This window comes from Billgrantia sulfidoxydans (genome assembly GCF_017868775.1).
GTDB classification, from domain to species: Bacteria; Pseudomonadota; Gammaproteobacteria; order Pseudomonadales; family Halomonadaceae; genus Halomonas; species Halomonas sulfidoxydans.
On the sequence record NZ_CP053381.1, the window covers coordinates 838,745 to 893,778 of the forward strand.

General features: G+C 67.8%; 56 protein-coding genes and 2 tRNA genes (2 of these 58 running past the window's edge). 46 read left to right on the forward strand and 12 right to left on the reverse strand.

Annotated features, from left to right (window positions below; genetic code table 11):
- The 4 genes in view from sctV to HNO51_RS04015 are tightly spaced (at most 44 nt apart) and all read left to right on the forward strand, a layout consistent with a single transcriptional unit that may run on beyond the window.
- On the forward strand, nt 1-335 hold the 3' portion of the coding sequence (sctV, locus tag HNO51_RS04000; RefSeq protein ID WP_209538543.1) for a type III secretion system export apparatus subunit SctV. It extends 1,873 nt beyond the left edge of the window; the window shows 335 of its 2,208 coding nt (coding positions 1,874-2,208); its start codon lies off the left edge, out of view; its stop codon occupies nt 333-335.
- 44 nt (nt 336-379) lie between these two features.
- The gene (locus tag HNO51_RS04005) at nt 380-673 is read left to right on the forward strand and encodes a pilus assembly protein N-terminal domain-containing protein (protein WP_209538544.1); all 294 of its coding nucleotides are present in this window, start codon (nt 380-382) and stop codon (nt 671-673) included.
- A gap of 35 nt (nt 674-708) precedes the next feature.
- Entirely contained in the window at nt 709-1,725 is a 1,017-nt protein-coding gene (locus HNO51_RS04010) for a type II and III secretion system protein family protein (protein WP_209538545.1), read from the forward strand.
- 17 nt (nt 1,726-1,742) lie between these two features.
- Nucleotides 1,743-2,171: a hypothetical protein gene (locus HNO51_RS04015; RefSeq protein ID WP_209538546.1), complete on the forward strand. Its 429-nt coding sequence runs from the start codon at nt 1,743-1,745 to the stop codon at nt 2,169-2,171.
- Between the two features lie 52 nt (nt 2,172-2,223).
- On the opposite strand, the gene HNO51_RS04020 is transcribed toward HNO51_RS04015, so the two are convergent.
- Nucleotides 2,224-2,991, reverse strand: coding sequence for a tetratricopeptide repeat protein (locus HNO51_RS04020; RefSeq protein WP_209538547.1), 768 nt, complete (start codon nt 2,989-2,991; stop codon nt 2,224-2,226).
- Nucleotides 2,992-2,995: 4 nt separating this feature from the next.
- Between HNO51_RS04020 and HNO51_RS04025 the strand changes: the two genes are divergently transcribed.
- From HNO51_RS04025 to HNO51_RS04100, 16 genes are all read left to right on the forward strand, one after another.
- Nucleotides 2,996-3,784, forward strand: a complete 789-nt coding sequence (locus HNO51_RS04025; RefSeq protein ID WP_209538548.1) for a hypothetical protein — start codon at nt 2,996-2,998, stop codon at nt 3,782-3,784.
- Nucleotides 3,785-3,837: 53 nt separating this feature from the next.
- Nucleotides 3,838-4,017, forward strand: coding sequence for a hypothetical protein (locus HNO51_RS04030; protein ID WP_167111630.1), 180 nt, complete (start codon nt 3,838-3,840; stop codon nt 4,015-4,017).
- 62 nt (nt 4,018-4,079) lie between these two features.
- Nucleotides 4,080-4,505: a hypothetical protein gene (locus HNO51_RS04035; RefSeq protein WP_209538549.1), complete on the forward strand. Its 426-nt coding sequence runs from the start codon at nt 4,080-4,082 to the stop codon at nt 4,503-4,505.
- Nucleotides 4,506-4,537: 32 nt separating this feature from the next.
- Nucleotides 4,538-5,299, forward strand: coding sequence for a type III secretion system inner membrane ring lipoprotein SctJ (gene sctJ, locus HNO51_RS04040; RefSeq protein ID WP_242597200.1), 762 nt, complete (start codon nt 4,538-4,540; stop codon nt 5,297-5,299).
- Complete coding sequence (locus HNO51_RS04045) at nt 5,296-5,994, forward strand: hypothetical protein (RefSeq protein WP_209538551.1); 699 nt, start codon at nt 5,296-5,298, stop codon at nt 5,992-5,994. The genes sctJ and HNO51_RS04045 overlap by 4 nt, the downstream gene beginning before the upstream one ends.
- Complete coding sequence (gene sctL / locus HNO51_RS04050) at nt 5,966-6,562, forward strand: type III secretion system stator protein SctL (protein WP_209538552.1); 597 nt, start codon at nt 5,966-5,968, stop codon at nt 6,560-6,562. Before HNO51_RS04045 ends, sctL begins: the two co-directional genes overlap by 29 nt.
- A complete protein-coding gene (locus HNO51_RS04055) occupies nt 6,559-7,896 on the forward strand; it encodes a FliI/YscN family ATPase (RefSeq protein ID WP_209538553.1) in 1,338 nt (445 codons plus the stop codon). The genes sctL and HNO51_RS04055 overlap by 4 nt, the downstream gene beginning before the upstream one ends.
- Nucleotides 7,893-8,372, forward strand: a complete 480-nt coding sequence (locus tag HNO51_RS04060; RefSeq protein WP_209538554.1) for a hypothetical protein — start codon at nt 7,893-7,895, stop codon at nt 8,370-8,372. Before HNO51_RS04055 ends, HNO51_RS04060 begins: the two co-directional genes overlap by 4 nt.
- Complete coding sequence (sctQ, locus tag HNO51_RS04065; RefSeq protein ID WP_209538555.1) at nt 8,369-9,490, forward strand: type III secretion system cytoplasmic ring protein SctQ; 1,122 nt, start codon at nt 8,369-8,371, stop codon at nt 9,488-9,490. Before HNO51_RS04060 ends, sctQ begins: the two co-directional genes overlap by 4 nt.
- Nucleotides 9,483-10,139 (forward strand): type III secretion system export apparatus subunit SctR, encoded by a 657-nt coding sequence (gene sctR, locus HNO51_RS04070; RefSeq protein WP_209538556.1) that lies wholly within the window; start codon nt 9,483-9,485, stop codon nt 10,137-10,139. The genes sctQ and sctR overlap by 8 nt, the downstream gene beginning before the upstream one ends.
- Before the next feature lie 4 nt (nt 10,140-10,143).
- Nucleotides 10,144-10,413: an EscS/YscS/HrcS family type III secretion system export apparatus protein gene (locus HNO51_RS04075; protein WP_197449755.1), complete on the forward strand. Its 270-nt coding sequence runs from the start codon at nt 10,144-10,146 to the stop codon at nt 10,411-10,413.
- A gap of 6 nt (nt 10,414-10,419) precedes the next feature.
- On the forward strand, nt 10,420-11,265 hold the full coding sequence (gene sctT, locus HNO51_RS04080) for a type III secretion system export apparatus subunit SctT (RefSeq protein WP_209538557.1): 846 nt from the start codon (nt 10,420-10,422) through the stop codon (nt 11,263-11,265).
- Nucleotides 11,262-12,311 (forward strand): EscU/YscU/HrcU family type III secretion system export apparatus switch protein, encoded by a 1,050-nt coding sequence (locus HNO51_RS04085; protein WP_197449757.1) that lies wholly within the window; start codon nt 11,262-11,264, stop codon nt 12,309-12,311. The genes sctT and HNO51_RS04085 overlap by 4 nt, the downstream gene beginning before the upstream one ends.
- A 110-nt stretch (nt 12,312-12,421) precedes the next feature.
- Nucleotides 12,422-12,781, forward strand: a complete 360-nt coding sequence (locus HNO51_RS04090; protein WP_111413156.1) for a YciI family protein — start codon at nt 12,422-12,424, stop codon at nt 12,779-12,781.
- 7 nt (nt 12,782-12,788) lie between these two features.
- Nucleotides 12,789-14,036, forward strand: coding sequence for an RNA polymerase sigma factor (locus tag HNO51_RS04095; protein ID WP_209538558.1), 1,248 nt, complete (start codon nt 12,789-12,791; stop codon nt 14,034-14,036).
- 43 nt (nt 14,037-14,079) lie between these two features.
- On the forward strand, nt 14,080-14,442 hold the full coding sequence (locus tag HNO51_RS04100) for a DUF1428 domain-containing protein (protein WP_209538559.1): 363 nt from the start codon (nt 14,080-14,082) through the stop codon (nt 14,440-14,442).
- Here HNO51_RS04100 and HNO51_RS04105 read toward each other — a convergent pair.
- Nucleotides 14,439-15,722: an MgtC/SapB family protein gene (locus HNO51_RS04105; protein ID WP_209538560.1), complete on the reverse strand. Its 1,284-nt coding sequence runs from the start codon at nt 15,720-15,722 to the stop codon at nt 14,439-14,441. The two genes, HNO51_RS04100 and HNO51_RS04105, sit on opposite strands and share 4 nt — an antisense overlap.
- Before the next feature lie 161 nt (nt 15,723-15,883).
- Here HNO51_RS04105 and HNO51_RS04110 point away from each other — a divergent pair, with 161 nt between their 5' ends.
- The 3 genes from HNO51_RS04110 (at nt 15,884) to HNO51_RS04120 (ending at nt 18,580) form a co-directional block, all read left to right on the forward strand.
- Nucleotides 15,884-16,342 carry a LexA family protein gene (locus tag HNO51_RS04110; RefSeq protein WP_209538561.1) on the forward strand — a complete coding sequence of 153 codons (459 nt, stop codon included), beginning with the start codon at nt 15,884-15,886 and terminating at the stop codon, nt 16,340-16,342.
- Nucleotides 16,339-17,616 (forward strand): Y-family DNA polymerase, encoded by a 1,278-nt coding sequence (locus HNO51_RS04115; protein WP_209538562.1) that lies wholly within the window; start codon nt 16,339-16,341, stop codon nt 17,614-17,616. The genes HNO51_RS04110 and HNO51_RS04115 overlap by 4 nt, the downstream gene beginning before the upstream one ends.
- A gap of 91 nt (nt 17,617-17,707) precedes the next feature.
- Nucleotides 17,708-18,580, forward strand: a complete 873-nt coding sequence (locus tag HNO51_RS04120; RefSeq protein ID WP_234283595.1) for a bifunctional nuclease family protein — start codon at nt 17,708-17,710, stop codon at nt 18,578-18,580.
- Nucleotides 18,581-18,638: 58 nt separating this feature from the next.
- Here the strand turns inward: HNO51_RS04120 and HNO51_RS04125 are convergent, their stop codons facing one another.
- On the reverse strand, nt 18,639-20,387 hold the full coding sequence (locus HNO51_RS04125; RefSeq protein ID WP_197449762.1) for a methyl-accepting chemotaxis protein: 1,749 nt from the start codon (nt 20,385-20,387) through the stop codon (nt 18,639-18,641).
- Between the two features lie 137 nt (nt 20,388-20,524).
- The gene (locus HNO51_RS04130) at nt 20,525-21,346 is read right to left on the reverse strand and encodes an acyl-CoA thioesterase (protein ID WP_197449763.1); all 822 of its coding nucleotides are present in this window, start codon (nt 21,344-21,346) and stop codon (nt 20,525-20,527) included.
- A 59-nt stretch (nt 21,347-21,405) separates the two neighbouring features.
- Here HNO51_RS04130 and tadA point away from each other — a divergent pair, with 59 nt between their 5' ends.
- A complete protein-coding gene (tadA, locus tag HNO51_RS04135; RefSeq protein WP_197449764.1) occupies nt 21,406-21,897 on the forward strand; it encodes a tRNA adenosine(34) deaminase TadA in 492 nt (163 codons plus the stop codon).
- Here the strand turns inward: tadA and HNO51_RS04140 are convergent.
- Together HNO51_RS04140 and mltF are read right to left on the reverse strand one after the other, a co-directional pair.
- Complete coding sequence (locus tag HNO51_RS04140) at nt 21,894-22,118, reverse strand: hypothetical protein (protein ID WP_209538563.1); 225 nt, start codon at nt 22,116-22,118, stop codon at nt 21,894-21,896. The two genes, tadA and HNO51_RS04140, sit on opposite strands and share 4 nt — an antisense overlap.
- A 99-nt stretch (nt 22,119-22,217) precedes the next feature.
- Nucleotides 22,218-23,684, reverse strand: a complete 1,467-nt coding sequence (mltF, locus tag HNO51_RS04145) for a membrane-bound lytic murein transglycosylase MltF (protein ID WP_197449766.1) — start codon at nt 23,682-23,684, stop codon at nt 22,218-22,220.
- A 156-nt stretch (nt 23,685-23,840) separates the two neighbouring features.
- Between mltF and purL the strand changes: the two genes are divergently transcribed.
- Nucleotides 23,841-27,776 (forward strand): phosphoribosylformylglycinamidine synthase, encoded by a 3,936-nt coding sequence (gene purL / locus HNO51_RS04150; protein WP_209538564.1) that lies wholly within the window; start codon nt 23,841-23,843, stop codon nt 27,774-27,776.
- Between the two features lie 108 nt (nt 27,777-27,884).
- On the opposite strand, the gene HNO51_RS04155 is transcribed toward purL, so the two are convergent.
- On the reverse strand, nt 27,885-28,382 hold the full coding sequence (locus HNO51_RS04155; protein WP_197449768.1) for a hypothetical protein: 498 nt from the start codon (nt 28,380-28,382) through the stop codon (nt 27,885-27,887).
- Between the two features lie 326 nt (nt 28,383-28,708).
- Between HNO51_RS04155 and HNO51_RS04160 the strand changes: the two genes are divergently transcribed.
- The 8 genes from HNO51_RS04160 to nadA all read left to right on the forward strand — a co-directional run bounded on the left by HNO51_RS04160 (nt 28,709) and on the right by nadA (nt 35,633).
- A complete protein-coding gene (locus HNO51_RS04160; RefSeq protein ID WP_242597201.1) occupies nt 28,709-29,392 on the forward strand; it encodes an enoyl-CoA hydratase-related protein in 684 nt (227 codons plus the stop codon).
- A gap of 116 nt (nt 29,393-29,508) precedes the next feature.
- A complete protein-coding gene (radD, locus tag HNO51_RS04165; RefSeq protein WP_209538565.1) occupies nt 29,509-31,269 on the forward strand; it encodes a DNA repair helicase RadD in 1,761 nt (586 codons plus the stop codon).
- Nucleotides 31,270-31,364: 95 nt separating this feature from the next.
- Nucleotides 31,365-32,324, forward strand: coding sequence for a segregation and condensation protein A (locus tag HNO51_RS04170; protein ID WP_209538566.1), 960 nt, complete (start codon nt 31,365-31,367; stop codon nt 32,322-32,324).
- Nucleotides 32,321-33,211 carry an SMC-Scp complex subunit ScpB gene (gene scpB / locus HNO51_RS04175; RefSeq protein ID WP_209538567.1) on the forward strand — a complete coding sequence of 297 codons (891 nt, stop codon included), beginning with the start codon at nt 32,321-32,323 and terminating at the stop codon, nt 33,209-33,211. The genes HNO51_RS04170 and scpB overlap by 4 nt, the downstream gene beginning before the upstream one ends.
- On the forward strand, nt 33,208-34,065 hold the full coding sequence (rluB, locus tag HNO51_RS04180; protein ID WP_209538568.1) for a 23S rRNA pseudouridine(2605) synthase RluB: 858 nt from the start codon (nt 33,208-33,210) through the stop codon (nt 34,063-34,065). Before scpB ends, rluB begins: the two co-directional genes overlap by 4 nt.
- Nucleotides 34,066-34,143: 78 nt before the next feature.
- Nucleotides 34,144-34,219 (forward strand) — tRNA-Lys (locus tag HNO51_RS04185).
- 31 nt (nt 34,220-34,250) lie between these two features.
- Nucleotides 34,251-34,326, forward strand: a tRNA-Lys gene (locus tag HNO51_RS04190).
- A gap of 287 nt (nt 34,327-34,613) precedes the next feature.
- Complete coding sequence (gene nadA / locus HNO51_RS04195) at nt 34,614-35,633, forward strand: quinolinate synthase NadA (RefSeq protein WP_209538569.1); 1,020 nt, start codon at nt 34,614-34,616, stop codon at nt 35,631-35,633.
- A gap of 171 nt (nt 35,634-35,804) precedes the next feature.
- On the opposite strand, the gene HNO51_RS04200 is transcribed toward nadA, so the two are convergent.
- On the reverse strand, nt 35,805-37,259 hold the full coding sequence (locus HNO51_RS04200; protein WP_209538570.1) for a M48 family metalloprotease: 1,455 nt from the start codon (nt 37,257-37,259) through the stop codon (nt 35,805-35,807).
- Nucleotides 37,260-37,406: 147 nt separating this feature from the next.
- Here HNO51_RS04200 and HNO51_RS04205 point away from each other — a divergent pair, with 147 nt between their 5' ends.
- Nucleotides 37,407-37,655 (forward strand): sulfurtransferase TusA family protein, encoded by a 249-nt coding sequence (locus HNO51_RS04205; RefSeq protein WP_197449776.1) that lies wholly within the window; start codon nt 37,407-37,409, stop codon nt 37,653-37,655.
- The gene (locus HNO51_RS04210) at nt 37,652-38,761 is read left to right on the forward strand and encodes an AI-2E family transporter (protein WP_197449777.1); all 1,110 of its coding nucleotides are present in this window, start codon (nt 37,652-37,654) and stop codon (nt 38,759-38,761) included. The genes HNO51_RS04205 and HNO51_RS04210 overlap by 4 nt, the downstream gene beginning before the upstream one ends.
- 48 nt (nt 38,762-38,809) lie before the next feature.
- Here the strand turns inward: HNO51_RS04210 and HNO51_RS04215 are convergent, their stop codons facing one another.
- The gene (locus HNO51_RS04215) at nt 38,810-39,286 is read right to left on the reverse strand and encodes a peroxiredoxin (RefSeq protein WP_197449778.1); all 477 of its coding nucleotides are present in this window, start codon (nt 39,284-39,286) and stop codon (nt 38,810-38,812) included.
- Between the two features lie 196 nt (nt 39,287-39,482).
- On the opposite strand from HNO51_RS04215, the gene dapA reads away from it, so the two are divergent.
- From dapA to purC, 4 genes are read left to right on the forward strand one after another with little or no spacing between them, the layout of a single operon-like run.
- Nucleotides 39,483-40,367: a 4-hydroxy-tetrahydrodipicolinate synthase gene (gene dapA / locus HNO51_RS04220; RefSeq protein WP_197449779.1), complete on the forward strand. Its 885-nt coding sequence runs from the start codon at nt 39,483-39,485 to the stop codon at nt 40,365-40,367.
- Between the two features lie 52 nt (nt 40,368-40,419).
- On the forward strand, nt 40,420-41,391 hold the full coding sequence (locus HNO51_RS04225) for a lipoprotein, NlpB (protein WP_234283593.1): 972 nt from the start codon (nt 40,420-40,422) through the stop codon (nt 41,389-41,391).
- Nucleotides 41,391-42,197 carry an MBL fold metallo-hydrolase gene (locus tag HNO51_RS04230; protein WP_209538571.1) on the forward strand — a complete coding sequence of 269 codons (807 nt, stop codon included), beginning with the start codon at nt 41,391-41,393 and terminating at the stop codon, nt 42,195-42,197. Before HNO51_RS04225 ends, HNO51_RS04230 begins: the two co-directional genes overlap by 1 nt.
- Before the next feature lie 45 nt (nt 42,198-42,242).
- Entirely contained in the window at nt 42,243-42,956 is a 714-nt protein-coding gene (gene purC, locus HNO51_RS04235; RefSeq protein WP_209538572.1) for a phosphoribosylaminoimidazolesuccinocarboxamide synthase, read from the forward strand.
- A 61-nt stretch (nt 42,957-43,017) separates the two neighbouring features.
- Here purC and tsaA read toward each other — a convergent pair whose 3' ends face one another.
- A complete protein-coding gene (gene tsaA, locus HNO51_RS04240; protein WP_234283591.1) occupies nt 43,018-43,743 on the reverse strand; it encodes a tRNA (N6-threonylcarbamoyladenosine(37)-N6)-methyltransferase TrmO in 726 nt (241 codons plus the stop codon).
- Between the two features lie 88 nt (nt 43,744-43,831).
- Here tsaA and HNO51_RS04245 point away from each other — a divergent pair, with 88 nt between their 5' ends.
- The gene (locus HNO51_RS04245) at nt 43,832-44,368 is read left to right on the forward strand and encodes a GNAT family N-acetyltransferase (protein ID WP_197449782.1); all 537 of its coding nucleotides are present in this window, start codon (nt 43,832-43,834) and stop codon (nt 44,366-44,368) included.
- Between the two features lie 9 nt (nt 44,369-44,377).
- On the opposite strand, the gene nadC is transcribed toward HNO51_RS04245, so the two are convergent.
- Nucleotides 44,378-45,232 (reverse strand): carboxylating nicotinate-nucleotide diphosphorylase, encoded by an 855-nt coding sequence (nadC, locus tag HNO51_RS04250; protein ID WP_209538573.1) that lies wholly within the window; start codon nt 45,230-45,232, stop codon nt 44,378-44,380.
- A 77-nt stretch (nt 45,233-45,309) separates the two neighbouring features.
- Here nadC and ampD point away from each other — a divergent pair, with 77 nt between their 5' ends.
- From ampD to HNO51_RS04280, 6 genes are all read left to right on the forward strand, one after another.
- Nucleotides 45,310-45,879 (forward strand): 1,6-anhydro-N-acetylmuramyl-L-alanine amidase AmpD, encoded by a 570-nt coding sequence (gene ampD / locus HNO51_RS04255; protein ID WP_197449783.1) that lies wholly within the window; start codon nt 45,310-45,312, stop codon nt 45,877-45,879.
- Between the two features lie 322 nt (nt 45,880-46,201).
- Entirely contained in the window at nt 46,202-48,874 is a 2,673-nt protein-coding gene (aceE, locus tag HNO51_RS04260; protein ID WP_197449784.1) for a pyruvate dehydrogenase (acetyl-transferring), homodimeric type, read from the forward strand.
- Between the two features lie 61 nt (nt 48,875-48,935).
- A complete protein-coding gene (gene aceF / locus HNO51_RS04265; protein ID WP_209538574.1) occupies nt 48,936-50,933 on the forward strand; it encodes a pyruvate dehydrogenase complex dihydrolipoyllysine-residue acetyltransferase in 1,998 nt (665 codons plus the stop codon).
- Nucleotides 50,934-51,172: 239 nt separating this feature from the next.
- Complete coding sequence (gene adk / locus HNO51_RS04270; RefSeq protein WP_197449786.1) at nt 51,173-51,829, forward strand: adenylate kinase; 657 nt, start codon at nt 51,173-51,175, stop codon at nt 51,827-51,829.
- Between the two features lie 122 nt (nt 51,830-51,951).
- Nucleotides 51,952-52,656 carry a tRNA (adenosine(37)-N6)-threonylcarbamoyltransferase complex dimerization subunit type 1 TsaB gene (gene tsaB, locus HNO51_RS04275; protein ID WP_197449787.1) on the forward strand — a complete coding sequence of 235 codons (705 nt, stop codon included), beginning with the start codon at nt 51,952-51,954 and terminating at the stop codon, nt 52,654-52,656.
- Complete coding sequence (locus HNO51_RS04280) at nt 52,653-53,372, forward strand: class I SAM-dependent methyltransferase (protein WP_209538575.1); 720 nt, start codon at nt 52,653-52,655, stop codon at nt 53,370-53,372. Before tsaB ends, HNO51_RS04280 begins: the two co-directional genes overlap by 4 nt.
- A gap of 14 nt (nt 53,373-53,386) precedes the next feature.
- Here HNO51_RS04280 and plsB read toward each other — a convergent pair whose 3' ends face one another.
- Nucleotides 53,387-55,034 carry the 3' portion of a glycerol-3-phosphate 1-O-acyltransferase PlsB gene (gene plsB / locus HNO51_RS04285; RefSeq protein ID WP_209538576.1) on the reverse strand. Its footprint extends 794 nt past the window's final position, so the window shows 1,648 of its 2,442 coding nt (coding positions 795-2,442); its start codon lies off the right edge, out of view — the gene reads right to left on this strand; its stop codon occupies nt 53,387-53,389.

Genomic DNA, 55,034 nt, shown 5'->3' on the forward strand with positions numbered 1-55,034 from the left:
TCGAGGAAGCCATCCGGGCGACGCAGCGCAGTGCCGATGGCGCTGCCAGGAGCGGCAGCGTGCCGGCATCGCTGTCACGCGCCTTGAACCGCTGGTTCCAGCAGCGCCTGGAGATGCTGGACAGCGACGTGTCGCCGGTGGTGGTGGTGTCCGCCGATGTGCGTCCGGTACTGCAGCAGTGGGCGAAGCGGCACGAGCTGGATCTGCCAGTGATCGCCTGGTCCGAGGTGGCGCCGGAGTTCAGCCTCCAGTCGCTGGCCCAGGTCAGGTTGCCGCAAGCGAACTCGCGGGGCGATGGCGAGGCTGCCAGCGCGCCCAAGGGTGAAGCGGAATGAACGACTCGAACGACAACCCTCCCCATCAAGGAGCAGTGACTGCGATGGCAGCCAGACCCTCGATTCTCCCTCCCTCCTTCGGCCCGGTACGCTTCCGCTATCTGGCCTGCTGCCTGACAACACTGCTGTCATGGCTCGTGCTGGCGGCTTCCGCGTATGCCCAGAATGTCGATCCTGGCGGGGAACAGGGGCTCACGCTGGAGACCGGACAGGGGCGCATCCTGCGCTTCGGCGAACCGGCCGAGTCGGTGTTCGTGGCCGACCCCGAGATCGCCGACGTACAGATCGTCTCCCCAGGGGTGATCTATCTCTTAGGCCCAGGGCGATACCCAACCTGATCGTCCTGGGCGCGGACGAGCGTACCCAGGCATCGATGCGACTGCAGGTGCGTGATGGCGCCCATGCGGTCAACCAGGCCCTGCAGGGGGCCGGGGGCGGGGCGCCGATCGTGCTGCGCATGGCCGGCAACCAGCTGGTGGCGGAGGGGGAAAGCGCCGACGTCGATAGTGCCATCGCCATCCAGTCGACGCTCGAAAGCCACGCGCCGGAAGAGGGGCGAGCGCTGGATGCCACCACTTACCAGGGCAGCACTCAGATCAACCTGCGCGTGCGCTTTGCCGAAGTCTCGCGTGAGGAGCTGCTGCAGTACGGCGTCAGCTGGAGCGCACTGATCAACAACGGCTCCCTGTCGCTGGGCGTGCTGCCCGGCTCCCAGGCCGGCATGACCTTCGGCACCCTGGGCGCGGGGGGGGACAGCGTCGACGGGCTGCTGCAGGCGCTGCAGGAGAACGGCCTGCTGCAGATCCTGGCCGAGCCCAACATCACCACGGTCACCGGGGAAACCGCCAGCTTCCTGGCCGGCGGCGAGATCCCGATTCCGGTACCGGTCAATCGCGACCTGGTCGGCATCGAGTACAAGCAGTTCGGCGTCTCGCTGCTGTTCACGCCGGTGCTGCTGCCCAACGATCGCATCTCGCTGCAGGTGCGTCCTGAGGTGAGCAGCCTGACCGGCAGCAGCGTGGAGGTCGGGGGCATCAGCGTGCCGGGGCTGCAGGTCCGGCGCGCCGACACCCTGGTGGAGGTGGGCAGCGGCCAGACCTTCGCCATCGCCGGCCTGTTCCAGCGCGACACCTTCAACAACATCGAGCGTGTCCCGGTGCTGGGCGATGTCCCGGTGCTCGGCAACCTGTTCCGCTCGCGGCGTTTCCAGCGCAACGAGACCGAACTGGTGATCCTGATCACGCCCTATATCGTCGAACCCGTCTCGGCGCCGTCGTCGGTTCGGCTGCCGATGGATCATGCCCGGGTCGCCGGTGACGAAGGAAGGCTCGATACGAGCAGTGCCTACCGGGTCGCGAGTGACGACCCCTTCGGCTTCCACCTGCAATGAACAAGGAGAACGAGGGCATGCGCTATCACACAGGCTGGCGAACCTGGCGACTTCTCCCCCTGGCGCTGCTGCTGAGTGGCTGCGTCTCGTCGATGGGGCCGATCTCCTGGGAGACCGGCTATCGGCAGGTGGGCGAACCCGCGGGGAGTGATACCGAGGCACTGCGCAGTAGCATCACGCCCAATACCTGTCGGGTGTCACCCGGCCAGGCCGGCATCGTACCCCTGCCGCCCGGTTGCGCCAACGACCTCAACCTCCAGGCCATGGTCGAGCGCCCCGGTGATCTGCTTCATGGACGTGCGATGGGGCCTGCAAGAGGCGCCCCAGTAGCGGCAGCGGCTCGCGAACGCCTGGAGGACCGGGAGCGTGCCAACAGCCGCCGTGTCGTGCTCGAGTCGGAGGCGCGTGGCTCCGCCAGCCGCAGCGCCACCACGGGGGATCTGTGAACGTTAGCCTGCAACTGCTGCTTCCCTGGGGCGCTTGGCCCCAGGGGAGGCGTCATCGCGCCATGGCCAGGCCCATGGCGCGGGCCCGGTCGGCGGGGTCGGCTATCTCGCCGATGCGCGCAGCCTGCTCGATCAGCGATTGGCGCTGGCTGGGGGACATCTCCGGCAGTGCGATGCTGTGGGCCTGCTCCAGCTCCTGGGCCAGCACCAGCACCAGTACCATGTTGCGGAAGTGGCGTTCCTCTGCCAGCGGTGAGTCGTTGACCCGACGCATCAGCTCGATGGCCTCTTCGTCCTCTCCGGCCAGCGAATGCGCCAGCGCCAGGTTGGTGAGGGCATCGGGGCTATGCGGCGAGAGTGCCGCTGCCTGGGAGAAGGCGTGCTGCGCCGACTCACCCTGGCCCAACAGGGCGTGGGCAGCGCCCAGGTGGCTCCAGGCCGCCAGGGTATTCACTTCCGGGGCTGCCTTGTGCAGGTTGCGTACCGCACTTTCGACCTCGCCAAGGCGCAACTGGGCCGTGCCCAGTCCCAGCAGGGCATCGGTGTTCTCGATATCGAGACTCAGGGCGGTGCGGAAGGAGGTCTTGGCGGCTTCCGCGTTGCCGGCATCGAGCCGAGCATTGCCGAGCCGTACATGGATCTGGGGGTCGTCGGCGGACAGCTCCGCCGCTCGCTCGTACATGGCGGCGGCCGTGGCGTGGTCGCCGCGCCGGCCGATGTCGTCCGCCAGGCTGAGCAGGCGGGCTTCCTCTCCGCCCAGGCCGCTGCCGGGGGTCGAGCAGGCGCCGAGTGTCAGACAGGAAAGCAGGATAGCGGGCATTCGTATGTCGTTGCGCATCACCGATGAGACCTCCTCGTATGGGGAAGCACGCCCCGAGTTTGCTTGCCGTGAAATACGCCTTTCAAGGAGCTTTCCGTTGCGGGTATTCCAGGGAAGCCTGTTACCTCGTCAGGCAAAGACGTTTCGATACTACTGCACCTTTCTCCTCCTTGGTATAGGAAAAATCATTTCGGTATCGATGCGAAAGGGTCATGCAATATTCACTCTTATTGGTGTGGGTTTGGCCACTATTTCAGGATATTGCATTGCCGAGGAACAGGTAAGCGGATGGCCGATGGAGGAGTGGAAGGAGCGCGAGTATCGCTACGTCATCATCGATCAAGACGTACGCGACGTGCTTCGGGAAATGGGGCACAACCTGTCGCTACCGGTGGAAATTTCACGTGAAGTCAAAGGGCGGGTAAGAGGGGACATACGCGCCGGTACCGCCGAGGAGTTCCTTGAGAGGATCAGCGCCGCCAACGGCCTGGCCTGGTTCTTCGATGGCGGTGTGCTGCATGTCGCCACGCGGGGCGAGATGACGCAGCGCCGCTTCGAACTCAATGGAATCGACTCGCAGCAGTTGATGGAAAACATAGAGGAATCCCGTATCGGCGCCCCCTTGCGAGTGCGACTGGTGGATGGTGGCTCGACGCTCCAGGCCTGGGGGCCGCCGGCATGGATCGACAGCGTGGCCAGGCACGTCGAACGCCTTCGTCAACCGACCCCGCGAGGTCCATCCGGTGTCCGGGTTTTTCGCGGCGGAACGACCGAGACCGCCGTCAGCGAATGACGGCGAAACGAAGAAAGCAGGCAAAACGAAGAGAAGAAAAGGAGGAAGAGATCATGGCGACTGAAGCCGTAGGTGCACCCGGTGGCAACGACCTTTCCAGCACGGATCAGCAGGCTTTCGATGCCGCCGTCGAGAATGCCCAGGCCCAAGCCATCGTCGGCCAGGCAGTGGGATCACTGGCGATGATGCACCTGATGGATTATGCCGGCGACATGCTCAAGGACGAAGGCTGACGTCGGTACGAATGCGGCAGGAATTGCCTGCCGTTCAGGCACACGTTATGAGGTGATTCGTGATGATGTCCGCGATGACGACAGGCGCGACGCCCGCCCCGATGGCGGAGGGCGTGGCGAATTCCGGAACGCTTGCCGAGCAGAATCTGTTCGAGCACATGGCACGCGTTTCCGGCTCGACCCTGCAGGCCGTGACCCCGGCCGATCTTGGCGAGAAAATCCTCAATGGGTTTGAGGGCACTCTCGAGCGGATGCAGGCGTTCTCCTCCGGCCAGGGCGGCGAAGGGGGTGATGCCTCTCGGGCCGTGTCGGGCATCGAGAGCGACGGCAGCGTTGACGACCCCAGCGCCGAGGCACTTGGTGGCGACCAGTTCCAGCGCATGATCGACGCGTTCGGCTCGATGTTCGACCATGCGGTCGAGTCGAGGCTGATGGCGTCCTGCGCTGCCCAGACATCGGGCGCCTGCTCGACGCTGCTGCGGGGATGACCGGTTTGCCACTTATCCCACGACGCAGGGGCTTGCTCCGAGCGCTGTCGATTCTCGCCATGGCGCTGCTGCTGCAGGCGTGTGACACCGAGTTGTATACCGACCTCAGCGAGCGCGAGGCCAACGTCATGGTGGCGGCGCTGGCCAGGCACGGGATTCCTGCCAAGCGGGTCGCCGCCGATGGCGGTCGCATGACCGTCACCGTCGACGAGGATCGCTTTGCCGAGGCGGTGGAGATACTGGATCGCCTGGGGCTGCCCCAGGAGCGCTTTTCTAATCTTGGCGAGATTTTCCAGGGCAACAGCCTGGTCTCGTCGCCGGTACAGGAGCGCGCTCAGATGCTCTATGCGCTCAGCGAAGAGCTGTCGCATACGGTGTCGCAGATCGATGGCGTTCTCACGGCCCGGGTGCACGTCGTCCTTCCCGAGAACGACCTGGTACGCCAGGACAGCACGCCTTCGTCGGCCTCGGTGTTCATTCGCCACGCGCCGGAGCTCGAGGTGGGTCCGCTGATCCCACGGATCAAGACCTTGGTGGCCAACGGCATTGCCGGGCTCTCCTACGACAACGTCTCGGTGGTGCCGGTGGCGGCGGTGAGGCTGGAGCCCCGGGTGGAAGTATTGCCAATGCAGACGAGCACCTTTCTCGGTATCGCCATGCCGACCAGCAGCGTCGGTCGCATCAGTTGGCTGTTCGGAGGCTTCGTCGTCCTGCTGCTGAGCCTGGCCGGGGCGGTGGGCTGGATGGTCTGGCAGCGGCGGCGCGCGCCCTATGACCTGGAGCCACCCGCATGAGCGGAGCAAATACCGTCGCCGAACGAGAGCCGTCGGCCTCGGCATGGCGAGCCTTCGTCGAGGCGCCGGCGCGCTACGTTGCGCGCCCCTGGCTGCAGGATTGCCTGGGAGGGATTGCCGGTGATGCTCTCCTGGAGTCGCTGCTGCGTCATCCCCGCTTCCAGCGCCGTCTGGCGCAGCGGCTGATTGACCGGCATGGCCTGATGCCACCCGAGACGCTGCCCGCGCCCACCGAAGAGGACGCTCGGCTGCTGGCGTTGCCGGCGTCGGCCGGCGCCGCCCTGGCCCACTACTGCGGCGTGATCTGCCATGCCGCCGCCTTCGTGCGCGAGATACGCGCGCCTCGCGTGGTGGCACTCAAGCAACGTTTCGGCGACGCCGCCTTCGCCGCCGCGCTGGCCAACCGCGAGCTGGCGGTGACGGCAGCGAGCGTTGACGACATCGAGACGCTGGCGCAGGAGGTCGAGCGCGATGGGCAGGCCTGCGTCTCGGCCTGGCTCTCGCTCCAGCCGCCCGAACTCGCCGCCTGGCTGAGGCTGGGGTTGGCCAGCGGCTTGCCGGGGGAGGGGACGCTGGAAGAAGCCTCCCCCGAAGTTTGCCGGCAAGGGCCGCGCATCGTGCGCTGCGCCGCCGCCATCGTCGATGCAGAAATCAGGGAATCAGAGCATGCACCAACTGCCGACACGCCCGGGTAAGGTCATCCTGCGCGGCGACGAGGCCCAGGCCTGGATCGATGGCTACGCCTTTCTCGAGCGCGCCCAGGCGCACGCCAGGGAGGTGGAGTCGAGAACCCGGCATACCGCCGCCAGCGCCTATGCCGACGGCTTCGAGGAAGGACGTCGGGAGGGCGAAGCCCGGGCGGCCGAGCTGCTGGCGCAGGCCACACAGCGGGTGGAGCGCTATCTGGCGGGGCTCGACCAGGCACTGGCCGAACTCTCCCTGCGCATGGTGCGTCGCATCCTGGGTGAGTTCGACGACGCCGAGCTGGTGAGCCGCTGCGCGCGCCAGGCCCTGCGCGAATTGCGCCATGACATGCGGGTCAGCGTGCGCGTGGCGCCGGAGCGGGTGGCAGCCGTCGAAGCGCTGCTGGCCCAGGGGCCGGCGATCCCCGAAGGCCCCGCCTATCGCGTCGAAGGCGATGCGCAACTGGGGCCGGGCCAATGCCTGCTGGTCAGCCCGGTGGCGATCGTCGATGTGGGGCTCGATGCCCAACTGACCGCCTTGCGTCGAGCGCTGGCGAGTGGCCAGGAGCCGCACCGATGACCTCCCCAGAGATCGATCTCGAGGCGCTGCTGCCGCGGCTGGGCGCGCGGCTGGAGGAAGCCGAACTGCGTCCGGTGCACGGCCGGGTGCGGCGTATTCGCGGCCTGCTGGTGCACGCCAGCGTCGACGGCACCGGCATCGGTGAGCTGTGCTACCTGCGCGACCCTGTGAGCGGGCGCCATGTCGCCGCCGAGGTGATCGGCTTCGAAGAGGAGCATGCCATTCTCTCGCCCATCGGCGACCTTCAGGGCATGTCCACCCGGGCCGAGGTGATCGCCACCGGTGGTCCGCAGGGCGTGCCGGTGGGGGAGGCGCTGCTGGGTCGGGTGATCAGCCCGCTGGGCACCTTCATCGATGCCGCGCCGGAGCGCGATCTCGACGCGCTGCGCCTCTGCCCGGTGCATGCCGAACCCCCCAGCCCCCTGGCGCGACAGCTGATCCAGCATCCGCTGGCATTGGGTATTCGCGCCATCGACGGCCTGCTGACCGTGGCGCGTGGCCAGCGCGTCGGCATCTTCGGCGAGCCCGGGGTGGGCAAGTCGTCGCTGCTCTCCGCCATCGTGCGCGGCAGCGAGGCGGAGGTCATCGTGCTGGGGTTGGTTGGAGAACGCGGTCGCGAAGTGCGCGAGCTGCTTGACGTGCAGCTCGATGCCAAGGCCCGGCAGCGCACGGTCTGCGTGGTGGCCACGTCCGATCGCCCGGCCATCGAACGGGCACGTGCCGCCATGGTCGCGACCACCGTGGCGGAGCACTTCCGCGACCAGGGGCGCGACGTCCTGCTGCTGGTCGACAGCATCACCCGCTTTGCCCGGGCCCAGCGCGAAATCGGCCTGGCCGCCGGCGAGCCGCCGACCCGACGCGGCTATCCGCCTTCGCTCTTCGCCGCCTTGCCGCGCCTGCTGGAGCGAGCGGGGCCGGGGGCCAGCGGGAGCATCACCGCACTCTATACCGTGCTCACCGAGGGCGACAGCAGCCTCGATCCGGTTGCCGAGGAGACGCGGGCCATTCTCGACGGCCACATCGTACTCAGCGCCGACCTGGCCAAGCGCGACCACTTTCCGGCCATCGACGTCCTCGCCAGCCGCAGCCGCCTGATGGATGCCGTCATCTCGAACGAGCAGCGCCGCAACGCCGGTCGAATTCGCGACCTGCTGGCGCGCCATCGCGATGTCGAGCTGCTGCTTCAGGTCGGTGAGTACCGCGAGGGCAACGACCCCCTTACCGACGAGGCGGTGGCCAGGCATGCCGCCATCGAAGCCTTCCTGCGCCAGAGCGAGAGGGAACACAGCAACTTCGAGGACACCTTGAAACGCATGGATGAACTGCTGTCATGACCGATCGATTCCGTCTCGAGCAACTCATGGCGCTGCGTGAGCGGCGCGAACGCCTGGCCGAGGCCGCCCTGGCGGCGCAGCAACGGCGCTGTCGGGACGAGGCGCACCGCATCGACGAGCTCGACCTCACCCTGGCGCGCGAGCAGAGCGACTTCGACCGGCTCGAGCAGGAGTGGTTCGAGGCGGCGGAGGGCGCCACCTTGTCACCGGCGGAGCTGGAGCAGGCGCGCCAGGCGATCGACGATCATCAGCGGCGCCAGGCCGAGCTGGCCGATGCGCGCTCGTCGGCCGAGCGCGAGCAATGCCGACTGCTCGAGGAGTGTGCCCGGCAGGCCGAGGTCTGGAAGCAACGCTCCCATGCCCGGGAGGCGCTGGGGAAGCTGGTCGAGCGCCGTCGCAGCGCCGACCGCATCGTGCAGGAGGGTCGCCTCGAGGCGGACCTCGAGGTCACCCTGCCGCGCGGAGGGCCGCCATGACCAAGCTCGACCTGATGCCGGCGACGGGGCGGCAGGGCTCGACGACGAGGGGCACGGTCGTGGCGGCGCGTCTGCCCCGGTTCTCGCCGGAGCAGGCGACCCTGCTCAACGCGCTGCATCGGCCCCGCCCCGCGCTCGCCCTCAGCCTGGGCGAACGGGCGCTGCGGCTGCGCATCGTCCCGCCGGCCGAGCCGACTCCCTTGCCGGTCGCGCTGGGGCTGTCGCTGGGCGACGCCCCCGCGCTACTCCGGCTCGGTCACGACGGCCTGGCGCTATTGACGCGGCACCTGGCGCTGCGCGCCGGGCTGGAGACGTGCGAGCCCGACCTCACGGCCCTGTGGCTGGAGTACGCCCTGCTGGAGTGGGTCGAGCCCCTGGAAGCCCGGCTCGGCGTCGCCCTGCGGCTGGACGGGGGGCAGCCCTCGTTCGACGGCGACGAGGCCCTCGACATCCTGCTGCAGCTGGAGGGCGACGGGGGCACCGGCCAACTGCACCTGTCGCTGGGCGCCGCCGCCACGCGGGCCGTCGCGCCGCTGCTGGATGCGCTTCCCGCCGTCGCGCCCAGGGCCTGCTCGGCGCTACCCGTCACCGTGCAGTGGGTCGCCGGCCATCAGCGGCTGCGGCTGGACGAGCTGCGCGGCCTGAGGCCGGGCGACGTGGTGCTGCTCGAGCGGCCGGTCAGGGCGCTGGCGGCCGCCGGTCGCCCGCTGGCCGAGGTGGAGGAGCAGGGCGGTGGACTGAGGCTGGTCACGACGCCACTCCCCGGGCCTGGTGACGACCTCGATGCGCCGTGCGCCGACGGCGATTCCCCCCGCAATGAAACCGGTAACCACAGGAGCCGTGACGCCATGGCAGAGAACCCCCATAGTCCGAAACCACCGCCCGATACGGCGGCCCTGGATGGCCTGCCGATGCGCCTGGTGTGCGAGCTCGGCCGCCTCGAGCTCACGCTCGGCGAGCTGCGCGAACTGGGGCCGGGAAGCGTGTTGCCGCTCACCCGGCCGAGGGAGGACGCCGTGGACCTGGTGGTCAATGGCCGGCCCCTGGGACGCGGGCGGCTGGTGGAGATCGGCGATGGCCTCGGCGTGCAGATCGTGAGGCTCACGGGCGATGAGTGAGTTCGAGCCCAACCTGGTCGGCATGATCATCGTGGTCGCCTCGCTGGGGCTGCTGCCCCTGGCGGTGGTGACCATGACCTCGTTCCTCAAGATCGCCGTGGTGCTGTTCCTGATCCGCAATGCCCTGGGCATCCAGCAGACGCCGCCCAACCTGGTGCTCTACGGCATCGCCCTGGTGCTGACGGTCTACATCACCACGCCGCTGGTCGGCGAGATCGCCTACCGGCTCGAGAGCCACGGCGGTTCGCTGGAGAGCGTCGAGGAGATCCGCGAGACCGGCACGCTGCTGCGCGGCCCGCTGCAGGAGTACCTGTCGCTCTACGCCAACGAGCGCGAGCGCGTCTTCTTCATCGATGCCACCCAGAACATCTGGTCGCAGCAGGCGCGCGAGAATTTGCAGGAGGACGACCTGGTGGTGCTGATCCCGGCCTTCGTCACCTCCGAGCTGGTGCGTGCCTTCGAGATCGGCTTTCTCATCTACCTGCCGTTCCTGGTCATCGACCTGGTGGTGGCGAACGTGCTGATGGCGATGGGCATGGTGATGGTCGCACCGCCGCTGATCTCGGTGCCGCTGAAGATCTTCCTGTTCGTTGCCGTGGACGGCTGGTCGCGCCTGATGCACGGCCTGATCCTCAGCTACGGAGGCTAGCCACGTGTCCGGCGATACCTTCCTCACGCTGATGAACAATGCCCTGTGGACCGTGCTGCTGCTGTCGGCACCGGCGCTGCTGGCGGCGATCGTGATCGGCTTCGGCATCGGCCTGCTGCAGGCGCTGACGCAGATCCAGGACCAGTCGCTGCCCCAGGCGGTCAAGGTCATCGTGATCATGCTGGTACTGATCGTGGGCGGGCCGCTGCTGGTAGGCCAACTGGTCAACCTGACCGACCAGGTGCTCGACAACTTCCCCGCCTGGTCGCGCTGAGGTTCCATGGCACTCGACGAATACGTCCCCCTTCTCACCGAGCTGGTCTATCCCATGCTCATGGCCGCCTCCATCGGCATGACCCGGGCGCTGGGGGTGATCCTGATCACGCCGGCCTTCAATCGGCTCGGCCTGACCGGGATGATCCGTTCCGCCGTGGCCGTGACCATCGCCCTGCCGGCGATCCCATTCATCTTCTCCGCGCTGCCGTCGCTGGGGCCGATGTCGGCCTTCGGACTCGCCGCCCTGCTGGTCAAGGAGCTGATCATCGGCGCCGTCATCGGCGTGGTGTTCGGCATACCGTTCTGGGCGGCGGAGGTGGCGGGAGAAGTGGTCGACCTGCAGCGCGCCTCGACCATGGGCCAACTGCTCGACCCGATGGGCAGCACCGAATCGGGCGTCACCAGCACGCTGCTGGTGGTGACCTTGGTGGCGCTGTTCTTCGCCTCGGGAGGCTTCATGATCCTGCTCGAGGGCTTCTATGCGAGCTATGCGCTGTGGCCGGTGGAGCGCTTCGTGCCGGTGCTGGAGGCCCGCAGCGCCCTGATGCTGCTGGACATGCTGGACCAGGTGATGCGGGTGGGCGTGATGATGGTCGCGCCGCTGCTGGTCGCCCTGCTGGTCGCCGACCTGATGCTCGCCTACCTGGCGCGCATGGCGCCCAGCCTGCACGTGTTCTCGCTGTCGCTGGCGATCAAGAACCTGCTCTTCACCTTCCTGATGCTGCTCTACGTGGTGTTTCTGATCCCGCTGCTGATGGAGGAGCTCGGCGCGCTGGGGGACGGCGACCGCCGCCTCGAAACGCTGCTGAGCGGCATCCCCCCGCTGGCAGAGGAGCGAGGCAGCGCATGAGCGAGAAACCCAGCGAAGAGAGATCGCTGCCGCCCTCCGAGAAGAAGCTGCGCGACGCACGCAAGAAGGGGCAGGTCAGCAAGAGCTCGGACATGGTCACGGCCATGGTGATGCTGGGCGGTACGCTCTACCTGCTCATGGCCGCCGACGGTATCGAGCGGCGCGTGCGCCACCTCATCGGCACCATCACGCGGCTCTATCACGAGCCTTTCGACACCCTGTGGCCACGCCTGCTGGCGCTGGCGGCGGAAATCGTGGTGCGCTCGGTACTGCCGATCATCGTCATTTCCGTGGTGGCGGCCGTGCTGACCAACGTCCTGATCATGCGCGGCCCGGTGTTCTCGGTGGACCCGGTCAAGCCGAGGTTCGAGCGCATCAATCCCGCCGAGGGCCTCAAGCGAATCTTCTCGGCCCGCGGCCTGATCGAATTCGCCAAGTCATTGTTCAAGATGGTCGCGCTGGCCACGGCGTTCGTGATCGTCTTCCGGCTGAGCCTGCAGACCCTGCTGGATTCGCCGCGCTGCGGCTTCGGCTGCCTGGAAGGGGTCTTCATGGCACTGCTCGAGCCGCTGATCGTGACCGCTCTGGTCGCGTTTCTCGTGGTCGGGCTGATCGACGTGCAGATGCAGCGCTGGCTGTTCCGGCGCGACCAGCGCATGACCCGGACCGAGCACAAGCGCGAGCGCAAGGACCTGGAGGGCGACCCCGAGATCCGCCGCGCCCGTCAGCGCGAACGGCGCGACATGTACGCCCACAGCGCGCGCACCGGCCTCGAGAACGCCTCGCTCATGCTGGGCGCACCCGGCGACTGGCTGGTGGGGCTGCGCTACGCCAAGGGCGAGACCCCCGTGCCGGTGATGGTATGCAAGGCCGCGCCCGAGGAGTCCGCCGCGCTGTTCGAAGCGGCTTGCACCCGGGGCGTGGCGGTGGCCAACCGGCCGGATCTGGCGGCTCGCATCGCCAGGCGCACCGCAAAGGGAGGACCGATTCCCCAGGACACGTTCCAGGCGGTCGCCGATGAATTGGTCGCAGCCGGGGTCATCTAGTTCGGGCCCGCCATTCGCGAGGCGAGGCGATGTCGATTTCAACGACGCTCATACGAAACATGAGTACTGGCCAGTAAGCTAATCTAAGGAATCACCCCGGAGAGACCACCATGCAATACATGCTGATGTGCTGTATCGACGAAGCGCTGTGGAACGGCCTGCCCGATGCCGAGCGCGATTCGGTCATGAACGACTACAACGCCCTGATCCAGGAGATGGTCACCAGCGGCCACTACCGCGGCGGCGCCCGGCTGCAGTCGGTGGATTCGGCCACCACCCTGCGCGAGCAGAACGGCAAGGTGGTGACGCTGGACGGGCCCTTCGCCGAGAGTCGCGAGCAACTGGGTGGCTTTCACGTAGTGGAGTGCCGTGACCTGGACGAGGCCCTGGGGCTGGCCCGGCGTATCCCGCCGCTGCGGGTCGGCGGTTCGGTCGAGGTGCGACCGGTGGACCCTGCCTATCGACTGTGAGGCCTCAGTGACCCTGGACGAACTCTATCGCCGCGAGTATGGCCGCGTGCTGGCCAGCCTGATTCGCCGCTTCGGCCACTTCGAGCTGGCCGAGGATGCCGTGCAGGCGGCCTTCGAGGCGGCGATGGTGCAGTGGCCGGCCCAGGGCTGGCCACCGAACCCGACCTCGTGGCTGATCGCCACTGCACGCCACAAGGTCGTCGACCAGTTGCGTCACCAGCAGATGCGCGAGCGCAAGGGCGACGAGCTACGCCAGCACCTGGAACTGCTGCTCGATCAGGACCTCGAGGCCGAGCCGCTCGACAGCCTGCGCCTGATCTTCGCCTGCTGTCACCCGGCCCTGGCGCGACCCGCCCAGGTGGCACTGACGCTGCATACCCTGGGCGGGCTGCGTACCGAGGAGATCGCCCGCGCCTTCATGGTGCCGGTGCCGACCCTGGCCCAGCGGCTGGTGCGGGCCAAGGCCAAGATCCGCGATGCCGGCATTCCCTTCGAGGTGCCCGACGACGCGGCGCTGGGGGAGCGCCTGGAGTCGGTGCTGGCGGTGATCTACCTGATCTTCAACGAAGGCTATGCGGCCAGCTTCGGCGACGACTGGGTGCGCAGCGACCTCTGTGCCGAGGCGATTCGCCTGGGGCGGATGCTGGTGCGGCTGCTGCCGGCGGAACGCGAGGCGCGTGGTCTGCTGGCGCTGATGCTGCTGCACCACTCCCGGCGCGACACGCGTACCGACGAGGCCGGCGACATCGTGCTGCTGGAGGAGCAGGATCGCACGCGCTGGAACGTCGACGAGATCGAGGAGGGCACCGCCCATATCGAGGTGGCGCTGCGTGGCAGCCCGCTGGGCCCCTACGCGGTGCAGGCCGGCATCGCGGCCCTGCACGCCCAGGCGGTGATACCGGCGGAGACCGACTGGCGGCGTATCGCCGCGCTCTACAGCCTGCTCTACGCCCTTCAGCCCACCCCCGTGGTGGCGCTCAACCGGGCCGTGGCGATCGCCATGGCCGATGGGCTGGAAACGGGCCTCGAGCTGCTCGAGAAGATCCACCTGCCCAACTATCACCTGCTGCCGGCGACGCAGGCCGACCTGCTGCGCCGGCTGGGCCGGCATGACGAGGCGGCGACGCATTACCGCGAGGCGCTGACGCTGGTCACCCATGACGCCGAGCGGCGTTTCCTCGAGCGCCGCCTGCGCGAGGTAGTGGCAAACGCCGCCGATGTCGATTTGCCGTTGGCTGGTTCGAGAGAGGGATGAGGCCTCTTGGCTATCCCAAGTTCATCACTCAGGAGAGATTCCCATGAGCTACGTCGATGGATTCGTCGTGCCGGTTCCCGAAGGGAACCTCGACGCTTACCTGGACATGGCCCGGCAAGCTGGCGAGATCTGGCGCGATCACGGCGCGCTGGAGTACGTGGAGTGCGTGGCCGATGACGTCCCGTCGGGAGAGCACACCTCCTTCCCGCTGAGCGTCAAGCTCGAACCGGGGGAGACGGTGATCTTCGCCTGGATCCTCTACGCCTCGCGCGAGGAGCGCGATCGCATCAATGCCAAGGTGATGGAGGACCCGCGCATGGCCGGCATGATGGATCCGGCGAACCATCCGTTCGATGGCAAGCGCATGATCTGGGGTGGGTTCCGCGAGGCGCTGAGGCTGCCCTAGCCCGGGGTCAGCCAGGCGAGGCCAAGTCCCACCACCGCGGAAGCCACTGTCGGGCCGGCAATGCAGCGGGCCAGGCGAGCATTGCCGGCGCTGACCGACAGCACCACCTTGAACAGATTGTTGACCGAGGCCGCCAGCACGATGCCCTGCACGGCGGTGGAGAGTTCGATGGTGCTCGCCGCCATGCGGCTCAGCGACAGGGCAACGGCATGCACGTCCGCCATGCCGGAAACGGCGGCCAGCAGGTAGACGCCGGCATCGCCGAGCCAGGCGCGCAGCCACTCGCCCAGCACCATGACCACCGTCAGCAGGGCGCCGAGCAGCAGCGCGGCACGCAGCTCCAGCGGGTTCTGGGTCATCGGCCGGTCGGCCTTGAGGTCGCGGCGATGGCGGCGCCATAGCCACAGCGCCGGCAGGAAGAGCGTCACGCCCATGGCCGCGACCGGTGCCAACAGGCGCGGCAGCAGCGCGGGGCCGAGCAGGGCGGCATAGAGCAGCAGGCGCGGCAGCATGGTGCCGCAGGCCAGCAGGATGCCGGCGGCCAGCATCGGCGCGAGTTCCGGCTCGCGCTTCGATTGGCGGGCGTACTGCAGGGTCAGGGCGGTGGAGGAGGTGAGCCCGGCGAACAGCCCGGTGAACAGGATGCCCTTCTCGGTGCCGCCGAGGCGCACGGCGAAGTAGCCGACGAACGAGATCGAGGCGATCAGCACCACCAGCCACCAGATCTCCCGAGGATTGAGCACGCCGCCGGGGCCCATGTCCTCGTTGGGCAGCAGTGGCAGCATCACCACGCTGATCAGCAGCAGCTTGAGCCCGGCATCGAGTTCGTTGGCCTGAAGCTTGTTGAGCAGGCCATGGATCTCACGCTTGTTGTCGAGGATCAGCGCCGTGACCACCGCGCAGGCCGTGGCCAGCCCAATGTCCACCGCCACCGCCAGGGCGCCGAAGCAGAACGTCATCAGCAGCCCGATCAGCCCGGTGATGCTGTAGTCCTGGCTCTGCTCCATGCGCGCCCGGTAGCCGACCAGGGCGATGATCGCCACAGCCAGGAAGATCAGCGGAAAGGCCCAGCGCGTCAGCGCTTCCGCCAGCAGCGCCGCCACGCCGCCGAACAGTCCCACCAGGGCATGGGTGCGCACCCCGGCCACCCGCTCGCCCCACTCCCGCTCGCGAGCGACCCAGCCACGTTCGATACCGATCAGCGCGCCCAGCAGCAGCGCCACGGCAAGCTCTATGAGCACGGTATTGTCGGCCAGAAAGTCGCTGGCAAGATCGTCCATTGTCTTCCCTTCCTTGGAAACCCTCTCTCCAGAGTGGAACGCCGCGCTTCTGCCTTCAACCCGAAGGCGGGCGGGCCAGCCCCTCACCTCAGCGAGGCGCTTGCCAGCGGACAGACTCTTGCTGAATACTGTATTTATTTACAGATTTTGTTGGAGGTCCCATGTCGCTTGTCCCCCTCTCCGCGCTGCGCATCGTCGGTAGAACCGCGACATCGCCCACGCCGCAATATCTGCCCTTGTTGGGCTGCCGGGTACGCGCCGGCTTCCCCAGCCCCGCCGACGATCACCTGGATGGCGATCTCAACCTGCACGAGTATGTCGTGCGACGGCCGGCATCCACCTATTTCGTGCGCGCCGAGGGAGACTCGATGCAGGGAGACGGCATCCACGACCGCGACCTGCTGGTAGTGGACCGCAGCCTGGAGCCGTTGCCGGGGCGGGTGATCGTGATCGCGGTGGATGGTGAACTCACCGTCAAGCGGCTGGCGCACCAGCGTGGGAGAACCGTGCTGCTAGCCAGCAATCCGCGCTTTGCGCCGATTCCGTTGGAAGGGCGCGAATGTCATGTGTGGGGCGTGGTGACCCATGTGATCCATGCGCTTCCGGGAGCGCCGGCATGATCGCCCTGGTCGACGGCGACAGCTTCTACGTCAGTTGCGAGCGAGCCTTCGACCCGCATCTGGAAGGGCTGCCGGTCGGCGTGCTCTCCAACAACGACGGCTGCGTGGTGGCACGCTCACGGGAACTCAAGGCGCTGGGGGTGGCCATGGGAGCGCCACTGCACCAGTTGCCCCCGGCCATTCGCCGCCAGGCCGTGCTGCTTTCCAGCAATTACGCCCTCTACGGCGATGTCTCGCGCCGGATGAACCAGGTGCTTGCCGAGTTCTCCCCGGCGGTGGAGCTCTACTCCATCGACGAGAGTTTCGTGCACTTCTCTGGCTTCGATCCCGGGGCGCTGGAAGCCCATTGCCAGCGACTGCGCGAGACGGTGCGACGCTGGACCGGCATCCCGGCCGGCGTGGGCCTGGCGCCCACCCGGGTGCTGGCCAAGCTGGCCAACCGCTTGACCAAGCGTGAGCCGGCCTACGAGGGGGTCTGTCGGCTCGAGGCCGACAGCGATGCGACCCGCCGCCTGCTCGAGCGCCTGCCGGTTGCCGAGCTGTGGGGCGTGGCCCGACGTACGGCCGAACGGCTGCAACTGATGGGCATCGAGACGGCCTGGCAGCTGCGCCAGGCCGATCCCAAGTGGATTCGCGGCGCCTTCTCGGTGGTGCTCGAGCGCATCGTCTGGGAGCTGCGCGGCCATCCGTCGATCGAGCTCGAGAACATGCTGCAGCCACGCCAGCGCATCCTGGTGTCGCGCTCCTTCGGCAGGCTGAGCGACGCGCTCGCCGATCTGCAGGCCGCCACGCGGCAGCATGCCACGCGGGCCGCCGAAAAGCTGCGGCGACAGGGCAGCCTGGCCCGGGCGGTACTGGTCTTCGTGCGCACCAACCCGCATCGGCTGCAGGATGCCCAGTACGCCAACAGCCACGTCGTGGCACTGCCGGAGCCCTGCAACGATACGCCGACCATTCTCGCCGCCGCGCGCCGGGCGCTGGCGGCTATCTTTCTCGAAGGGCATCGCTACCAGAAGTGCGGCGTGATGCTGCTCGACCTGGTGGACGCCGAGCGCCGTCAGCTGTCGCTGCTGGAGGAGCCGGCTGACGCGCGGCGACGCGATCGCAGCCGACGCCTGATGGCGGCCCTCGATCACCTCAACCGCGAGATGGGGCGTGACACCGTGCGCTTCGGCCTGCCGCACCAGGATAACGCCTGGGCCCTGCGCTGCCAGCGCCGTACCCAGCGCTACACCACCTGCTGGAAGGAGCTGGTGACGGTCAAGACGGGATGACCGCGATGGCTCTACCTCGGGAGCAATCACGTGGCGGGAAGGCGCCCCGGGTGCCATGCTGAAGACGACTGCCCGTGTGCAGGAGATGCCTATGCCGTGGCCCATTCGCTGGCGCTGTTCGCTGTCGCTGCTGTGCGGTGTCGTGCTGTTGGCGGGGTCGCTGGCGACGAGCGCGCGTGAACTCGCCGCCGAGGTCGACGAGATGGTCGAGGTGGAAGTCGCCACGGTGGGCCTGGCCGGCTTCGGCGGTCCCCCGGTGGTGCTGCTGCGTGAGCCGGGCGTGCGCGAGGTGATTCCGATCTTCATCGGCATCAGCGAGGCGGGCGCCATCCTGCGCGGGCTGGCCGGCGAGCGCTCGCCCCGGCCCATGACCCACGAGCTGCTGGGAGACGTACTCGGCGAGGTCGACGCCACTCTGGAGCGGGTCTACGTCGATGCCATCGTCGACAATACCTTCTTCGGCATGCTGGAGCTGAGCCTGCCGGGGCGCGAAGAGACGCTGCTCATCGACAGTCGCGCCAGCGATGCCATCGCCTTGGCGCTGCATGCGGGGGCGAGCATTCACGTGGCCCCGCAGGTGCTCGAGGCGGCCCGCAGCATCGACTACGAAGGGCTCGACGAGCGGGTGGTCGTGGCGCTGGGCATCACCGTCACGCCGGCCACCGACGACCTGCGCGAGGCGCTGGGCCTGCCTGACCGCCCCGGGGTCCTGGTCAGCGACGTACACGGCCCGGCAGTGGAAGCCGGCCTTCGGCCTGGGGCGCTGTTGCTCGAAGTGAACGGCGAAGTGCCCGAGACGCCACTGCGCTACCTCGAGCTGGTGCGCGACACCGCCGTGGACGAAGACGCCCGGCTGCGCTACTGGCAGGACGGGGAGGAGCAGGAGATCGAGGTCACCACCGACGTGCCCCCCCGACAGCCCATGCCGAAGCTGCAGGAAGACGTGCCCGGCATTCGCACCTGAGCGTGGTACGTACGCCGGGCCAGCGGGGCGGCCAGCCCCTGGCTGGCCGCTTGCCACCTCAGAACGTTTCCCACTCCTCCTCGGCGACGTGCGACGCTGGCACCTTGCGCGGCCTGGGATCCGCGACGGGGCGCGGCAGCGCGGCGGGCGCGGCTCGCTGCTTTGGCTGGCTGTCACCATCCTCGCCGAGCACGAAGGTGCCGACCAGGTCGCTGAGGTGCTGCGCGTGGCGGCGCATCTCGGTGGCGGTGGTGGAGGTCTGCTGCACCATGGCGGCGTTCTGCTGGGTCATGGTATCCATCTCGGCCACGGCGGTGTTGATCTGACCGATGCCGGCGTTCTGCTCGCGTGCCCCCGCGCTGATCTCGGCGATCACGTCGCTGACCCGCGCGACGCTGGTGACGATCTCCTGCATGGTGGCGCCGGCTCGCTGGACGATCTCGCTGCCGTCGCGGGCATGGGCGACGGAGGTGTTGATCAGGTCACGGATCTCCTTGGCGGCTTCGCCCGAGCGGCTGGCCAGGGTGCGCACTTCCTGGGCCACCACGGCGAAGCCGCGGCCGTGCTCGCCGGCGCGGGCCGCTTCCACCGAGGCGTTGAGCGCCAGGATGTTGGTCTGGAAGGCGATGCCGTCGATCAGGCCGACGATCTCGGCGATGCGGCTCGACGAGGCATCGATGTCGGCCATGGTGCGCTCGACCCGCTGCATGGCGCTCTCCCCGTCGCGGGCGACCTGAGAAGTCGCCACCACCAGCTGGTTGGCCTGTTCGGCCGACTCGGTGCTGTGATTCACCGTGGCGGTGATCTCCTCCATCGAAGCGGAGGTCTCCTGCAGGTTGGCCGCGGCCTGTTCGGTGCGGGTGGCGAGTTCGTCGCTACCCTGGGCGATCTCCTCGGCGGCCTGGTTCACGCTCGCGGTGCTGCGGCGCACGTCGCGCAGGGTATCCTGCATGCGCGAGACGAAGGCGTTGAACTGGGCGGCCAGCTCACCGATCTCGTCGCGGCTCTCCGCCTTCAACCGGCGGGTCAGGTCGCCCTGGCCCTTGGCGATGTCGCGCATGGCCTCGGCGGTGCGGCGGATCGGTGCCACGGTGCGGCGTACCAGCCAGGTCGATACCGCGGCCACGCCGGCGAACAGCACCAGGCCGATCAGCGTCGAGGTCAGAATGGACTGGCGCAGCTCGGCGGCCGCCTGAGCCCTGGCCTCGGCCATGGCGGCATCGATGTCGGTGATGTAGACCCCGGCGCCGAGCATCCAGTCGAACTCGGGCACGTTGACGGCATAGGAGTACTTGGTTTCGATGCTGCGGGAACCGGGATATTCCCAAGGATAGGAGTAGAAGCCGCCGCCCTGGCGGGCTACGTCGATCAGGTCGCGGATGATGTAGGCGCCATCGGGTGCCTGCACGCCGATCATGTTGGTGCCTTCGCGCTCGGGCATCGGCGCGGTGACCACGTTGAGCCCATCGTGCTGATAGGCGAAGACGTAGTTGCCTCCCTCGAAGCGGATGGCGCGCAGGATCTCGGCGGCGCGCTCGCGCTTGTCGGCGTCGCTGAGGGTGGAGGCTTCTAGGATGGGCTGGATGGCCGAGTGAGCGCTCTCGACCACATCGCGAACCCCGGCCTTGCGTGTCTCGATGAGTAGTTCGCGCTGGTGTGCCAGATTGACTTGGCTGTCCTTGGCGCGGGTATAGCCGTCGATGACTACTAGGCTGAGGGTGGTCAACAGCAGGGGTAACAAGACCAAAAGCAGAAGCCGGGTCTGGAGTTGCAGGGAGAAGGAGGCCTTGGAAGCCGAAGCGTGCATTGCGAAACCTCGAAGCTGGGAGTGTACTGATACGGTTGTCAGTACTTACTAACTTCGGCCGGCTCCGGCGGTTCTTTAGGCTGGTGGGCTACAACGTTAGTCATGAAGCAGCCCATACGAGCATATGGCACCCCCTCTCAGGGGGCGTCGCGCAGGCGGGTCAGCCCCTCCTGTGCCGTCGAGGCCACCAGCCGCCCGCTGCGGTCGTAGATGCTGCCGCGGGCGAAACCGCGGGCGCCCCCGGCCCAGGGGCTGTCCATGTCGTAGAGCAGCCAGTCGTTGACCTTGACGTCGTGATGGAACCACAGCGCATGGTCGAGGCTGGCGATCTGCAACCGGGGGTCGCGGAAGGTGATGCCATGTGGCACCAGCGAGGTGGTCAGCAGGTTGAAGTCGGAGCTGTAGGCCAGCAGGTAGCGGTGCAGGGCGGGATCGTCGGGCAGCTCGCCGGTGAGGCGGAACCACAGCCGCTTGCGCGAGGGCTGGCCCGGTTCGGACTCGTCGCCCAGGTGCAGGAACTCGATGGGGTGGCCGGGAAAGCGCTCCAGGCGCGCATGCGGCTCCTCTTCCAGCACGTCGGGTAGTGTCACGCTGGGCATCGCCATCTGATGGCTCATGCTCTCCTCGCGGCCGTGGAACGAGGCGCTGCAGAAGAAGATGGGCCGCCCCTTCTGGATGGCGGTGACGCGCCGGGTCGTGAAACTGCCGCCGTCGCGCACGGCGTCCACCTGATAGACTACCGGGCGATGAGGGTCGCCGGGGCGCAGGAAGTAACCGTGCAGCGAATGCGCCTGACGGCTGGCGTCCACCGTGTGGGTGGCGGCCGAGAGTGCCTGGCCGAGCACCTGGCCGCCGAACAGTTGCGGCAGGCCGAGATCCTGGCTGCGACCGCGGAACAGGTTTTCCTCGATCTCTTCCAGGCCGAGCAGATCGACGAGCGCGTTCAGGGCATCGGTCATGGGGCTTCCTCGGGAAGTATCATACGGTTGTTTCAGACAGCATAACGGAGTCGGCGCCGATGCGCAGTGACGAATTCTACATGCACCGGGCGCTGGACCAAGCCCGCGAGGGGCTGGCCGCCAACGAGGTGCCGGTAGGGGCCGTGGTGGTAGACCCGGCGGGAGAGATCGTCGGTGCCGGCTACAACGCACCGGTCTCGGGCCACGACCCCAGCGGCCACGCCGAGATTCGCGCGCTGCGCGATGCCGCCGGCCGGCTGGGTAACTACCGCCTCGATGGTTGCACCCTCTACGTCACCCTGGAGCCCTGCCTGATGTGCACCGGGGCGATCATTCACGCACGCATCGCGCGGCTGGTCTATGGCGCCGCCGAACCGCGCACCGGCATGGTGGAGTCGAAGGCCAACCTGTTCGCCCAGCCCTGGTTCAACCACCGGGTCGCGGTGGAAGGGGGCGTGCTGGCGGCGCGCGCTTCCCGCCTGCTCAAGGCCTTTTTCGAGGCCCGGCGCGAGAATGGCGGGGCTCCTTCAGGCTCTCTCGACGGTGGTTAATGCCGGGGCGACCCTGACCCGATTGCGGCCCTCGGCCTTGGCGCGGTAGAGCGCGTCGTCGGCGGCCAGTACTCCGGCAGCACGTAGCTGGCCAGTGCCAGGGCCAGCGGCAGCAGGGCAAACCCGACCAGCGTCCTGGCCGCCGCATGCCAGCCCCGCAGCTGCATCAGCTTGACCAGGACGAGCATTCCGGTCAGGCCAGTGGCGACGAGTTCGTGCAACGAAGGCCCCCCATCCACGAGCACGACGCCGAGGACCAGGGGCACGCTGGCCAGGCAGGGAGAATGAAGTCGGCGTGTCGGTGCATGGTCACGCCCTTGCTAGAGAAGTGGCGAGATGATGTCGAACAGTGGGGCGTCGTGATCCTCGCCGCCCGACGAATCGGTGAGCTGCAGGTACTGCTGCTGGCTGCGGTCGACGTAGGTCAGGATCTCGTGGTAACGCCGAATGTTGCGCACGTAGATGACCGGTTCGCCGCCGCGGGCGTAGCCATGGCGAGTCTTGCTGTGCCATTCATGCTGCTGCAGCAGCGGCAGCGCCTCGCGCACGTCCCGCCAGCTGTCGGGGTCGCCGCCGCGCTCCTCGGCGATCGTGCGCGCGTCGTAGAGATGGCCGAGCCCCACGTTGTAGGCGGCCATGGCCATGTAGAGCCGGTCCTCGCCCTGGATCGATTCGGGCAGGCGCTCCTTGAGCTGGCGCAGGTAGCGGGCGCCACCGCTCACGCTCTGGGCCGGGTCGAGGCGATCGCTCACGCCCATCTCCCCTGCGGTGGGCAGGGTCAGCATCATCAGGCCGCGTACGCCGGTGGGGGAGGTGGCCTCGGGATCCCAGTGCGATTCCTGGTAGCCCAGCGCCGCCAGCAGCTTCCAGTCAAAGCCGGTATCGCGCGCCGCCTCGCGAAACAGCTCGGCGTAGGCGGGCAGGCGTTCGTCGAGGTGGGCGAGGAAGGTCCGTGCGCCGACGTATTCCAGGTAATCGTCATGGCCGAAGTGGCGAACGACCAGCTCGTCAAGCCGTCCCTCCTGCTGCAGGCGGGTGAGGAAGCGGTTGGCCTCCTGCTGTAGTCCCAGGCCGCCCTTGGCGGGAAAGGCCCAGGCCAGGGAGAGCGGCTTGCCCAGCGGGAAGCCGCGTTCGACCCCGGGGAAAAAGATCCGGTTGATGCGGAACTGATGCTCGAAGACCACGGCGGCATCCAGGCCGCCGTTCTCGACCTGGCTCAGCAGCTCGGCGACCTCCACCTCCGGTGATTCGCGCCAGCCCAGCTCCGGATGGTCGGCCTGCAGTTCGCGCAGCACGCGATCGGTCCCCGAGTCGCGAATGGTACCGACGTTGAGACCGGCCAGGTCGTTGATCTCCGTGACCGGCGGCAGGCCGCGGCGATAGACCAGCAGCGGTTGCAGGTCGAGGATCGGGCGACTATAGATGAGGTCTGGCTGGGTCAGGTCCAACGGCAGGGCGGCTGCGGCCAGGTCGCCTTCCTGGCGCGCCGCCTCCAGCGCGCTCTGGATGTGATGGCGCGAGTCCAGGGTCAGGCTGACGCCGAGGAACTCGGCGAAGTGGCGCATCAGTTCGTACTCGAACCCGGTCGGGCCGTGGCGCCCCTCGTAGTAGGTCGTCGGCGTGTTGCGCGTGTGGATGCTGATGAAGTCGCGCGCCCGGATCGCTTCCAGCAGGCCCTTGGGCGGGGCGAAGTGGCGATAGGGCGCCAGGCACAGGACGACTCCCAGCAGCAACAGGGCGGCCAGGCGCAGGCGGCTCAGCAGGACACGACTATCGAACTCGGGCATTCAGGCGACGATCGGCGACGGGAGCTTCACGATAACGGCCCGGGGCACAGCTGTCATCTGTTGCATTTCGTCTGCCCGTCGCTTTCCAGTATCATGTCGCCTTTCTGCGCCGCCGTGCGGCCCACCTTCCTCCGCTTGCTTCAGAGGCTTCAAGACATGCTCGAACTTCGAGGCGCGCCTGCCCTTTCCGCTTTCCGTCACGACAAGCTGCTGGCTGCCCTGCGCGCACGGGTTCCCGAGGTCGAGTCCCTGCACGCCGCCTACGTGCACTTCGTGGATCACGACGGTGAATTTTCCGACGAGGAGCGCAACCTGCTCGGCCAGCTGCTCGACTACGGCATCAGGAGCGAGAGCGACGGCTCCGGAAGCGAGCTGGACGGCGAGGGCCAGTTGTTCCTGGTGGTGCCGCGTATCGGTACCCAGTCGCCGTGGTCGTCCAAGGCCACCGACATCGCCCGCAACTGCGGCCTGGGCCGGGTGCGCCGGATCGAGCGCGGCATCGCCTATCGGGTAGCGCTCAAGGCGCCGATGTCCGAGGCGGCATTCACCGCGATGGTCGAAATCCTCCACGATCGCATGACCGAGAGCGTACTGACCGACGCCTCCGATGCCGCCCGGCTGTTTGCCCATCATGAGCCGGCGCCGCTGGGACAGGTGGATGTTCTCGAAGGGGGCAGGGCGGCGCTGGAGGAAGCCAACATTGCGCTGGGCCTGGCCCTGGCCGAGGACGAGATCGACTACCTGGTCGAGGCGTTTGGCGAACTTGAGCGCAACCCCACCGACGTCGAGCTGATGATGTTCGCTCAGGCCAACTCCGAGCACTGCCGGCACAAGATCTTCAACGCCGACTGGGTGATCGACGGCGAGGCGCAGAGTCATTCGCTGTTCAAGATGATCAAGAACACCTACCAGGCCTCGCCCGACGACATCCTCTCGGCCTACAGCGACAACGCTGCGGTGATCAAGGGGGCCGAGGCGCCGCGCTTCTTCGCCGCGCCTTTGACCGGCAAGGCCGCCGAGCGCGCCGTGTACGCTGCGCAACGCGAGCCGATCCATATCCTGATGAAGGTGGAGACCCACAATCACCCCACCGCCATCGCGCCCTATCCCGGGGCGGCCACCGGTGCCGGCGGTGAGATCCGCGACGAAGGGGCCACCGGCGTCGGCGGCAAGCCCAAGGCCGGCCTCACCGGCTTCACCGTCTCCAACCTGCGCATTCCGGAGTTCGTGCAGCCTTGGGAGGCGTTCGACTACGGCAAGCCCGGGCGCATGCAGTCGGCGCTTGCGATCATGCTCGAAGGACCGATCGGCGGAGCCTCGTTCAACAACGAATTCGGGCGCCCCAACCTCGCCGGCTACTTCCGTACCTACGAGCAGGACACCCTGGGGGCGGGAGGCATCGAACGGCGCGGCTACCACAAGCCGATCATGCTCGCCGGCGGCTACGGCAACATCCGCGAAGGCCACGTGCAGAAGGGCGAGATCCCCGTCGGCGGCAAGCTGATCGTGATGGGCGGGCCGGCCATGCTGATCGGCCTGGGTGGCGGGGCGGCCTCGTCGATGGCCTCCGGCGCCTCCAGCGCCGACCTCGACTTCGCCTCGGTGCAGCGCGAGAACCCCGAGATGGAGCGCCGCGCCCAGGAAGTGATCGACCGCTGCTGGGCACTGGGCGAGGCCAATCCCATCCGCTTCTTCCACGATGTCGGTGCCGGCGGGCTCTCCAACGCCCTGCCCGAGCTGGTCAAGGACGGCGGCCGTGGCGGTCGCTTCGAGCTGCGCGCGGTGCCCAATGCCGAGCCCGGTATGAGCCCGCTGGAGATCTGGTGCAACGAGGCCCAGGAGCGCTACGTGCTGGCCGTGGCACCGGAGGATCTCGACACCTTCGATGCGCTGTGCGCCCGCGAGCGCTGCCCCTACGCCGTGGTCGGCGAGGCCACCGAGGCGCATCACCTGGAGGTTCGCGACGGCCATTTTGCGACCAGGCCCGTCGACCTGCCGATGAGCGTGCTGTTCGGCAAGCCGCCCAGGATGCAGCGCGAGTTCCAGCGCGAGGCGCTCGAGCTGCCCGGCGTAATGCTCGACAACCTCGACCTGCGCGAGGCCATGGAGCGCGTGCTGCGCCTGCCCACCGTGGCTTCCAAGAGCTTCCTGATCACCATCGGCGATCGCTCCATCACCGGCATGGTGGCCCGCGACCAGATGGTCGGCCCGTGGCAGGTGCCGGTGGCCGACGTCGCCGTCACCACGGCGAGCTACGACACCCATGCCGGCGAGGCCATGGCCATGGGGGAGCGTCCGCCGGTGGCGCTGATCGACCCGGCGGCGAGCGCCCGCCTGGCGGTGGCCGAGACCATCACCAACCTGGCGGCGGCGCCCATCGAGAAGCTCGGTGACATCAAGCTCTCGGCGAACTGGATGAGCGCCGCCGACCATGTCGGCGAGAACCAGGCGCTGTACGATGCGGTTCACGCGGTGGGCATGGAACTCTGCCCGCGGCTCGGCATCGCCATTCCGGTGGGCAAGGACTCCATGTCGATGCGCACCGCCTGGCAGGAGGGAGACGACGAGAAGAGCGTCACCGCGCCGCTGTCGCTGGTGGTGACCGGCTTTGCCCCGGTCACCGACGCGCTGAAGGCCCTGACGCCGCAGATCAACCTCGACCAGGACGAGTCCGACCTGATCCTGATCGACCTGGGGGGGGGCAGGAATCGCCTGGGCGGCTCGGCGCTGGCCCAGGTCTATGGCCAGGTGGGCAACGAATGTCCCGACCTCGACGACCCCGAGGATCTCAAGGCCTTCTTTGCCGTGATCCAGGGCCTCAACCGCGACGGCAAGCTGCTGGCCTACCACGACCGCAGCGACGGCGGCCTGCTGGTCACGCTGCTGGAGATGGCGTTTGCCGCCCATGCCGGTCTCGAGATCAAGCTGGACTGGCTAATCGACGAGCCGACCCAGGCGGTGGACGCGCTGTTCGCCGAGGAGCTCGGCGCAGTGATCCAGGTCAACCGCCAGCACACCGAGGAGGTGCTGGCCCAGTTCGCCGCCGCCGGCATCGAGACCTGCGGTGTTATCGCCCGGCCGCGCTACGACGACCAGGTGCGCGTGACCCTGTTCGAGGAGCCGCTGCTCGAGACCACCCGGCTGCTGGCCCAGCGCACCTGGGCCGAGACCAGCTACCGCATGCAGGCGCTGCGCGACAACCCTGACTGCGCCAAGAACGAGTTCGACGGTCTGCTCGACGGCCGTGACCCGGGGCTGTCGGTCAGCCCCACCTTCGACGTGGACGAGAACGTCGCCGCCCCCTTCGTCAATGCAACGCGGCCGGCGGTGGCGATCCTGCGCGAGCAGGGCGTCAACGGCCATCTGGAGATGGCCTGGGCCTTCGACCACGCCGGCTTCGAGGCGGTGGACGTGCACATGAGCGACATCCTCGAGGGGCGCGTCGATCTCAAGGCGTTCAAGGGACTGGTCGCCTGCGGCGGCTTCTCCTACGGCGACGTGCTCGGCGCCGGCGGCGGCTGGGCCAAGTCGGTGCTGTTCAACCCGCGGGCGCGGGAGCAGTTCGCGGCGTTCTTCGAGCGCGACGACAGCTTCGGCCTCGGCGTGTGCAATGGCTGCCAGATGTTCGCCCAGCTCAAGTCGCTGATCCCCGGCGCCGAGCACTGGCCGCGCTTCGTGCGCAACGAGTCCGAACAGTTCGAGGCGCGGGTGGCCATGGTGCAGGTGGAGCAGAGCCCCTCGATCCTGCTTTCCGGCATGCAGGGCTCACGCCTGCCGATCGCCGTGGCCCACGGCGAGGGCCGCGCCGAGTTCCGCGACAGCGCCCACCTGCGCAGCATGCAGGGCAGCGCCCAGGTCGCGCTGCGCTACGTCGACAACTACGGCCAGGTGACCACCCACTACCCGGCCAACCCCAACGGCTCGCCTTCCGGGATCACCGGCCTGACCACGCCGGACGGCCGCGTCACCATCATGATGCCGCACCCCGAGCGCGTGGTGCGGGCGGTCACCAACTCCTGGCGTCCCGCGGAGTGGACGAAGGATGGCGCCTGGATGCGGCTGTTCCGCAACGCCCGCGTTTGGCTGGGCTGAGCGCCCGCCACAAGGAAAGAGGCGGCCCGCGGGCCGCCTCTTCGTTTGCTGCTGTCTTGGCTCATCCCTGCCGCTGCGTAACGCCACTGACCGGCAAAGGCGTCGCTGTCAAGCGCGCTGTACCATCTGTGTCAGTTCGTCGCGAGACGCGAGAAAACCCTCGAGCACGGTATGCTCTGCTCGCTTCTGCTTGATCACCGCCGTGAGGGCGGGGTAGAGCGCCGGGACGGTGCTGGCTTCGCGCAGGTGCTCATGGAAGTGCAGCGAGTAGCCCGCGTCGGTTACCGCCTGGGTCAGGACTTCGAAGGCCATGGCGTGGGTATTGACGAAGAACGGTGGAGCGGAGGCCGCGCTTGGCTGTGTCGGGGGCGAGGAGGATTCCGGCAGCCCCAGCTGGCGCGAGAGGCGGCGCAGTTCCTCGACGCGCATTTCGCACTGGATGCCGAGCGAGGCCATCAGGCGGCTCACGGCGGTATCGAAAGGCAGGAAGCTGAAGGCAAGACGTCGGTAGCGTGCCACCTCGGCGCGCTCGTGCGCCTCGGCGAGTGTCAATAGCTCATCCAGCACCAGGGCCAGCCTGGTGATCCTTGTTGGTTTTTCTGGCATGGCGGTGTCCTCTTTTCGAAGGCCGAGCGTCAGCCGCTTCCCCGCATCGTCTGCGGCTTGTCATGATGCTCAGAGAATGCCCCCGGTTTGCATGACCTTCATCAAATTTCGCGACGTTTAGGTCTGACGAACCAGTGATTCCATCCGCGGGTATGGCGAGAGCCACACTATTTCCCCATTGCCCTGAGGTGGCCTCGCCAGACACAGCACTGAACTTTCACTATAGACGAATTGGGAAAGAAACCATCGAAGCAAAATGAAACGAATGTTTGACAACTGTTGCCGTCGCGCCAGACTGCCCTGACGAATCGCATGAGGCAGCAGACATGACACGACGAGTCTTTCATGAGCGGGTGACGCTGGCGTTTCAGGATCATGTCGCCGAGGTTGCCCTGGCGCGGCCGCGCGAGCACAACGGTCTCGACTGGGCGATGATCGATGCGCTGCTGGCGGCGCAGCAGCACCTGTGCGAACTCCAGGGGCTGCGCGCCGTGGTACTCCGGGGGGAGGGGGAGAGTTTCTGCGCCGGGCTCGACATGGCCGCGATCCTGTCTCGCCCGGAGCGTCTGCCCGCGCTGCTGGCGCCCGACGAGCGTGGCATCGACCCGGTGCAGCGGCTGGCGCTGGGCTGGCGCGAGGCCGGCGTGCCGGTGATCGCCGCCCTGCACGGGCACGTCTATGGCGGCGGGTTGCAGATCGCCCTGGGCGCCGATGTGCGCGTGGTGCATCCCGAGGCCCGGCTGGCGCTGCTGGAGATCGTCTGGGGCATCATTCCCGACATGGCCATCAGCGTGACGGGCGAGAGCATTCGCAGCGACGTGCTGCGCGAGCTGGCCTGGACCGGGCGCAAGGTGGCCGGTCGCGAGGCCGTTGCGCTCGGCCTGGCCACGCGCCTGGCCGACGACCCGCAGGGCACCGCTCGCGAGGTCGCCACGGCGGTGGCGGCGCGCTCGCCCAAGGCCGTGGCCGCGGTGCATGAGCTCTTTGCCCGCTCGGCCGGCATGTCCTAGCGCGAGCGCCTGGCGCTGGAGGCCAGCCTGCAGCGCGGCCTGCTCGGCGGCGAGGAACAACGGGAAGCGGTAGCGGCGCGGATGGCCGGTCGCGAGCCGCGCTTCGGGGATTCGTAGTGACCTCGCCATCGCTGAGGCCCTACCAGCACGAGGCCGTGCGCCGCGTCGTGACGCACTTCCGCCACTCCGACGAGCCGGCCGTGGTGGTGCTGCCCACCGGCAGCGGCAAGTCGCTGGTCATCGCCGAGCTGGCGCGCCTCGCCCGCGGGCGGGTGCTGGTGCTGGCCCACGTGCGCGAGCTGGTGGAGCAGAACCACGCCAAGTACCTGGCCTACGGGCTCGAGGCGGATATCTTCAGCGCCGGGCTGGGGCGCAAGGAGAGCGCGCGCCAGGTGGTGTTTGGTTCGGTGCAGTCGGTGGTGCGCAACGTCGAGCGCTTCGACGACGGCCAATTCTCCCTATTGGTGATCGACGAGTGCCACCGGGTCTCGCCGGACAAGGACGCCAGCTACCGTCGCGTGATCGAGCGCCTGCGCCGGGCCAATCCCCGGCTCAAGGTGCTGGGGCTGACCGCCACGCCCTACCGCCTGGGGCAAGGTTTCATCTACTACCGCCACCATCACGGCATGGTGCGTGGCGACGAGGATGGCTTCTTTCGCGACTGCGTGTTCGAGCAGCCGTTGAGACTGATGGTCAAGCAGGGCTATCTGGCGCCGCCGCGGCGTATCGACGCAGCGGTCGAGCGCTACGACTTCTCGGCGCTGGCGCCGGCAGCGAACGGCCTGTTCCGTGAAGAGGAGCTCAACCGTGTGACGGCGGGCAATCGCGCCACGCCGGGCATCGTCGCCGAGATCGTCGCGCGCGCCGACGGCCGCCAGGGCGTGATGCTGTTTGCCGCCACGGTAGCCCACGCCGAGGAAATCCTCGGCTACCTGCCGTCGGCCGAGGCGGCGCTCGTTACCGGCACGACGCCGCCGCGCGAGCGCGAGCGACTCATCGCCGCCTTCAAGGCCCGCGAGCTCAAGTACCTGGTCAACGTGGCGGTGCTCACCACCGGCTTCGACGCGCCCCATGTCGACCTGATCGCCATCCTGCGGCCCACCGAGTCGGTGAGCCTCTACCAGCAGATCGTCGGCCGCGGCCTGCGCCTTGCGCCGGGCAAGGGCGACTGTCTGATCCTAGATTATGCCGGCAACCCCTGGGACCTCTACGCGCCTGAGGTGGGCAGCCCGCGGCCGGCCTCGGACACCGAGCCGGTGCAGGTCGAGTGTCCCGCCTGCGGGCATGCCAACCTGTTCTGGGGTCGCAAGGAGGGGGAGCTCGTCATCGAGCACTTCGGCCGCCGCTGTCAGGGCTTGGTCGAAGACGAATCGGGCAAGCGTCGGCAGTGCGACTTTCGCTTCCGCTTCAAGGTGTGCGGCGACTGCGGCGCCGAGAACGATATCGCCGCGCGGCGCTGTCACGGCTGCCAGACCCTGCTGGTGGATGCCGACGACAAGCTCAAGGAGGCGCTGCGCCTTCGGGATGCCCGCGTGCTGCGGGTGGCCGGCATGCAGCTCGAGGCCACCGTCAACGGCCGCGGGCTGCCGCGGCTCAAGGTCACCTATCACGACGAGGACGGCACCACGTTGTCCGAGTGGTTTGCGCTGGAGACCCCGGCCCAGCGTGGCGCCTTCGCTGTGGTGTTCCTGCGCGACCATCTGCGTGCGCCGGGAGCGCGCTGGCAGCCGCTGAGCGCCGAGGAGGTCATCGCCGAGCGCCGGCGCCTGCGCCATCCCGACTTCGTGGTGGGGCGCAAGGTGGGGCGCCACTGGCAGGTGCGTGAAAAGCTGTTCGACTACACCGGGCGCTACCGCAGGGCGGAAACCGCGGAGTAAAGGGGAGCGCCGCGTTGGCGGGAACGCTGTTTCTCGCACCGCCAACTTGCTAGACTGGCCCGTTGATTGAGCATTCCCCGAGAGGCCAGCCCCGCGTGAGCGAGACGCCCCCCACGGCAGTTGCCGAGCCGCCGGTCGCGAGCGACGCCGAGAGCCAGTCGGCGGTGCTGGCGCGGCTGTTCGACGAGCCGATCACCGAGCTGCCCGAGGATCTCTACATCCCGCCGGAAGCGCTGCGCATCTTCCTCGAGGCGTTCGAGGGGCCGCTTGACCTGCTGCTCTACCTGATCCGCCGCCAGAACCTCGACATCCTGGCCATCGACGTGGCCGCCATCACTCGCCAGTACATCGAGTACGTGGAGCTGATGAAGGCCATGGAGATCGAGCTCGCCGGCGAGTACCTGCTGATGGCGGCGATGCTGGCCGAGATCAAGTCGCGCACCCTGCTGCCGCGTCCGCCCCGGGAGGGCGGGGAGGAGGACGAGGACGACCCGCGCGCCGAGCTGATCCGCCGCCTGCAGGAGTACGAGCAGCTCAAGAGCGCCGCCGAGGCGCTGGCCGAGCTGCCGCGGGTGGGGCGCGACTGGTTCCCGGCACGGGCGGCGCTGCCGCCGCTGCAGGCGCGGGTGATCCACCCCGACGTGGCGCTCGACGAGCTGCTGGGGGCGCTGGCCGGCATCCTGCGCCGGGCCGAACTCAACCAGGCCCACCAGGTGGGGCGCGAGGTGCTGTCGACCCGCGAGCGCATGCTGGCGATCATGGAGCGGCTCAATCACGAGCACTACACGCCGTTCGAGGCGCTGTTCACCATCGAGGAGGGGCGCGCCGGGGTGATCGTCACCTTCATGGCCATCCTCGAGCTGGCCAAGGAGACGATGATCGAGATCGTGCAGAACGCGCCGCTGTCGCCGATCCATGTGCGCGCCCGGGCACCGCGGGAGGAGGGGGGAACGTTGGTCTTCGAGGAGGATGGCACCGACGTCGAGAGCCCCTTTGTTGAAGCCTCGGTGGGCGAAGAAGGCGAGAGCATGCCTCGGGGGGATGACGCCGAATGACCGCCATGGAGCTGCCCGACAGCCTCGACGAGATCCTCGAGGCGGCGCTGCTGGCAGCGGCCGAACCGCTGTCGCTGGAGCGCCTCGAGGGGCTGTTCGACGATCACGAGCGGCCCCGGCGACGCAGCCTGCGCGAGGCGCTGGAGCGCGTCGCGGCGCGCCACGACCGCGGCGCCATGGAGCTGATCGAGACCGCCTCGGGCTACCAGCTGCGCATTCGCCCGCGCCTGTCGCCCTGGGTCTCGCGGCTGTGGGACGAGCGCCCGCAGCGCTACTCGCGAGCGCTGCTGGAGACCCTGGCGCTCATCGCCTATCGCCAGCCGGTGACTCGCGGCGACATCGAGGAGGTGCGCGGGGTGGCGGTGAGCAGCTCGATCATGCGCACGCTGGCCGAACGCGGCTGGATTCGCGTGGTCGGACACCGTGACGTGCCGGGCCGCCCGGCGGTCTATGCCACCACCCGCCAGTTCCTCGATGACTTCGGCCTCAAGACCCTGGATGAGCTGCCGCCCATGCATGAGCTCAAGGGCATGGCGGAGCCGATCTTCGAGGACGAAGCCCCGCCGCCGCCCAGCACCCTGCTGGCCCAGGCCGACGAGGCGGCGAGCGGCGATGAGGAAGGCGTCGGCGATGATGGCGGTTACGACATCGAAGACGACGAGGAAGATGGCGAAGTAGGGGCTGGGCGTATCGTCACGGAGGATACGCTCGCCGAAGCGACGGCCGGGACGGCCGACGTAGCACACGCCGGGAAGGCGTCCGACAGGCCAGGGCTGAGCTTCGCCGATCTCGAAGCGCGCCTGGCCGAACGTGCCCGTACCAGCGTCGACGATGACGGCGGAGCGGGGGCGGAATCCACCGACGACGAGAAGTCAGACGACACATGACCAGCAACACCGAAAAACTGCAGAAGGTCCTGGCCCGGGCTGGGTTGGGCTCGCGCCGCGAGATGGAAGCGGCCATCGAGGCCGGCCGCGTCAAGGTCAACGGCAAGGTCGCCACGCTTGGCGACCGCATCGAGATGCGCGACCGGGTCGCCTTCGACGACCGCCCGGTGACCCTGCGCGGCGCCGAGGAAACCCCACGCCGGGTGATCATGTACAACAAGCCGGAAGGCGAGCTGTGCACGCGCAAGGATCCAGAAGGGCGGCGTACCGTGTTCGAGCGCTTGCCGCGCCTCAAGGGCGAGCGCTGGATCGCCATTGGCCGCCTGGACATCAACACCAGCGGCCTGCTGCTGTTCACCACCGACGGCGAGCTGGCCAACCGGCTGATGCATCCTTCCACCCAGATCGAGCGCGAGTACGCCGTACGGGTGATGGGCGAGGTGCGCAAGGAACATATCGTGGCCATGGTCGAGGGCGTCATGCTCGAGGATGGCCCAGCGCGCTTCACCGACGTGCAGGAGTTCGGCGGCGAGGGCATCAACACCTGGTTCCACGTGGTGATCATGGAAGGGCGCAACCGCGAGGTGCGCCGGCTGTGGGAATCCCAGGGACTCACGGTGAGCCGCCTGAAGCGGGTGCGCTACGGCAATATCTTCCTCGACAAGCGGGCCAAGGCCGGCGAGTGGGTGGAACTCTCCCAGGACGAGATCGACGACCTGGCGCAGTCCGCCGGCCTGGCGCCGCGCAAGGTGCCCGAGCTGACGCCGGACGAGAAGAACCGCTGGAGCCGCGACAAGCACAAGCGTCGCCCGGTGCAGGCGATGCGTAAGCCCAGGAATGCCAAGGGCAGATAGCGAACGCAGGCAGGACGAAAGTCAAAAAAGTCCTTGCCAGCCCAGGGTGCGATCAGTAATATCTGCACCCGTTCGGAAGGGTCGTTAGCTCAGTTGGTAGAGCAGTTGGCTTTTAACCAATTGGTCGTAGGTTCGAATCCTACACGACCCACCACTCCGGGCCTGGATGCTTGTCTGCAAGTGCTGGGTCGTTAGCTCAGTTGGTAGAGCAGTTGGCTTTTAACCAATTGGTCGTAGGTTCGAATCCTACACGACCCACCAGATCTCGCGCCCCCGCCTCGAAAGAGGCGGGGGCGCTCTGCTATGGGCCGGGGGTGTTCCAGGAGCGACGCCCTCGAGCCCCGCGTCGGCCGCGCGGCCGACGCGGAGGCCATGGGATGGCCACGACCACCGCGAAGTGGTGTAAGATACGGCTATGGGTTGAGGTGGCGAGAGACGCCGTTATCAGCCCCAGGCGTATCGTCCGTGCGGAGCGCGCGGTTGGCGATGCACCCCGGTACACGCAGGGGGAGCCCCTGCCGGTCACAGTGGTAGACACGATGACAATCATGACTTCCCGCCTCGAGGTGCGCGAGCACCTCGCCCGCGCTTACTGCCCGACCCGCATTCCGGCCGAGGACGAAGCGCGCATCGACGAGATCAAGCGCCTCCTCGAGCAGCACAATGCGGTGCTGGTGGCGCATTACTACACCGACGATGCCATTCAGCAGCTGGCCGAGGAGACCGGCGGCTGCGTGGCCGATTCGCTGGAAATGGCCCGCTTCGGGGCGCGTCACGACGCCGATACCCTGGTGGTGGCCGGCGTACGCTTCATGGGCGAGACGGCCAAGATCCTCTCGCCCGAGAAGCGCGTGTTGATGCCCACGCTGGAGGCGACCTGCTCGCTCGACATCGGTTGCCCGGCCGACGAGTTCAGTGCCTTCTGCGATCAGCATCCCGACCGCACCGTGGTGGTCTACGCCAACACCTCGGCGGCGGTGAAGGCGCGCGCCGACTGGGTGGTGACTTCCTCCATCGCGGTGGACGTCATCGAGCACCTGCAGGCCCGCGGCGAGAAGATCCTGTGGGCGCCGGACAAGCACCTGGGCGGCTACATCCAGCAGAAGACCGGCGCCGACATGCTGCTGTGGGACGGCGCCTGCATCGTCCACGAGGAGTTCAAGGCCAAGGGCATCGAGGACCTGAAAGGGCTCTATCCCGACGCCGCCGTGCTGGTGCACCCGGAATCGCCGGCCTCGGTGGTGGCGCTGGCCGATGTCGCCGGCTCGACCTCGCAGCTGATCAAGGCGGCCAGGGAGCTGCCGAACGACAAGCTGATCGTCGCCACCGACCGCGGCATCTTCTTCAAGATGCAGCAGATGGTGCCCGACAAGACCCTGTTCGAGGCGCCCACCGCCGGCAACGGCGCGACCTGCAAGAGCTGCGCTCACTGCCCGTGGATGGCGATGAACGCACTGGACAACCTGGCTGGCGCCTTGCGTGAGGGCAGCGGCGAGATCTTCGTCGACGCCGAGCTGCGCCTGAGGGCGCTCAAGCCGCTGGAGCGCATGCTCAACTTCAATTCCTGAGCTTCGGGCTTCGGGCTTCGGGCTTCGGGCTTCGGGCTTCGGGCTTCGGGCTTCGGGCTTCGGGCTTCGGGCTTCGGGCTTCGGGTAAAAAGCCCGTGACGTTGTCACGGGCTTTTTACCCTAAACTGCTCGCGGCTCGCGGCTCGCGGCTCGCGGCTCGCGGCTCGCGGCTCAGAACTTCTCCATCGTCTCGCGATAACCGACGAAATCCTCGCGGCGCTGCTCGATGCGCGCCAGGGCGTTGCCGTCGCCGCTCTGTTCCGCCACTCGGCGGGCCACGTCGAGCTGGCGGATGGCGCGATCGATCTCGCCGGTGAGCTGCATCTGCTCGGCCCGTGCCAGGTGGCCCCAGGCCTCGCGGCCGCTGCGACCGGCGGCTTCGGCGAGCAGGGTGAAGATCTGCGGGTCCTCGGGGCGTCGGCTGGCCAGCTCGTTCAGAATTCGATAGGCCGCGTCGGGGTCGCGCTGCAGCAGCGCTTCGCCCAGGATGCGGGTGGCCGGCACATGGCCCGGCATCAGGCGCAGGATGCGCCGGCTGCGCTCGATGGCCTCGTCGTAGCGGCCGGCCGTGAAGGCGACCTCGGCGGCGCTGACGGGCAGCAGGGCGAGATCGGGCAGCTCGCGTGCCAGGCCGTCGAGCTGATTCAGCGCGGTGTCGGTCTGGCCGTGGTGGGCGGCGATCAAGGCGTCGAGATAGCGTCTGGCCGCCGCTGGTGCATCATCCTGGGCCAGGCGCGTCGCCGCCTGCTGCGGGTCGCGCTGGTTCACCGCCAGCAGCGCCCGGGCGCGCACCAGGTGATAGATCGGGTCACCCTCGCGGGAACGCATGGGCTCGAGCTGCGAGGCGCGGGACTCGGCATCGCTGATACGCGATTCGGTCAGCGGATGGGTGAGCAGGAACTCCGGCGGGTTGCCGCCCTGCAGGCTCACCTGGCGCTGCATGGCGCGGAACATCCTGACCATGGCGTCGGGGTCGAAGCCCGCCTGGGCCATGGTCTGCAGGCCGAGGCGGTCGGCCTCCTGCTCGAAGCGCCGCGAATAGGCCAGTTGGTCCTGGACGAAGGCGGCCTGGGAGCCCATGGCGGCGGCGATGCCGGCGTCGCCGCCGCCGCTGGCGGCGATCAGCATGCCGGCCAGCATCGCCGCCATGGCGGGCAGTTGGGTCTGCTCGGCGCGTGCCTGGCCGCGTGAATAGTGGCGCTGGGCGAGGTGGCCCAGCTCGTGGGCCAGTACCGAAGCGACGGCATCCTCCTCGCTGGCGAAGGCGAACAGGCCGGCATTGACGCCAATGACGCCGCCCGGCACGGCAAAGGCATTGAGGGCGCGGTTGTCCACCAGCGTCACCACGGTATTGGCGTCGGTGAGCCCGCTGTGGGGGAGCAGGCGGGACACCAGCGATTCGACGTAGTCCTGCGCAATCGGGTCCTGCCAGGCGGTGACCCGAGCGCGGAACTGGCGCAGCCAGGCCCGGCCCAGGCGGAACTCCTCGCCGGTGATGGCCTGGCTGCTGCCGGTCAGGCTGGGCAGCCCATAGTCTTGCGTGGCGTTCACCGGCGCCGCTGAGCTCAGGCCCAGGGTCAGCGCGATGGCGCCGGTGGTCAGGCAGGTTCGGGTCTTGCGCAGCATGTGCCAGTCTCGTTCGAAGCGGCGGTCGGTTCTCTATCCGACATTGATTCGGCCCGCAAAGTGCCTTTAAATCTCAAGGGTTTTGCGCTTTGCTGCAAGGGTATGTGCCCGTGCTCGGGTGCGCTCGCTATTTTCCCGGGAGACGACATGGCTGTGCAACCAGATGATGTGCTCGATGCCTGCGGCCTGCCTTGCCCGCTGCCCCTGCTCAAGGCGAAGCAGGCGCTGGCGCGGCTCGCGCCCGGCCAGGTGCTCGAGATCCTGGCGACCGATGCCGGCTCCTGGCGCGACTTCGAGACCTTCGCCGAGCACAGCATCCACGAGCTGATTGCTCGCGAGGAGCGCGGCGAGGTCTACCACTACTGGCTGCGCAAGGGCGAGGAGCCAGCCACATGACCCTGCGTGAGGTCTTCAAGGGCTGGGTCGAGCACTATTTCTCCGACGAGGAAGCCGTCATCCTGCTGGTGCTGCTGGTGCTGGGCTTCGCCGCGGTGATCCTGTTCGGCCGCATGCTGGCGCCTTTCCTCACCGCCCTGGTGATTGCCTTTCTGCTGCAGGGCGGGGTCACGGCCCTGACCCGGCGCGGCGTGCCTCACCTGCTGGCCGTGATGGTGATCTTCCTCGCCTTCATTGGCGTGCTGCTGGCGCTGGCCTTCATCCTGATGCCGTTGATATGGAACCAGCTGGTGAGCCTGGTTCAGGAGACGCCACGCATCGTCGCCAGCGGCCAGCGCTGGCTGGACGACCTGCAGGCGCGCTACCCCAACTTCGTCACGCCGGACCAGGTGCAGGAGTGGATCGCCGTGGCCGGACGTGAACTGACCCAGTTCGGCCAGCGTGCGCTGACGCTCTCGCTGGCGTCGCTGGGCAACATGCTGGCGCTGATCATCTACCTGGTGCTGGTGCCGATCCTGGTCTTCTTCCTGCTCAAGGATCGCGAACAGCTGGTCGCGTTCACGCTGTCGTTGTTGCCCCAGCAGCGTTCCCTGATGACGCGCATCTGGCAGGAGATGGATGCCCAGATCGCCAACTACGTACGCGGCAAGTTCATCGAGATCATCATCGTCGGCACCGTCGCGTTCTTCACCTTCGCCTTCTTTGGCCTGCCCTATTCGGCGCTGCTGGCGGTGTTGGTGGGCTGTTCGGTGCTGGTGCCCTACATCGGGGCCGCCGTGGCGACCCTGCCGGTGGCCGCCGTGGCGGGCTTTCATTTCGGCATGAGCGATCAGTTCCTCTACGTGCTCGTCGCCTACGGCGTGATCCAGGCGCTGGACGGCAACGTGCTGGTGCCGATCCTGTTCTCCGAGGCGGTCAACCTGCATCCGGTGTCGATCATCCTGGCGGTACTGTTCTTCGGCGGGGTCTGGGGCTTCTGGGGGGTCTTCTTCGCCATCCCGCTGGCAACGCTGCTCAAGGCGTTGGTCTACGCCTGGCCAAGGGGCATCCGGCAGTACCATGACTCACGCCATCCCGCCGAGCTGGAACGGCAGGTCGAGGAGTGAGGGAATCGCCCGGCGGGTGTGCCGGGCAGTGCGTGGCTCCGTTGGGGCTCAGCGGCCGGCGTGCAGCGCCTGGGCGGCTTCGAGCACCTCCTGGGCGTGCCCCTTGACCTTGACGCCACGCCACTCTCGGGCAAGCTTGCCCTCGGCGTCGATCAGGAAGGTGCTGCGCTCGATGCCGAGATGCTCCTTGCCGTACAACTTCTTCAGCTTGATGACGTCGAACAGCCGGCAGACTTCTTCCTCCTTGTCGGAGATCAGCTCGAAGTTGAAGGCCTGCTTGGCCTTGAAGTTCTCCTGGGCACGCAGGCCGTCGCGGGAGACGCCGAGGATGACCGTGTTGGCCGCGTCGAAGGCGGCCTTGCGGTCGCGGAAATCGCCACCTTCGGTGGTGCAGCCGGGGGTGCTGGCCTTGGGGTAGAAGTAGACCACCACCTGGCGGCCCTTGAGGTCGGCGAGCGAGACAGTGGTATCGCCGGTGGCGGTGGCGCTGAAGTCGGGTACCGGTTGGCCGATGGCAAGGGTCATGCGAGGCTCCTTGGCTGGGTCGAAGGCGTATCATTACACGCAGGCCGGGGCGCGCTGTCAAAGCGGGCAGCAAGAGCGTGTCGGCCGTGCTGTACAGGCTTGTGCGGCCTGAGTACCATTTACCCTTTGCTCGCGGCCCTGTCGAGGTATGACGCCCGAGCGCGGCATGAGCGGATATGGCGTAGAGGACAAGAGGATGATCACTGGCAGTATCGTCGCCCTGGCGACGCCGATGAAGGCCAATGGCGATATCGACTGGGAGGCGTTGCGCCGCTTGGTGAACTTCCACCTGGAGAACGGCACCGACGGCATCGTGGCCGCCGGCACCACCGGCGAGCCGACCACCATGTCCTTCGCCGAGCACTTCGACGTGATTCGCGCGGTGGTGGAGGAGGTCGACGGGCGCATTCCGGTGATCGCCGGCACCGGGGCCAATGCCACCTCGGAGGCCGTGGAGCTGGCGCGCTACGCCAGCGAAGTGGGCGCCGACTACTGCCTGTCGGTATGCCCCTACTACAACAAGCCCACCCAGGAAGGGCTCTACCGCCACTTCAAGGCGGTAGCCGAGGGCAGCCGCCTGCCGGTGATCCTCTACAACGTGCCCGGCCGCACCTGCTCCGATCTCTACAACGAGACCGTGCTGCGCCTTGCCGAGGTCGACAACATCGTCGGGCTCAAGGATGCCACCGGCAACCTGGAGCGCGCCGAGGACCTCATCGCTCGGCTCGAGGGCAGCGGCTTCATGCTCTACTCCGGTGACGACGGCACCGCCTGCGAGTTCATGCTGATGGGCGGCAACGGCGACATCTCGGTCACCGCCAACGTGGCGCCCAAGGCCATGCACGAACTATGTGTCGCCGCGGTTGCCGGTGACGCCGACCGCGCGCACCAGATCAATACCCGGCTGATGCCGCTGCATACCAACCTGGGCATCGAATCCAACCCGATTCCGGTCAAGTGGGCGCTGCACCGCATGGGCATGATCGAGCAGGGAATTCGCCTGCCGCTCACCTGGCTGTCCAGCAAGTACCATGCGACGGTGGACGAGGCCCTGCAACTGGCCGGCGTAATCGACGATTGAGGCGGCGTGGAATGTTCCCGCCGCCCCGATACTCTGACTGCAAGGTGAATGCATGAACTCTGCGCTGAAATGGATGCCGCTGGTGGCTCTCGCCGCCCTGGCCACTGCTGGCTGCGCCCGCGAAGGCTTCTATGACGATCGCAACATCGATTACGTGAAGGCCCAGCGCAGCGCCCCCCTGGTGCTGCCGCAAGGGCGCAACGAGCAGCGCTATCGCGATGCCATGCCGGTGCCGGAGGCGCAGGGCCGCCTGCACACCGACGGCGAGCGTTTCCGCGCGCCGAGCCCGGAGCGCCTGCCGGCGAGCCGCGAAGTGGAGCGCGACTTCGTCGAGCGGCGCGAGGTCGGCAGCGACCGCTGGCTGGTGGTCGGCGCCGACCCGGGCATGGTGTGGCCGCAACTGCAGGATTTCGCCCGGGCTCGCGGCCTGCAGGTGCAGGCCAGCGACGATGCCCGCGGCGTGCTGGAGACCGCCCAGGGCAGGCTGAGCGTGCGCCAGGGACTGCGCGCCGGCGACAGTGAGGTGCGCTGCGACCAGAATGGGCGTCCGGTGGCGGCCTGTCTCGATGCGCTGGAGCAGCACTTCAGCGCGCGCAGCGAGAGCGCCAGCGCCGCCTCATTGGCGGGGCAGCAGATCTCCCGCGAGGACCGCCTGCGCTTCGAGCAGCTTGCCAGCGGTGAATGGGTCGTGCGCATTCCGCTCGACATCGACCGCGTCTGGGCCGAGCTGAACCATCAGCTCGAGGCCGACTTCAGCGTGGAGAACCGGCGCGAACTGCTCGAGCAGAACCCCGAGCAGCACGACTTCCTGGTCAGCTACATGACCGCCTCCGAGCGTGGCCGTGGCATGCTGCAGATCATCCTCAGCCCCGACGTGCGCCAGATGCCCCAGGAGATCCGCCTGGTGCTCGAGTCCGACGGCCCCGAGCGCACCACGCTGCGTGCCGTCAACGAGAGCGAGCGGCGCTTCACCGAAGGAGACGCCCGCGAGCTGCTCGAGCGGGTGTCGAGCCTGCTGCGCTGATGCCGCTGGGGCCGGCCATCCAGCCACTGCCGGACGCGGGCAAGCTTCGCTTCGCCTCGCTCGGCAGCGGCAGCAAGGGCAACGCCACCCTGGTCAGCGACGGCGAGACCACGGTGCTGGTCGATTGCGGCTTCGGCCTGCGCGAGACCGAGCGGCGGCTGGCGCGTCTCGGCCTGCACCCGCGCCAGCTCGACGCCGTGCTGGTCACCCACGAGCACGGCGATCACCTGAGCGGCGTGGGCCCCCTGGCGCGGCGCCACGCGGTGCCGGTCTATCTCACGCCGGGCACCTGGCTCTCCGGGCGCCTGGGCGAGGTCCCCCAACGCCATTGGATCACGCCGCAGTCGCGCTTCGCGGTGAAGAGCCTCACGATCGATCCATTCACGGTCCCCCACGACGCCCGCGAGCCGGTCCAGTTCCGCTTCGAATCCCGCGGCTGTCGGTTGGGGGTGCTGACCGACCTTGGCCACCCCACCGACCACGTCGTCGAGGCGTTTCACGGCTGCGATGCGCTGATCCTCGAGTGCAACCATGATCGCCACATGCTCGAGGTCGGGCCCTACCCGCCACGGCTAAAGCGCCGGGTGGGCGGCAACTGGGGGCACCTTGCCAACGTTCAGGCGGCAGCGCTGCTCCAGCGCCTGGGCCTCGACCGGCTGCAACGCATCGTCTGCTCCCATCTTTCGGAACACAACAACCGCCCCGAGCTCGCCCTCGAGGCATTGGCGCCGCTGCTCGACGGGGACGCCTCGCGCCTGACCATCGCCGCCCAGGACAGCGGGCTGCAGTGGCAGGCGATCGTCTGAATTGCCATCCTCAGGTCATGCCTTCACCCCTCTCTGGAGACTCCCATGGAAAAGCGCCAAGAACTCTACGCCGGCAAGGCCAAGTCGGTCTACGCCACCGATGACCCCGATCTGCTCGTCCTGCATTTTCGTGACGACACCAGCGCCTTCGACGGCGAGCGCATGGAGTCGCTGGCGCGCAAGGGCATGGTCAACAACTGCTTCAACGCCTTCATCATGGAAAAGCTGACGGCGGCGGGCATTCCCACCCACTTCGAGCGGCGCCTCTCGGACACCGAGAGCCTGGTCAAGAAGCTCGAGATGATTCCGGTGGAGTGCGTGGTGCGCAACATCGCCGCCGGGGGGCTGGTCAAGCGCCTGGGCGTGGAGGAAGGGCGCGAACTCTCGCCGCCCACCTTCGAGCTGTTCCTCAAGAACGACGCGCTGCACGACCCGATGATCAACGAGTCGCTGGCCGAGACCTTCGGCTGGGCCACGCCGGAACAGCTCGCCGAGATGAAGGCGCTGACCTTCCGCGTCAACGAGGTGCTCAAACAGTTGTTTGCAGACGGTGACCTGCTGCTGGTGGACTACAAGCTGGAGTTCGGCCTGTTCAAGGGGCGGATCGTGCTGGGCGATGAGTTCTCGCCGGACGGCTGCCGCCTGTGGGACGCCAAGACCCGCGACAAGATGGACAAGGACCGCTTCCGCCAAGGGCTCGGCGGTGTGATCGAGGCCTACGAGGAAGTAGGCCGGCGCATCGGGGTAGAGTTCGCCTGAACAGGCCGAGCGCTCCGGAATCGCTGCCCTCGACGCCCTCCTCGCGAGGGCGTCGCCGTGTTCAGGCCGGGACGATCTCCACCACCTCCAGCCGCGTGACCTGTGCCTCCTCGAGGACCCGAAAGCGCACGTCGACATCGCGCAGGCGTACGCCATAGAGTCTCTCTTCCGCCCCTTGGCGATAGGCCGGGCGCGGATCCTGGGCCAGCACCTGGCGGATCAGTTCGCGCAGCGAGGCGGCGTCGTCGCGTGCGGCCAGCGCCGCCTCGGCCTCGGCGCTGAAGCGCACCTCCAACTGCGGTGGCGCCTCGGGGGCGTAGCCGGCGCGTGCCTCGGGCCGCGCCTCGACCCAGGGCAGGTAGGGCTTGATGTCGAGCACCGGGGTGCCGCTGACCAGGTCGCAGCCGCCCAGCACCAGGCGCACCCCCCGGCGGGTGTCGATCTCGAGGAGTTCCACCAAGGACAGCCCCAGGCGGTTGGGGCGGTGCGTGCTGCGGCTGGCGAACACCCCGACCCTGGCGTTGCCGCCGAGTCGCGGAGGGCGCACCAGCGGCGTCCAGCGCTCGGGGCTGTGGTGGAAGACGAAGGTCAGCCACAGGTGGCCGAAGGCGTCGAGACCGCGCACCGTCAGGGGGTCGTCGTAGGGAGGAAGAAGTATCAGCTCAGCGTGGGCAGCCGAGGCCAGCCCGGGCTGGCGCGGCACGCCGAACTTGTCGGGAAAGTCGCTCTCGATGCGGCCGATCGGGTGCATCGGATAGCTGGCGGCGGGGAGCGATGGGCTGGTCATGGGGTGGGATTATGCCTGCCATTGGCCCCGGCGGCGAGCTTGTGTAACCTGCACGCCGAGTCAGATCACGCGAGGTATGGCAGGGAAGATGGAAACGATGACGACGAACGATGCGCCGACGATGAGGAGCGGTTCGCCGCGGATCCTCTACCGGCAGGCCAAGGCACGTGATGCTGCCGATCAGGCCGAGGTCTTCCATCACGCCGTGATGCAGGGCGCGGCCGCACACTACAGCGTGGCGGAGCGTGAGGCGTGGGCCGCGACGATGCCGCGTGAGGGCAGCGTATGGGCCGCGCGACAAGCCCTCTACACCACGCTGATGGCCACCTGCGACGGGCGCTGTGTCGGCTTCCTCGAGCTGGACCTTCCCAAGGGACATGTCCAGACCCTCTACGTCTGGCCGTCGCTGGCGCGACGCGGCATCGGCTCGACCCTGCTGGTACATGCCGAGCGCATGCTGCTCGAGCATGGCCATGGCCACGTCACCCTCGATGCCAGCCGCATGCTGGCCGAGAGCCTGCTGCGCCGCGGCTGGCAGGATCTCGGCGTCGAGTGGGTCACGCGGGGCGGAGTGCAGCTCGAGCGAAGGCGCCTGGAGAAGCGCCTCACGGCGATCGAGACCTAGAAAAACGGATCAGGCGTGGCGTAGCTCGGTGATGCGCATCGACAGGTCGATTGCCTTGACGTCCTTGGTCAGGGCGCCGCTGGAGATGCAGTCGACGCCGGTCTCGGCAATCTGGCGCAGGGTGGTCTCGTCGACGTTGCCGGAGGCTTCCAGCGTGGCCCGGCCGGCGCTGCGTTTCACCGCCTCGCGCATGTCGTCGAGGCTGAAGTTGTCGAGCATGACGATGTCGGCGCCCGCCGCCAGCGCTTGGGCGAGTTCCTCGAAGCTCTCCACCTCCACCTCCACCAACAGGTCGCGGGCGATGCTGCGCGCCTCTTTCACGGCGGCGGCGATGCTGCCGCAGGCGGCGATGTGGTTCTCCTTGATCAGGAAGGCATCAAAGAGGCCGATGCGGTGGTTGTGGCCGCCGCCGCAGGTGACCGCGTACTTCTGCGCCAGGCGCAGGCCGGGCAGGGTCTTGCGGGTGTCGAGCAGGCGTACCCCGGTACCCTCGAGCAGGTCGACGTAGTGCCGCGTGCGGGTGGCGGTGGCGGAGAGCGTCTGCAGCAGGTTGAGGGCGGCGCGCTCCCCCGTGAGCAGGACCCTGGCGGGCCCCTCGAGTTCGAGGAAGCACTGGTCGGCTTCCAGGCGGTCGCCGTCGGCGGCGCCCCAGCGCAGACGCACGCTGGGGTCGAGGCGTCGATAGATCTCCTCGACCCAGGCCACGCCGCACAGGACCGCCGGCTCGCGTGTGATGACCCGGGCCGTGGCCCACTGCGTTTCCGGAATCAGCTGCGCGGTGATGTCACCCGGACCGACATCCTCGGACAGCAGGTGGGCGGCGGCTTCGCGGATCGCTTCGACAAGGGCGTCCTGATAATGCATGGCGTGCCTTTTCATGTTCATGGGGCGTCGGGACCGTCATTATAGGGAATCCAGCTCCAGGACGTCAGGGGAACGAGATGAGAATCGAGGAAGGCTGGCTAGAGGGGGTCCGGCGCGTGCCGTCGCCCAACCAGGATGCGCGCCCGGAGGGCGAGGTCTCGGCGGTGGTGCTGCACTCGATCAGCCTGCCGCCCGGCCAATTCGGCGGCGAGCACATCGAGCGACTGTTCACCAACACCCTGGATGCCTCGGCGCATCCCTTCTTCTCCGGCATCGCCCAGCTGCGGGTCTCGGCCCATCTGCTGATCCGGCGCGACGGCGAATGCGTGCAGTTCGTGTCGTTCGACCGACGTGCCTGGCATGCCGGTCGTTCCTGTTGGATCGATGGGGGGCGGGCACGGCGGGCGCTGAACGACTTCACTGTCGGCATCGAACTGGAGGGTGACGAGATCCATGCCTATCGCGACGCCCAGTACCGCGCCCTGGCCGCGGTCACGAAGACTCTCAACGTCAACTATCCTGACATGAACTTCGCGCGTATCACCAGCCATGCGCGCGTGGCGCCGTTGCGCAAGAGCGATCCCGGCCCGGCCTTCGACTGGGCTTATTTCCGCCAGTGTCTCAAGGCGTTAAAAAACGGCGAATGAGACGTGTGCCAGGGTAAGGGTGCAATCATACGGTAGTTTTATTACATTTCGTCCCGGCCCGGCCGTAGGCGTAAATGGTTGTCGTAACATCTTGTGTTGCAATGCAATGCTCAACTTATGGAAAAAAATTCCATTTCTCTGAGATTGGCAGGAAGGCCACTTTACGGTATGTTCTACGCCATTCGTTGTATGCGCTTCTGTAAAATGACTACAACAGCCGCGTCGCGGCCTGACATTCCCCTGATCGTCAGTAGCATCGACCTGCCCTTCGTCCGCGCACGGGGGGCAACCTGACATCACATTGTCACTCGGAGAGACGTCTATGAGTCTGGAGGCAAGAGAAGATTTCGATCCGGTCGAAACCACGGAATGGCTGGATTCCCTGGAATCGGTCCTGGATCGTGAGGGCGAGGAACGCGCCCGGTACCTGCTGACGCGCCTGGCCGACCGGCTGCGCCGCGACGGCATGCAGGCACCCTTCTCGGTGACGACGCCGCATCGCAACACCATCCCGGTGCATCGTGAAGCCCCGATGCCGGGCGACCTGTTCATGGAGCGGCGTATCCGCTCACTGATTCGCTATAACGCCATCGCCCAGGTCATCCGCAACAACCGCGCCAACCCGGGGCTCGGCGGCCACATCGCCAGCTTCATGTCCGCCGCCACGCTCTACGACGTCGGCTTCAATCACTTCTTCCGAGCGCCCAACGGCGACTTCGAGGGCGACCTGGTCTACATCCAGGGCCACGTGGCGCCGGGCGTGTACGCGCGCGCCTACCTGGAAGGACGCCTCACCGAGGCGCAGATGGACAAGTATCGCCAGGAAGTCGACGGTGACGGCCTCTCCTCCTATCCGCATCCCTGGCTGATGCCGGACTTCTGGCAGTTCCCCACTGTCTCCATGGGCCTCGGGCCGATCCAGGCGATCTACCAGGCCCACGTGATGAAGTACCTCGATTCGCGCGAGCTCAGGAGCATGCACGATCGCAAGATCTGGTGCTTCATGGGCGACGGCGAGTGCGACGAGCCGGAATCGCTGGGCGCCATTCACCTGGCCAGCCGCGAGAAGCTCGACAACCTGATCTTCGTCATCAACTGCAACCTGCAGCGCCTGGACGGCCCGGTGCGCGGCAACGGCCGCATCATCGACGAACTCGAAGGGGTCTTCCGCGGTGCCGGCTGGAACGTGCTCAAGGTGGTCTGGGGCCGGCTGTGGGACCCGCTGTTCGAGAAGGACAAGAAGGGCATCCTGCAGAAGCGCATGGACGAGGCGGTCGACGGCGAGTACCAGAACTACAAGGCCATCGACGGCGGCTACACCCGCGAGCACTTCTTCGGCAAGTACCCGGAAACCGCCGAGATGGTCAAGGACATGTCCGACGAGGACATCTGGCGCCTGAACCGCGGCGGCCACGATCCGTTCAAGGTCTACGCCGCCTATCACGAGGCAGTGAACAACGCCAACGGCCGCCCCACCGTGATCCTGGCGCACACCGTCAAGGGCTACGGCATGGGCAGCGGCGAGGGCGAGGCTTCGATGGAAGCCCATCAGGTCAAGACCATGGAGTACGAGGCGCTGCGCAAGTTCCGCGACCGCTTCGGTATCCCGCTGACCGACGAGCAGCTCAAGGAGGTGCCGTACTATAAGCCGGACGACGACTCGCCCGAGCTCAAGTACATGCACCTGCAGCGCGAGCGCCTGGGCGGCTACCTGCCGCAGCGCCGCAGCGACTTCGAGGCGCTGACGATCCCCAGCCTCGAGGACAAGACCTTCGCCACCCAGCTGGCCGGTTCCAAGGGGCGCGAGATCTCCACTACCATGGCCTTCGTGCGTATCCTCAACGGCCTGGTGAAGGACAAGAAGATCGGCCAGCAGGTGGTGCCGATCGTGCCCGACGAGGCGCGCACCTTCGGCATGGAGGGCATGTTCCGCCAGCTCGGCATCTACACCTCCGAAGGCCAGAAGTACGAGCCCGTCGACAAGGGCCAGATCATGTTCTACCGCGAGGACAAGAAGGGCCAGATCCTCGAGGAGGGCATCACCGAGGCCGGCGCGATGTCGGCGTGGATCGCCGCGGCCACCTCGTACAGCAACCACAACCTGCCGCTGCTGCCGTTCTACATCTACTACTCGATGTTCGGCTTCCAGCGCATCGGCGACCTGGCCTGGGCCGCCGGCGACCTGCAGGCGCGGGGCTTCCTGGTCGGCGGCACCGCCGGGCGCACCACGCTCAACGGCGAGGGCCTGCAGCACCAGGACGGCCACAGCCACCTGCAGGCGGCGACCATCCCCAACTGCCGCAGCTACGACCCGACCTACGCCCACGAGGTCGCGGTGATCGTCCAGGATGGCCTGAAGCGCATGTTCGCCGACAAGGAGAACTGCTTCTACTACCTGACGGTGATGAACGAGAACTACGAGCACCCCGAGCTCGAGAACGTGCCGGCCGATGACATCATCAAGGGCATGTACCTGCTGCGCGAGCACCGAGGCGACAAGGGCCACGTGCAACTGCTCGGCTCCGGCACCATCCTGCGCGAGGTGGAAGCCGCCGCCAAGATGCTCGCCGAGGAGTGGGGCGTGGGCGCCGACGTGTGGAGCGTAACCAGCTTCAACGAGCTGCGCCGCGAGGCCCTGCTGCTCGAACGCGAGGCGTTCGTCAACGCCGCCGACGAGCCGGTCAAGCCCCACGTCACCCGCTGCCTGGAAGGGCGCGAGGGGCCGGTCATCGCCTCCACCGACTACATGCGGCTGTTCGCCGATCAGGTCCGCGCCTGGGTGCCGACCGACTACCATGTACTGGGAACCGACGGCTACGGCCGCTCCGACACCCGCGAGAAGCTGCGCCACTTCTTCGAGGTCGATCGCTACTTCGTGACCGTGGCGGCGCTCAAGGCCCTGGCCGATCGCGGCGAGCTGGATCGCAAGGTCGTCGCCGAGGCGATCAAGAAGTACGGCATCGACCCCAACAAGCCCAATCCGCTGACGAGCTGATCCGGTGGCCAGGCGGGCCCGGGCCCGCCTGTTCCAGGCACGATTTGGAAGGAGCGCGACCTTGAGTAGCGAAATCATCAAAGTTCCCGACATCGGCGGCAGCGAAGATGTCGAAATCATCGAAATCGCCGTATCCGAAGGCGACGTCATCGAGCCCGAGGACACCCTGATCACGCTGGAGTCGGACAAGGCCAGCATGGACGTGCCGTCGCCCAAGGGCGGCAAGGTCGTTCGTGTGCTGGTGAAGGAGGGCGACACCGTCTCCGAGGGCGACGACATCGTCGAGCTCGAGGTGGAAGGTGGCGGCAGCGATGGCGGCGGCGAGAAGGCCGAGGCCAAGCGAGAAGAGGCGCCCAAGGAATCCCCGGCCGCCGAAGAGAAGCCGGCGGCGAAGAAATCCTCCGGCGGCGGCAAGCGTACCGTCGAGATCAAGGTGCCGGATCTGGGCGGTTCCGAGAACGTCGAGGTCATCGAAGTGGCGGTCGCCGAGGGCGATGAGGTGAGCGAGGAGGACCCGCTCATCACCCTGGAGTCGGACAAGGCCTCCATGGACGTGCCCAGCCCCCATAGCGGTAAGCTGGTGTCCCTCACCGTCAAGGAGGGCGATACCGTTTCCGAGGGCGACGTGATCGGCACCATGGAGATCGCCGGCGAAGGCGGCGAAGAGGCCGAGCCGGAAGCCGTCGAGACCACCGCGGAGCCCGCCGAGCAGGCCGAGGCCCCCGCCGAGGAGGAGGCGACGAGCGGCGAGCCCGAGCGCAAGGAGATCCGCGTGCCCGATCTCTCCGGTTCCAGCGACGTGCCGGTCATCGAGATCGCCGTCAGCGCCGGCGACGAGGTGAACGAGGAGGACCCGCTGATCACCCTGGAGTCCGACAAGGCCTCCATGGACGTGCCGAGCCCCTACAAGGGCAAGCTGATCGAACTCACCGTCAAGGAGGGCGACACCGTCTCCGAGGGCGACCTGATCGGCTATATCGAGGTGGTTGGGGCCAAGCCGCGGGCGGCCACGCCCAAGGCCAGCAAGGCGCCGAGCGAGCCCAGCGAAAAGCCGGCTTCGCCCACCCAGGCCAAGCCGACCCCGGCCGGTACGCCGAGCCCCGAGGCGCAGATGGCGGCCCACAAACCGCGCGACGGCAAGCTGGTCCACGCCGGCCCCGCGGTGCGCATGCTGGCCCGCGAACTCGGCGTCGACCTGGGGCTGGTCAAGCCGAGCGGGCCCAAGGAGCGAGTGCTCAAGGAGGACGTCCACGCCTACGTCAAGCAGGTGATGGCAGGCCAGGCCAAGGCGCCTGCTGCCGCGCCGGCGGCGAGTGGCGGCGCGGGCATCCCGCCGGTACCGGACCAGGACTTCAGCCAGTTCGGTGAAATCGAAGAGAAGCCGATGGGGCGTCTGCTCAAGATGGGCGCCACCAACCTTCACCGCAGCTGGCTCAACGTGCCTCACGTGACCCAGTTCGACGAGGCCGACATCACCGAGCTGGAAGCCTTCCGCAAGTCGATGAAGGCCGAGGCCGAGGCCCAGGGCGCCAAGCTCACCCCGCTGCCGTTCCTGATCAAGGCGTGTGCCTTCGCCCTGCGCAAGTTCCCCCAGTTCAACGTCAGCCTGAAGAGCGACGGCGAGACCCTGGTGTGGAAGAAGTACGTCCACATCGGCGTTGCCGTGGATACCCCGGACGGCCTGATGGTGCCGGTGATTCGCGACGCCGACAAGAAGTCGCTGATCGACCTGGCCAAGGAGAGCGTCGAGCTGGCCGGCAAGGCGCAGTCTAAGAAGCTCAAGCGCGAGGAGATGACCGGCGGCTGCTTCACCATCTCGAGCCTGGGCTCCATCGGCGGTACCGCCTTCACGCCGATCGTCAACGCCCCGGAGGTGGCCATCCTCGGCGTCTCCAAGGCGCAGATGAAGCCGGTGTGGAACGGTGCCGACTTCGAACCGCGGCTGATGATGCCGCTGTCGCTCTCCTACGACCACCGGGCGGTGAACGGGGCCGATGCCGCGCGCTTCACCGCCTTCCTGGCGGCGGCGCTGAGTGACATCCGGCGACTGCTGATGTAATCATTGCCGAAAGCGGTACCGACGGCGCCCTGCGGGGCGCCGTCGGTCTTTGGAGCCTCCACTTTCGGGAGGGGAGACCAAAGTGCAACCCGGCCATAATTGGCTGAAAATGCAGTGGCTTTGGCCAGGCGCGAGAGGCCTGGGCCGCGGCGTAGAGTTGTCTGGCGACGCCGCCGCGGTTATCGTTCATGACATTCCCTTTACCCACAAGAATTTCCACTCTCTCAAGGAGCAGCTAGATGCGTTTGATCCTGTTGGGCGCGCCGGGTGCCGGCAAAGGTACCCAGGCCCAGTTCATCTGCGAGCGCTACAAGATCCCGCAGATTTCCACCGGCGACATGCTGCGTGCGGCGGTCAAGGAGGGCAGCGAGCTGGGGCTGAAGGTCAAGGAGATCATGACCAGCGGGGGCCTGGTGTCCGACGATCTCATCATCTCGCTGGTCAAGGAGCGCATCGCCCAGCCCGATTGCGAGAACGGCTTCCTGTTCGACGGCTTTCCGCGCACCATTCCCCAGGCGGATGCCATGAAGCAGGCGGGAGTCAAGATCGATCACGTCCTCGAGATCGCCGTGGAGGACGAGGAGATCGTCAAGCGCCTGGCCGGTCGCCGGGTACACCCGGGCTCGGGCCGGGTCTACCACGTCGAGTACAACCCACCCAAGGAAGAGGGCAAGGACGACGTCACCGGCGAGCCGCTGATCCAGCGTGATGACGACCGCGAATCCACCGTGCGCAACCGCCTGGCGGTCTACCACGAGCAGACCGCGCCGCTGGTCGACTACTACCAGCAGTGGGCACAGGAGGAGCCTGACGCTGCGCCTGCCTATCACCGCGTGGAGGGCGTCGGCAGCGTCGACGAGATTACGCGCAAGGTGACCGAGGCGCTGGACGGATAACGTCTGGCTACAGGTCGTTTCTGAATGGCCCGCCTCGGCGGGCCATCGTCGTCATGGGCCATCGTCCCGCGTCACGCGGCGGCGTATAATGATCCGCCCATGCCCTGACCCGACGCTTCCCTATGCCGAACCTGCTGGCTCTCGATGCCTCCTCCAGCGCCTGCTCCGCCGCCCTGCTGATCCAGCGTGGTGGCGGCGAACCGAGGCTGGTGTCCCGTTTTGCCCTGACCCCCCGCGAACATACCCGCCGGCTGCTACCGATGGTCGACGAGGTGCTGGCCGAGGCGGGCCTGACCGTCGCCGAGCTGGACGCCGTGTCCTATGGGCGTGGCCCCGGCTCCTTCACCGGGCTGCGCATCGCCGCCGGCACGGCCCAGGGGCTGGCCTACGGCCTGGACCTGCCGCTGCTCGGCGTGTCGACCCTCGAGGCGCTGGCCCTCGCGGCTCATCGTCGTCACGGTGTCGCGAATGTGGTCACCGCCATGGATGCGCGCATGGGCGAGATCTACGTCGCCGCCTGGCGCTGTCGTGACGGTGCGACCGAGCCACTGCTCGCGGAGGCCGTGATGCCGCCCGAGCAGCTTCAGCTGCCCCCGGCCGACGGCCGCGAGGGCTGGTACGCCATCGGCTCGGGTTGGTCGCTGTGGGAGGCGATGCCGGCCGAGGTGCAGGCAGCCATCAGCCGGCGCGACGCCGAAGCCGAGCCGGCGGCCGAGGAAATGGTACTGCTGGCCGCCCGAGACTATGCCCAGGGGGCTCGTCCTGCCGCCCATGAGACCCAGCCGATCTACCTGCGCGACCAGGTGGCGTGGCAGAAGGGCAAATGAACCGTCGCGACCGGCCGCGAGACACTGAGTCAGAAAGTGGCGAGCTGACGTTGCGCCGCGAAGGGGATGCCCTGGTGCTGGCCGGCGACCCGGCCCGCTACGGCAAGCCGCTCAGGGTCGATTTTGCCGAAGGCCGTGCCGCCCATCGGCGCCGCTTCGGCGGTGGACGGGGGCAGCTCATCGCCCGTGCTTGCGGTCTGGCGGCCGGCGTGACCCCTAGCGTAATCGATGCCACCGCCGGCCTGGGGCGCGACGCCTTCGTGCTGGCGAGCCTCGGCGCCGAGGTGCTGCTGATCGAGCGCGTGGCGGCGATCCATGCCCTGCTGGAGGATGGCCTGGCGCGCGCCGCCGCCGACCCCGAGGCGGCGGCGATCGTCGCCCGCATGCACCTGGTGCATGGCGACGCCGTTCGCGACCTCGCCGCGCTGGTCGCCGCCGGCCCGGTGGCGCCCCAGGTGATTCACCTCGACCCCATGTTCCCCCACCGCGAGAAGTCGGCGCTGGTGAAGAAGGAGATGCGTCTGTTCCGCGAGCTCGCCGGCGACGATGCCGACGCGCCGCGGCTGCTCGAGGTGGCGCTGGACGTGGCCAGCCACCGCGTGGTGGTCAAGCGGCCACGCAAGGCACCGCCCATTGAGGGCCCGGCGCCGCAGCACGCCATCGAAGGCAAGACCAGCCGCTACGACCTCTATGTCCATCGCTCCTTGAAGGCTTGATACGGCCGAGCCGGCTAGCCGTGGCTGATGAGCTGCAATCGGTGGCGCAGGGCTGGATCGTACAGCTCGCCGGTTCGCTGCGCGGCGCTACGCAGCCGCTCGTCATACCAAAGCCGCTCTTCCCGCATCCAGATCCAGCCCTCGGCCTCCAGGCTGTCGATCAGGCTGGCGAACAGCTTGCGATCGAAGAATTCCGGTGCGTCGCGTCCGGTGAGCAGGGCCAGGCGCTCGGTCAACTGCTGGCTGCGTTCCGCCAGGGCTTCGCGCCCCAGTGTGCCGGCCGGCTGGCTGAGCAGGATCGTCAGCAGCAGGTAGCCGCGCTCCAGCGAGGGCTGCATCAGCCTCGCCAGCAGGCGTAGCTGCTCGCCGGCCTCCAGCGTGCCGGGCCGTTGCCAGCCATCGGCATGGGGTTGCAGCAGGCCCTCCTGGCACAGCACCTCCAGCATGGCGGGTAGCGCCTGGGGCAGGGCGGCCGGCTCGAGGAACAGCTCTCGGGCCAGGATCGGCCAGGGGGGACCGAGCTGCGCCTGGAGGCTGTCGAGGTCGTGGCGTGGGGCATGGCGGAAGGCGAAGGCGGCGAGGCCGGGCAGGGCGAAGAGGTGCAGCACGTTGTTGCGATACCACACCAGCAGGCTGGCCTGTTCCGCCGTCGCCGTGAGAATGTCGCCCAGCGCATGGGGGCGGCGCTCGATCATGCCCAGCGCCACGACTTCGTCGATCCAGGCGTCGGGCTCGCCCCGAGGCAGGCTGACGTGCTGCCCCCCGGGCCCGTGGCGCTGCAGGGCGGCCAGCAGGGCGAGCTGGCGTGCCATCAGGCTGGCCTCGATGGCGTGATGCGGCGTGGCCAGCAGTACCAGCGCCACCAGGTTGACCGGGTTGAGCGCCGCCGCGGCGTTGATGCGCCGGGCCAGCTCGTCGCCGAGCCGCGGCACGGCCTGGTTGAGCCAGGCCGGCTTGGCCGGGCCGAGATCGTCGCGCCAGCCCGGCGTGGTGTCATCGAGCCAGGGGCCGAGCGCCAGCGGCTCGCCGACGTTGACCGTGACCTTGCCGAACGGCTGGCGCAACTGGCCGAGCACACGCAGCAGGGCCAAGGGCGTCTCCTTGCGCTTCTTGCCGCCGCGCAGCTCGCGCTGGTAGCTGGCGTTCTCGATGATGCGCTCGTAGCCGACGTAGACGGGAACGAAGGCGAGCCGGGGCGGGCTGGTGCCCGCGGCGCTGCGGCAGAACGAGCGCAGCGTCATCGACAGCATGCCGGGGCGTGGCGCGAGCATGCGCCCGCTGCGCGAGCGGCCGCCCTCGATGAAGTACTCCAGCGGATGGCCGCGCTCCAGCAGGCGGTGCAGGTACTCATTGAAGACCGCGGCGTAGAGCGGTTTGTCGCGGAAGCTGCGGCGCAGGAAGAAGGCCCCGCCGCGGCGCAGCAGCGGGCCGATCAGCGGCATGTTCAGGTTGCGCCCGGCGGCGATGTGCGGCGGCATCAGGCCGTCGCGATAGAGCACGTAGGAGAGCAGCAGGTAATCGATGTGGCTGCGATGGCAGGGCACGTAGACCAGCGTATGATCGCCGGCCAGCGCCTTGACCCGTTCGAGCCCGCGTACCTCGACGCCGTCGTAGAGCCGGTTCCACAGCCGGCGCAGCAGGCCGTCCATGAAGCGCAGCACC

Excerpts from the sequence above, each read along its gene's own strand:
- HNO51_RS04005 (WP_209538544.1), top strand. The coding sequence starts at position 380 with ATGGCAGCCAGACCCTCGATTCTCCCTCCCTCCTTCGGCCCGGTACGC.
- HNO51_RS04010 (WP_209538545.1), top strand. The coding sequence starts at position 709 with ATGCGACTGCAGGTGCGTGATGGCGCCCATGCGGTCAACCAGGCCCTG.
- HNO51_RS04015 (WP_209538546.1), top strand. The coding sequence starts at position 1,743 with ATGCGCTATCACACAGGCTGGCGAACCTGGCGACTTCTCCCCCTGGCG.
- HNO51_RS04020 (WP_209538547.1), bottom strand. The coding sequence starts at position 2,991 with ATGCCCGCTATCCTGCTTTCCTGTCTGACACTCGGCGCCTGCTCGACC.
- HNO51_RS04025 (WP_209538548.1), top strand. The coding sequence starts at position 2,996 with ATGTCGTTGCGCATCACCGATGAGACCTCCTCGTATGGGGAAGCACGC.
- HNO51_RS04030 (WP_167111630.1), top strand. The coding sequence starts at position 3,838 with ATGGCGACTGAAGCCGTAGGTGCACCCGGTGGCAACGACCTTTCCAGC.
- HNO51_RS04035 (WP_209538549.1), top strand. The coding sequence starts at position 4,080 with ATGATGTCCGCGATGACGACAGGCGCGACGCCCGCCCCGATGGCGGAG.
- HNO51_RS04045 (WP_209538551.1), top strand. The coding sequence starts at position 5,296 with ATGAGCGGAGCAAATACCGTCGCCGAACGAGAGCCGTCGGCCTCGGCA.
- sctL (WP_209538552.1), top strand. The coding sequence starts at position 5,966 with ATGCACCAACTGCCGACACGCCCGGGTAAGGTCATCCTGCGCGGCGAC.
- HNO51_RS04055 (WP_209538553.1), top strand. The coding sequence starts at position 6,559 with ATGACCTCCCCAGAGATCGATCTCGAGGCGCTGCTGCCGCGGCTGGGC.
- HNO51_RS04060 (WP_209538554.1), top strand. The coding sequence starts at position 7,893 with ATGACCGATCGATTCCGTCTCGAGCAACTCATGGCGCTGCGTGAGCGG.
- sctQ (WP_209538555.1), top strand. The coding sequence starts at position 8,369 with ATGACCAAGCTCGACCTGATGCCGGCGACGGGGCGGCAGGGCTCGACG.
- sctR (WP_209538556.1), top strand. The coding sequence starts at position 9,483 with ATGAGTGAGTTCGAGCCCAACCTGGTCGGCATGATCATCGTGGTCGCC.
- sctT (WP_209538557.1), top strand. The coding sequence starts at position 10,420 with ATGGCACTCGACGAATACGTCCCCCTTCTCACCGAGCTGGTCTATCCC.
- HNO51_RS04085 (WP_197449757.1), top strand. The coding sequence starts at position 11,262 with ATGAGCGAGAAACCCAGCGAAGAGAGATCGCTGCCGCCCTCCGAGAAG.
- HNO51_RS04090 (WP_111413156.1), top strand. The coding sequence starts at position 12,422 with ATGCAATACATGCTGATGTGCTGTATCGACGAAGCGCTGTGGAACGGC.
- HNO51_RS04100 (WP_209538559.1), top strand. The coding sequence starts at position 14,080 with ATGAGCTACGTCGATGGATTCGTCGTGCCGGTTCCCGAAGGGAACCTC.
- HNO51_RS04105 (WP_209538560.1), bottom strand. The coding sequence starts at position 15,722 with ATGGACGATCTTGCCAGCGACTTTCTGGCCGACAATACCGTGCTCATA.
- HNO51_RS04110 (WP_209538561.1), top strand. The coding sequence starts at position 15,884 with ATGTCGCTTGTCCCCCTCTCCGCGCTGCGCATCGTCGGTAGAACCGCG.
- HNO51_RS04115 (WP_209538562.1), top strand. The coding sequence starts at position 16,339 with ATGATCGCCCTGGTCGACGGCGACAGCTTCTACGTCAGTTGCGAGCGA.
- HNO51_RS04120 (WP_234283595.1), top strand. The coding sequence starts at position 17,708 with ATGCCGTGGCCCATTCGCTGGCGCTGTTCGCTGTCGCTGCTGTGCGGT.
- HNO51_RS04125 (WP_197449762.1), bottom strand. The coding sequence starts at position 20,387 with ATGCACGCTTCGGCTTCCAAGGCCTCCTTCTCCCTGCAACTCCAGACC.
- HNO51_RS04130 (WP_197449763.1), bottom strand. The coding sequence starts at position 21,346 with ATGACCGATGCCCTGAACGCGCTCGTCGATCTGCTCGGCCTGGAAGAG.
- tadA (WP_197449764.1), top strand. The coding sequence starts at position 21,406 with ATGCGCAGTGACGAATTCTACATGCACCGGGCGCTGGACCAAGCCCGC.
- mltF (WP_197449766.1), bottom strand. The coding sequence starts at position 23,684 with ATGCCCGAGTTCGATAGTCGTGTCCTGCTGAGCCGCCTGCGCCTGGCC.
- purL (WP_209538564.1), top strand. The coding sequence starts at position 23,841 with ATGCTCGAACTTCGAGGCGCGCCTGCCCTTTCCGCTTTCCGTCACGAC.
- HNO51_RS04155 (WP_197449768.1), bottom strand. The coding sequence starts at position 28,382 with ATGCCAGAAAAACCAACAAGGATCACCAGGCTGGCCCTGGTGCTGGAT.
- HNO51_RS04160 (WP_242597201.1), top strand. The coding sequence starts at position 28,709 with ATGACACGACGAGTCTTTCATGAGCGGGTGACGCTGGCGTTTCAGGAT.
- scpB (WP_209538567.1), top strand. The coding sequence starts at position 32,321 with ATGACCGCCATGGAGCTGCCCGACAGCCTCGACGAGATCCTCGAGGCG.
- rluB (WP_209538568.1), top strand. The coding sequence starts at position 33,208 with ATGACCAGCAACACCGAAAAACTGCAGAAGGTCCTGGCCCGGGCTGGG.
- nadA (WP_209538569.1), top strand. The coding sequence starts at position 34,614 with ATGACTTCCCGCCTCGAGGTGCGCGAGCACCTCGCCCGCGCTTACTGC.
- HNO51_RS04200 (WP_209538570.1), bottom strand. The coding sequence starts at position 37,259 with ATGCTGCGCAAGACCCGAACCTGCCTGACCACCGGCGCCATCGCGCTG.
- HNO51_RS04205 (WP_197449776.1), top strand. The coding sequence starts at position 37,407 with ATGGCTGTGCAACCAGATGATGTGCTCGATGCCTGCGGCCTGCCTTGC.
- HNO51_RS04210 (WP_197449777.1), top strand. The coding sequence starts at position 37,652 with ATGACCCTGCGTGAGGTCTTCAAGGGCTGGGTCGAGCACTATTTCTCC.
- HNO51_RS04215 (WP_197449778.1), bottom strand. The coding sequence starts at position 39,286 with ATGACCCTTGCCATCGGCCAACCGGTACCCGACTTCAGCGCCACCGCC.
- dapA (WP_197449779.1), top strand. The coding sequence starts at position 39,483 with ATGATCACTGGCAGTATCGTCGCCCTGGCGACGCCGATGAAGGCCAAT.
- HNO51_RS04225 (WP_234283593.1), top strand. The coding sequence starts at position 40,420 with ATGAACTCTGCGCTGAAATGGATGCCGCTGGTGGCTCTCGCCGCCCTG.
- HNO51_RS04230 (WP_209538571.1), top strand. The coding sequence starts at position 41,391 with ATGCCGCTGGGGCCGGCCATCCAGCCACTGCCGGACGCGGGCAAGCTT.
- purC (WP_209538572.1), top strand. The coding sequence starts at position 42,243 with ATGGAAAAGCGCCAAGAACTCTACGCCGGCAAGGCCAAGTCGGTCTAC.
- tsaA (WP_234283591.1), bottom strand. The coding sequence starts at position 43,743 with ATGACCAGCCCATCGCTCCCCGCCGCCAGCTATCCGATGCACCCGATC.
- HNO51_RS04245 (WP_197449782.1), top strand. The coding sequence starts at position 43,832 with ATGGAAACGATGACGACGAACGATGCGCCGACGATGAGGAGCGGTTCG.
- nadC (WP_209538573.1), bottom strand. The coding sequence starts at position 45,232 with ATGCATTATCAGGACGCCCTTGTCGAAGCGATCCGCGAAGCCGCCGCC.
- ampD (WP_197449783.1), top strand. The coding sequence starts at position 45,310 with ATGAGAATCGAGGAAGGCTGGCTAGAGGGGGTCCGGCGCGTGCCGTCG.
- aceE (WP_197449784.1), top strand. The coding sequence starts at position 46,202 with ATGAGTCTGGAGGCAAGAGAAGATTTCGATCCGGTCGAAACCACGGAA.
- adk (WP_197449786.1), top strand. The coding sequence starts at position 51,173 with ATGCGTTTGATCCTGTTGGGCGCGCCGGGTGCCGGCAAAGGTACCCAG.
- tsaB (WP_197449787.1), top strand. The coding sequence starts at position 51,952 with ATGCCGAACCTGCTGGCTCTCGATGCCTCCTCCAGCGCCTGCTCCGCC.
- HNO51_RS04280 (WP_209538575.1), top strand. The coding sequence starts at position 52,653 with ATGAACCGTCGCGACCGGCCGCGAGACACTGAGTCAGAAAGTGGCGAG.